This window comes from Nostoc sp. FACHB-190 (assembly GCF_014696905.1).
GTDB lineage: Bacteria > Cyanobacteriota > Cyanobacteriia > Cyanobacteriales > Nostocaceae > Nostoc_B.
In genome coordinates this window covers 230,687-288,357 of sequence record NZ_JACJQW010000002.1, presented here as the reverse complement: position 1 = coordinate 288,357, position 57,671 = coordinate 230,687, and the positions used below count along the sequence as shown (strand labels likewise).

The 57,671-nt window shown below is 41.1% G+C and carries 54 protein-coding genes and 2 pseudogenes (2 of these 56 running past the window's edge); 26 read left to right on the top strand and 30 right to left on the bottom strand.

Annotated elements, in window-relative coordinates; genetic code table 11:
- From H6G28_RS04260 to H6G28_RS04220, 9 genes and pseudogenes are all read left to right on the top strand, one after another.
- A protein-coding gene (locus tag H6G28_RS04260) for a hypothetical protein (protein WP_190669189.1) crosses the window boundary here: on the top strand, positions 1–791 show its 3' portion. The gene continues 433 nt to the left of window position 1, outside the view; only the last 791 of its 1,224 coding nucleotides appear in the window; the start codon falls outside the window, past its left edge; the stop codon is at positions 789–791.
- 90 nt (positions 792–881) lie between these two features.
- Positions 882–1,589, top strand: a complete 708-nt coding sequence (locus tag H6G28_RS04255; RefSeq protein WP_190669186.1) for a PspA/IM30 family protein — start codon at positions 882–884, stop codon at positions 1,587–1,589.
- 160 nt (positions 1,590–1,749) lie between these two features.
- On the top strand, positions 1,750–2,535 hold the full coding sequence (locus tag H6G28_RS04250; protein ID WP_190590381.1) for a PspA/IM30 family protein: 786 nt from the start codon (positions 1,750–1,752) through the stop codon (positions 2,533–2,535).
- Positions 2,536–3,042: 507 nt separating this feature from the next.
- The gene (locus H6G28_RS04245; RefSeq protein WP_190669181.1) at positions 3,043–3,378 is read left to right on the top strand and encodes a thioredoxin family protein; all 336 of its coding nucleotides are present in this window, start codon (positions 3,043–3,045) and stop codon (positions 3,376–3,378) included.
- 66 nt (positions 3,379–3,444) lie between these two features.
- Positions 3,445–4,638, top strand: coding sequence for an LL-diaminopimelate aminotransferase (locus H6G28_RS04240; protein ID WP_190669180.1), 1,194 nt, complete (start codon positions 3,445–3,447; stop codon positions 4,636–4,638).
- A 173-nt stretch (positions 4,639–4,811) separates the two neighbouring features.
- Complete coding sequence (locus H6G28_RS04235) at positions 4,812–5,183, top strand: PEP-CTERM sorting domain-containing protein (protein WP_190669176.1); 372 nt, start codon at positions 4,812–4,814, stop codon at positions 5,181–5,183.
- 381 nt (positions 5,184–5,564) lie between these two features.
- A complete protein-coding gene (locus H6G28_RS04230) occupies positions 5,565–6,521 on the top strand; it encodes an NF038130 family PEP-CTERM protein (RefSeq protein WP_190590377.1) in 957 nt (318 codons plus the stop codon).
- Positions 6,522–6,918: 397 nt separating this feature from the next.
- Positions 6,919–7,341 carry a response regulator gene (locus tag H6G28_RS04225; RefSeq protein WP_190669174.1) on the top strand — a complete coding sequence of 141 codons (423 nt, stop codon included), beginning with the start codon at positions 6,919–6,921 and terminating at the stop codon, positions 7,339–7,341.
- A 361-nt stretch (positions 7,342–7,702) separates the two neighbouring features.
- Positions 7,703–8,623: pseudogene (locus H6G28_RS04220) on the top strand (diguanylate cyclase domain-containing protein); the annotation flags it as partial.
- 109 nt (positions 8,624–8,732) lie between these two features.
- Here the strand turns inward: H6G28_RS04220 and dxs are convergent.
- Entirely contained in the window at positions 8,733–10,640 is a 1,908-nt protein-coding gene (gene dxs / locus H6G28_RS04215) for a 1-deoxy-D-xylulose-5-phosphate synthase (protein WP_190669165.1), read from the bottom strand.
- Positions 10,641–10,885: 245 nt separating this feature from the next.
- The gene (locus H6G28_RS04210; protein WP_190669164.1) at positions 10,886–11,575 is read right to left on the bottom strand and encodes an S-layer homology domain-containing protein; all 690 of its coding nucleotides are present in this window, start codon (positions 11,573–11,575) and stop codon (positions 10,886–10,888) included.
- A gap of 380 nt (positions 11,576–11,955) precedes the next feature.
- Between H6G28_RS04210 and H6G28_RS04205 the strand changes: the two genes are divergently transcribed.
- The gene (locus tag H6G28_RS04205; protein ID WP_190669162.1) at positions 11,956–12,825 is read left to right on the top strand and encodes a TauD/TfdA dioxygenase family protein; all 870 of its coding nucleotides are present in this window, start codon (positions 11,956–11,958) and stop codon (positions 12,823–12,825) included.
- A gap of 143 nt (positions 12,826–12,968) precedes the next feature.
- Here the strand turns inward: H6G28_RS04205 and H6G28_RS04200 are convergent, their stop codons facing one another.
- The 4 genes from H6G28_RS04200 to H6G28_RS04185 all read right to left on the bottom strand — a co-directional run bounded on the left by H6G28_RS04200 (position 12,969) and on the right by H6G28_RS04185 (position 19,090).
- Positions 12,969–14,228, bottom strand: a complete 1,260-nt coding sequence (locus tag H6G28_RS04200; RefSeq protein WP_190669160.1) for an alkaline phosphatase PhoX — start codon at positions 14,226–14,228, stop codon at positions 12,969–12,971.
- A 154-nt stretch (positions 14,229–14,382) separates the two neighbouring features.
- Entirely contained in the window at positions 14,383–15,717 is a 1,335-nt protein-coding gene (locus tag H6G28_RS37275; protein ID WP_277883217.1) for an alpha/beta hydrolase family protein, read from the bottom strand.
- Between the two features lie 426 nt (positions 15,718–16,143).
- Positions 16,144–16,875, bottom strand: a complete 732-nt coding sequence (locus H6G28_RS04190) for a hypothetical protein (RefSeq protein ID WP_396019807.1) — start codon at positions 16,873–16,875, stop codon at positions 16,144–16,146.
- A gap of 127 nt (positions 16,876–17,002) precedes the next feature.
- Positions 17,003–19,090: an S-layer homology domain-containing protein gene (locus tag H6G28_RS04185; protein ID WP_190669158.1), complete on the bottom strand. Its 2,088-nt coding sequence runs from the start codon at positions 19,088–19,090 to the stop codon at positions 17,003–17,005.
- Between the two features lie 287 nt (positions 19,091–19,377).
- Here H6G28_RS04185 and H6G28_RS04180 point away from each other — a divergent pair, with 287 nt between their 5' ends.
- On the top strand, positions 19,378–20,250 hold the full coding sequence (locus H6G28_RS04180; RefSeq protein WP_190590369.1) for an S-methyl-5'-thioadenosine phosphorylase: 873 nt from the start codon (positions 19,378–19,380) through the stop codon (positions 20,248–20,250).
- Positions 20,251–20,487: 237 nt separating this feature from the next.
- Positions 20,488–21,075: a DUF1877 family protein gene (locus H6G28_RS04175; RefSeq protein WP_190590368.1), complete on the top strand. Its 588-nt coding sequence runs from the start codon at positions 20,488–20,490 to the stop codon at positions 21,073–21,075.
- Positions 21,076–21,130: 55 nt separating this feature from the next.
- On the opposite strand, the gene H6G28_RS04170 is transcribed toward H6G28_RS04175, so the two are convergent.
- On the bottom strand, positions 21,131–22,714 hold the full coding sequence (locus tag H6G28_RS04170; RefSeq protein ID WP_190669156.1) for a mechanosensitive ion channel family protein: 1,584 nt from the start codon (positions 22,712–22,714) through the stop codon (positions 21,131–21,133).
- Between the two features lie 679 nt (positions 22,715–23,393).
- On the opposite strand from H6G28_RS04170, the pseudogene H6G28_RS37930 reads away from it, so the two are divergent.
- Positions 23,394–23,552: pseudogene (locus H6G28_RS37930) on the top strand (DUF8639 family protein); the annotation flags it as partial.
- Here the strand turns inward: H6G28_RS37930 and H6G28_RS04165 are convergent.
- From H6G28_RS04165 to H6G28_RS04145, 5 genes are all read right to left on the bottom strand, one after another.
- A complete protein-coding gene (locus tag H6G28_RS04165; RefSeq protein ID WP_190669154.1) occupies positions 23,549–24,139 on the bottom strand; it encodes an SMI1/KNR4 family protein in 591 nt (196 codons plus the stop codon). The pseudogene H6G28_RS37930 and the gene H6G28_RS04165 sit on opposite strands and share 4 nt — an antisense overlap.
- 245 nt (positions 24,140–24,384) lie before the next feature.
- A complete protein-coding gene (locus tag H6G28_RS04160; RefSeq protein WP_190669153.1) occupies positions 24,385–26,229 on the bottom strand; it encodes a tetratricopeptide repeat protein in 1,845 nt (614 codons plus the stop codon).
- A gap of 398 nt (positions 26,230–26,627) precedes the next feature.
- Entirely contained in the window at positions 26,628–27,305 is a 678-nt protein-coding gene (locus H6G28_RS04155) for a Uma2 family endonuclease (RefSeq protein ID WP_190669151.1), read from the bottom strand.
- A 202-nt stretch (positions 27,306–27,507) separates the two neighbouring features.
- Positions 27,508–28,101, bottom strand: coding sequence for a cyanase (locus H6G28_RS04150; RefSeq protein WP_190669148.1), 594 nt, complete (start codon positions 28,099–28,101; stop codon positions 27,508–27,510).
- Between the two features lie 414 nt (positions 28,102–28,515).
- Complete coding sequence (locus H6G28_RS04145; RefSeq protein ID WP_190669145.1) at positions 28,516–29,292, bottom strand: ABC transporter permease; 777 nt, start codon at positions 29,290–29,292, stop codon at positions 28,516–28,518.
- A 351-nt stretch (positions 29,293–29,643) separates the two neighbouring features.
- Between H6G28_RS04145 and H6G28_RS04140 the strand changes: the two genes are divergently transcribed.
- The gene (locus H6G28_RS04140; protein WP_190669143.1) at positions 29,644–30,792 is read left to right on the top strand and encodes a DegT/DnrJ/EryC1/StrS family aminotransferase; all 1,149 of its coding nucleotides are present in this window, start codon (positions 29,644–29,646) and stop codon (positions 30,790–30,792) included.
- Between the two features lie 70 nt (positions 30,793–30,862).
- Here H6G28_RS04140 and H6G28_RS04135 read toward each other — a convergent pair whose 3' ends face one another.
- Entirely contained in the window at positions 30,863–31,609 is a 747-nt protein-coding gene (locus tag H6G28_RS04135; RefSeq protein WP_190669141.1) for a DUF561 domain-containing protein, read from the bottom strand.
- Positions 31,610–31,924: 315 nt separating this feature from the next.
- Here H6G28_RS04135 and H6G28_RS04130 point away from each other — a divergent pair, with 315 nt between their 5' ends.
- A complete protein-coding gene (locus H6G28_RS04130; protein WP_190669139.1) occupies positions 31,925–32,116 on the top strand; it encodes a hypothetical protein in 192 nt (63 codons plus the stop codon).
- Positions 32,117–32,348: 232 nt separating this feature from the next.
- Here the strand turns inward: H6G28_RS04130 and H6G28_RS04125 are convergent, their stop codons facing one another.
- Positions 32,349–32,708 carry a hypothetical protein gene (locus H6G28_RS04125; protein ID WP_190590355.1) on the bottom strand — a complete coding sequence of 120 codons (360 nt, stop codon included), beginning with the start codon at positions 32,706–32,708 and terminating at the stop codon, positions 32,349–32,351.
- Positions 32,709–32,849: 141 nt separating this feature from the next.
- Positions 32,850–33,794: a metal ABC transporter substrate-binding protein gene (locus H6G28_RS04120; RefSeq protein WP_396019808.1), complete on the bottom strand. Its 945-nt coding sequence runs from the start codon at positions 33,792–33,794 to the stop codon at positions 32,850–32,852.
- A gap of 194 nt (positions 33,795–33,988) precedes the next feature.
- Between H6G28_RS04120 and H6G28_RS04115 the strand changes: the two genes are divergently transcribed.
- On the top strand, positions 33,989–34,813 hold the full coding sequence (locus tag H6G28_RS04115) for a metal ABC transporter ATP-binding protein (protein ID WP_190590353.1): 825 nt from the start codon (positions 33,989–33,991) through the stop codon (positions 34,811–34,813).
- A gap of 76 nt (positions 34,814–34,889) precedes the next feature.
- Positions 34,890–35,735, top strand: a complete 846-nt coding sequence (locus tag H6G28_RS04110) for a metal ABC transporter permease (protein ID WP_190590352.1) — start codon at positions 34,890–34,892, stop codon at positions 35,733–35,735.
- Positions 35,736–35,922: 187 nt separating this feature from the next.
- On the opposite strand, the gene H6G28_RS04105 is transcribed toward H6G28_RS04110, so the two are convergent.
- The 3 genes from H6G28_RS04105 to H6G28_RS04095 all read right to left on the bottom strand — a co-directional run bounded on the left by H6G28_RS04105 (position 35,923) and on the right by H6G28_RS04095 (position 38,353).
- Positions 35,923–36,690 (bottom strand): ChaB family protein, encoded by a 768-nt coding sequence (locus H6G28_RS04105; RefSeq protein WP_190669137.1) that lies wholly within the window; start codon positions 36,688–36,690, stop codon positions 35,923–35,925.
- Positions 36,691–37,101: 411 nt separating this feature from the next.
- On the bottom strand, positions 37,102–37,641 hold the full coding sequence (locus H6G28_RS04100) for a Dps family protein (protein ID WP_190590350.1): 540 nt from the start codon (positions 37,639–37,641) through the stop codon (positions 37,102–37,104).
- 352 nt (positions 37,642–37,993) lie between these two features.
- The gene (locus H6G28_RS04095; RefSeq protein WP_190590349.1) at positions 37,994–38,353 is read right to left on the bottom strand and encodes a hypothetical protein; all 360 of its coding nucleotides are present in this window, start codon (positions 38,351–38,353) and stop codon (positions 37,994–37,996) included.
- Between the two features lie 535 nt (positions 38,354–38,888).
- Here H6G28_RS04095 and nfi point away from each other — a divergent pair.
- From nfi to H6G28_RS04070, 5 genes are all read left to right on the top strand, one after another.
- A complete protein-coding gene (gene nfi / locus H6G28_RS04090; RefSeq protein ID WP_190590348.1) occupies positions 38,889–39,554 on the top strand; it encodes a deoxyribonuclease V in 666 nt (221 codons plus the stop codon).
- Between the two features lie 115 nt (positions 39,555–39,669).
- The gene (locus H6G28_RS04085; RefSeq protein WP_190590347.1) at positions 39,670–40,389 is read left to right on the top strand and encodes a GDSL-type esterase/lipase family protein; all 720 of its coding nucleotides are present in this window, start codon (positions 39,670–39,672) and stop codon (positions 40,387–40,389) included.
- Positions 40,390–40,889: 500 nt separating this feature from the next.
- Complete coding sequence (locus H6G28_RS04080; protein ID WP_190669133.1) at positions 40,890–43,082, top strand: cation:proton antiporter; 2,193 nt, start codon at positions 40,890–40,892, stop codon at positions 43,080–43,082.
- Positions 43,083–43,108: 26 nt separating this feature from the next.
- A complete protein-coding gene (locus H6G28_RS04075; RefSeq protein ID WP_190590345.1) occupies positions 43,109–43,615 on the top strand; it encodes a hypothetical protein in 507 nt (168 codons plus the stop codon).
- Positions 43,616–43,978: 363 nt separating this feature from the next.
- Positions 43,979–44,812 carry an AMIN domain-containing protein gene (locus H6G28_RS04070; protein ID WP_190669131.1) on the top strand — a complete coding sequence of 278 codons (834 nt, stop codon included), beginning with the start codon at positions 43,979–43,981 and terminating at the stop codon, positions 44,810–44,812.
- A gap of 61 nt (positions 44,813–44,873) precedes the next feature.
- Here the strand turns inward: H6G28_RS04070 and H6G28_RS04065 are convergent, their stop codons facing one another.
- The 3 genes from H6G28_RS04065 to H6G28_RS04055 form a co-directional block, all read right to left on the bottom strand.
- Entirely contained in the window at positions 44,874–45,413 is a 540-nt protein-coding gene (locus tag H6G28_RS04065) for a DUF3172 domain-containing protein (protein WP_190590343.1), read from the bottom strand.
- Positions 45,414–45,601: 188 nt separating this feature from the next.
- On the bottom strand, positions 45,602–46,309 hold the full coding sequence (locus tag H6G28_RS04060) for a M15 family metallopeptidase (protein WP_190669129.1): 708 nt from the start codon (positions 46,307–46,309) through the stop codon (positions 45,602–45,604).
- A gap of 84 nt (positions 46,310–46,393) precedes the next feature.
- Entirely contained in the window at positions 46,394–47,551 is a 1,158-nt protein-coding gene (locus tag H6G28_RS04055; RefSeq protein WP_190669127.1) for a hypothetical protein, read from the bottom strand.
- A gap of 404 nt (positions 47,552–47,955) precedes the next feature.
- Here H6G28_RS04055 and H6G28_RS04050 point away from each other — a divergent pair, with 404 nt between their 5' ends.
- Positions 47,956–48,576, top strand: a complete 621-nt coding sequence (locus tag H6G28_RS04050; protein ID WP_190590340.1) for a CBS domain-containing protein — start codon at positions 47,956–47,958, stop codon at positions 48,574–48,576.
- 332 nt (positions 48,577–48,908) lie between these two features.
- Here H6G28_RS04050 and gatC read toward each other — a convergent pair whose 3' ends face one another.
- The 3 genes from gatC to H6G28_RS04035 form a co-directional block, all read right to left on the bottom strand.
- Positions 48,909–49,202 (bottom strand): Asp-tRNA(Asn)/Glu-tRNA(Gln) amidotransferase subunit GatC, encoded by a 294-nt coding sequence (gene gatC, locus H6G28_RS04045; RefSeq protein WP_190590339.1) that lies wholly within the window; start codon positions 49,200–49,202, stop codon positions 48,909–48,911.
- A 75-nt stretch (positions 49,203–49,277) separates the two neighbouring features.
- A complete protein-coding gene (locus H6G28_RS04040; RefSeq protein ID WP_190590338.1) occupies positions 49,278–49,799 on the bottom strand; it encodes a photosystem I assembly protein Ycf3 in 522 nt (173 codons plus the stop codon).
- A 132-nt stretch (positions 49,800–49,931) separates the two neighbouring features.
- On the bottom strand, positions 49,932–50,633 hold the full coding sequence (locus tag H6G28_RS04035; protein ID WP_190590337.1) for an SOS response-associated peptidase: 702 nt from the start codon (positions 50,631–50,633) through the stop codon (positions 49,932–49,934).
- Between the two features lie 212 nt (positions 50,634–50,845).
- On the opposite strand from H6G28_RS04035, the gene H6G28_RS04030 reads away from it, so the two are divergent.
- Positions 50,846–51,484, top strand: a complete 639-nt coding sequence (locus tag H6G28_RS04030; protein WP_190669125.1) for a glutathione S-transferase family protein — start codon at positions 50,846–50,848, stop codon at positions 51,482–51,484.
- A gap of 16 nt (positions 51,485–51,500) precedes the next feature.
- On the opposite strand, the gene H6G28_RS04025 is transcribed toward H6G28_RS04030, so the two are convergent.
- On the bottom strand, positions 51,501–51,926 hold the full coding sequence (locus H6G28_RS04025) for an acyl-CoA thioesterase (RefSeq protein WP_190590335.1): 426 nt from the start codon (positions 51,924–51,926) through the stop codon (positions 51,501–51,503).
- Between the two features lie 429 nt (positions 51,927–52,355).
- Here H6G28_RS04025 and H6G28_RS04020 point away from each other — a divergent pair, with 429 nt between their 5' ends.
- On the top strand, positions 52,356–52,955 hold the full coding sequence (locus tag H6G28_RS04020; RefSeq protein ID WP_190669123.1) for an MBL fold metallo-hydrolase: 600 nt from the start codon (positions 52,356–52,358) through the stop codon (positions 52,953–52,955).
- A 22-nt stretch (positions 52,956–52,977) separates the two neighbouring features.
- Here H6G28_RS04020 and H6G28_RS04015 read toward each other — a convergent pair whose 3' ends face one another.
- A complete protein-coding gene (locus tag H6G28_RS04015; protein WP_190669121.1) occupies positions 52,978–53,556 on the bottom strand; it encodes an NADPH-dependent FMN reductase in 579 nt (192 codons plus the stop codon).
- Positions 53,557–53,752: 196 nt separating this feature from the next.
- Positions 53,753–54,919, bottom strand: a complete 1,167-nt coding sequence (hemH, locus tag H6G28_RS04010) for a ferrochelatase (RefSeq protein ID WP_190669118.1) — start codon at positions 54,917–54,919, stop codon at positions 53,753–53,755.
- A gap of 93 nt (positions 54,920–55,012) precedes the next feature.
- On the opposite strand from hemH, the gene H6G28_RS04005 reads away from it, so the two are divergent.
- Positions 55,013–55,636, top strand: coding sequence for a class I SAM-dependent methyltransferase (locus H6G28_RS04005; RefSeq protein ID WP_190669117.1), 624 nt, complete (start codon positions 55,013–55,015; stop codon positions 55,634–55,636).
- A gap of 157 nt (positions 55,637–55,793) precedes the next feature.
- Here H6G28_RS04005 and coaBC read toward each other — a convergent pair whose 3' ends face one another.
- From coaBC to H6G28_RS03990, 3 genes are all read right to left on the bottom strand, one after another.
- Positions 55,794–57,026: a bifunctional phosphopantothenoylcysteine decarboxylase/phosphopantothenate--cysteine ligase CoaBC gene (gene coaBC / locus H6G28_RS04000; protein ID WP_190669115.1), complete on the bottom strand. Its 1,233-nt coding sequence runs from the start codon at positions 57,024–57,026 to the stop codon at positions 55,794–55,796.
- 55 nt (positions 57,027–57,081) lie between these two features.
- Entirely contained in the window at positions 57,082–57,294 is a 213-nt protein-coding gene (gene isiD, locus H6G28_RS03995) for a protein IsiD (protein ID WP_062297109.1), read from the bottom strand.
- A 153-nt stretch (positions 57,295–57,447) separates the two neighbouring features.
- A protein-coding gene (locus tag H6G28_RS03990; RefSeq protein ID WP_190669113.1) for an alpha/beta hydrolase crosses the window boundary here: on the bottom strand, positions 57,448–57,671 show its 3' end. Its footprint extends 418 nt past the window's final position; only the last 224 of its 642 coding nucleotides appear in the window; its start codon lies off the right edge, out of view; it ends in the stop codon at positions 57,448–57,450.

Sequence of the window (57,671 nt, the reverse complement as noted above, 5' to 3'; positions counted from 1 at the left end):
CTGAAAGTGAAAATTTGATGTCAACGAAAGAAACTCCGACTCAGCCAGATGATTACTTAGAATCCAGTGAAGCATTGCTGCGGAGTCTCAATGATGAACAACCACAACCAACCAAGCCACCCAGTAATTCTCAAGATAGTTTGCTATCACCTTTGGGTATTGGTTCTATGTTGCTATTGTTGATGGCTAGTCTGACATTGGGCTATGTAGTTTTTAATCCCAAAAGCTTGCCGCAGTTGAGTTTCGATAAAATATTTAACAGAAATTCTGCAACTAATACCAATCCAACCCAGACTCAGCCAGCCGCCAGCCAATCTCAGCCCCCAGAACAAACCGAACTCACTCCCATACCCAAATATCCCAACTTAGCGGCGAAAGAATTTCCTGAACTGAAAGATCCTAACGATATTGTGGGTTTACAACCAAAAACTCCCCCAAATGCAGCCGCACCTGTAAATCCACCTGTGGTAATTGCCCCACCAGCCGTTAATCCTTTGCCAGAGGTGCAGCCAGTACAGCCATTGAATGTATCACCCATCCCCACAACACAGCCTTTAGTCACTTCACCACAGGTAAATACCGAAATCAAACCCGCAGCAGATGGGTTTTATCACATTGTTATGGATAATGAAGGCGATCGCAGTTTTGCGACTGCCAAGCAAATAGTTCCTGATGCTTATTTATCGGGTGACAATAAACTGATTCATCTTGCTGCTTTAAAAACCAAAGAACAGGTTGCACAACGATTACAAGAACTACAAGCCAAAGGAATTAAAGCACGGGTGCAGTGAAACTAAGTGATCTACATCTAAGATAGGATGGGGAAAATATCAAGAATATGCTCTGCCTGTTGACTGGCAAAAAGTGAATGGAGAGCTGAAATGGAATTGATCAAGCGTATCCTGCGGGTGATTCGGGCTAACCTAAATAGTCTGATAGGCAGTGCAGAAGATCCAGAAAAACTTTTGGAACAAGCCGTCGCCGAAATGCAAGACAATTTAGTGCGACTACGACAAGGTGTAGCACAGGCAATTGCTACCCAAAAACGTACAGAACGCCAAGCCATAGCAGCCCAAGCGGCGGCAGAAAAATGGTATCGTAACGCTCAACTCGCCATAGAACAAGGCAATGAAATTCTAGCCAGAGAAGCTTTGACAAAACGTCGTGCTTACCAAGAAACTGCCACATCTTTGTCGAATCAAATCGGGCAACAAACAGAAATTGTCAACCGTCTGAAAATAGATATGCGATCGCTAGAGGCCAAAATCTCGGAAGCCAAAACTAAAAAAGATATGTATATCGCCCGCGCCCGTTCGGCGGAAGCATCTTATAAACTCCAAGAAATGCTGAGTGGTGTTTCCGCGACTAGTAGTTTGAATGCTTTTGAGCGGATGGAAGAAAAAGTATTGCAAATAGAAGCGCAATCAGATGCCATCTCGCAACTAGATAGCGATGACTTACAAAAACAATTTACTTCCCTAGAATCTGGTAACAGTATTGATGCGGAATTGGCCAGTATGAAACAACAAGTACTCCATGAATCAGACAATACACCACTACGGCAATTGCCCCAAACTCCAGAGTCTTAAAAACTGGTCAATTGCTATGAATAGGGTATATCTTAGCAATTATGGGGTATCGGGGGGTACCGAACCAAACCAGAAAGATTACATTTAAATAAGAAACTATTACATAGTAAAAACCTTAACTGTTCATCCAAGTACCGAAACTGCCAAAGGAAAAGTAATTATGGGATTATTTGATCGGATTAAACGAGTCGTCAGTGCCAATATCAATGACTTGGTAAATAAAGCTGAAGATCCAGAAAAAATGCTAGAGCAAGCAGTTCTGGAAATGCAGGAAGACTTGGTACAGTTGAAACAAGGTGTTGCTCAAGCGATCGCTGCTCAAAAACGGACTGAAAAACAGTACAATGACAATCTCAACGAAGTTAATAAATGGCAGCGCAACGCTCAACTAGCACTGCAAAAAGGCGATGAAAACTTGGCACGTCAAGCCCTAGAACGGAAAAAAACTTTTAATGATACTGTTACAGCCCTCAAAGCCAGTTTAGACCAGCAAGTAGCCCAAGTTGAAACTCTTAAACGCAATTTAATTCAGCTAGAAAGCAAAATCTCCGAAGCCAAAACCAAAAAAGAAATGCTCAAAGCGCGGATTACTACCGCTAAAGCCCAAGAGCAACTCGAAGGTATGGTACGCGGAATGAACAGCAGCAGTGCAATGGCAGCTTTTGAGCGGATGGAAGAAAAAGTCCTGATGCAAGAAGCTCGCGCCCAATCAGCCGCCGAACTCGCTGGTGCTGATTTAGAAAGTCAGTTTGCCCGTTTAGAAGCGGGAAGTGATGTTGATGATGAATTGGCAGCTTTAAAAGCTTCACTAGCACCCGCCAGCCCCCCCAATCAACCCCAACTACCACCACAGCAAACAACTCCTTCCCAAACTACCCCTCCCCAAACCAATGAAGTTGTTGACGCTGAGTTGGAATCTCTACGCAAGCAACTAGATCAAATGTAAATAGGACTGATGCACAAAGATGATCTGTGGAGATTGGGTGAAAGGGTGAAAGGGTTTTGAATAAGTACACACCTGAACCCCTACACCCTCGCCAAAACCCTTGATTTTTTGCTTTGATGCGTAAGTCCTAGTAAAATCCGATTGGATAAGCTCTTAGACACTCGAACTGCATATTCTGGGGTTGAGACTTGCATTAGTCATTTGTCAACGCAGATGACCAAGAGCGACCTTTAGGAGTAATAATTTAATTTAGATGTGTTTAGCTTACTGATTTGAGCTAGTCCCACACCTGTTGGCTGTGGGATTTTGCGTCAGTAGTCAACAGTCCATGAATTATCGCTGTAGTCACCTAGCTTAGGACAGTGTTGATAGCTTAAAGGTGATGATACTGGGTTTCTACTCAGCACTCAGCACTCAGCACTTTGCTATATCGACTATGGACTATTGACAAGTTTGGGATAAAGTATTTTTTGTGCCAAGTATTAATGACCACTAATGGAGACTGCCATGAGTAAGGGTGTAATCACCATCACTGATGCTGAGTTTGAAACCGAAGTGTTGAAATCTGAGCAGCCTGTATTAGTTTACTTTTGGGCTTCTTGGTGCGGCCCATGTCAGTTAATGTCACCACTGATTAATTTAGCGGCCAACCAATATAGCGATCGCCTAAAAATTGTCAAAATGGAAATTGACCCCAACCCCATTTCTGTCAAACAGTATGGCGTAGAAGGTGTACCAGCCTTAAGGCTCATCCAAGGGGAAAAATTATTAGAATCCACTGAGGGAGTTATTAGTAAAGACAAATTATTGAGTCTGCTAGATACCCATTTAAATAACAATTAGTCATTAGTCATTGGTCATTGGTCATTAGCAAATGACTAATGACAAAGGACAAAGGACAAAGGACAAATGACTAACATACAATTTTCACAACGTTTACAACCTCTACAATTTAACGTGTTTGCGGAGATGGACAAAGCTAAAGCGGCGGCTTTGTCTGTTGGGCAGCAGTTAATTGATTTATCCCTGGGTTCTTCGGATTTGCCGACAGAGGCGCACGTTCTAGAAGCGATCGCCCAATCTTTGTATGATCAAAGCACCCACGGTTATTTGTTATTTAACGGTACGCAAGCCTTTCGACGAGCTGCGGCTGACTGGTATGAGCAGAAATTTGGCATCAAGGTTGATCCCGAAACCGAAGTATTACCTTTAATTGGTTCTCAAGAAGGTACGGCTCATTTACCTCTAGCTTTATTAAATCCTGGGGATTTTGCCTTATTGCTCGACCCTGGTTATCCCTCCCACGCAGGCGGAGTGTATTTAGCCAGTGGACAAATTTATCCTATGCCACTACTGGCAGAAAATGGATTTTTACCAGTATTAGCAGATATTCCGGCGGCGGTTGTGGCGCAGTCGAAGATGATGGTGTTGAGCTATCCCCATAATCCCACAGCTGCGATCGCCCCTTTGGCTTTTTTCCAAGAAGCTGTGGCTTTTTGTCAGCAACATAATATTGTGTTAGTTCACGATTTCCCTTACGTAGATTTGGTATTTGCGGAAATTCCGGGAATAGAGTCCCAATCTTTAGTACCATCAATTCTGCAAGCTGACCCAGAAAAAAGCGTCTCGATTGAATTTTTCACCCTTTCTAAGTCTTACAATATGGGCGGCTTCCGCATTGGCTATGCCATTGGCAATGCTGAATTAATCAAAGCTTTACGTCACATCAAAGCCGCAGTTGATTTTAATCAATATAGAGGAATTTTGAATGGAGCGATCGCAGCCCTAACCGGGCCACAAGCCGGAGTCAAAAATACAGTCGCCACCTTCCGCCAACGCCGTGATGCTTTTGTGAATGCTTTACATCGCATTGGTTGGCAAGTTCCCAGTCCCGAAGCCACGATGTATATTTGGGCTAAGTTACCCGCACCTTGGCAAAATAATTCTGTGGAATTTTGTACTCAGTTAGTCAAACAAACCGGGGTAGCCGCTTCTCCCGGTGCTGGTTTTGGTAAATCTGGAGAAGGATATGTGCGGTTTGCCTTGGTACATGAACCAGCTTTGTTAGAAACTGCCGTGGAGCGAATTGCTAAGTTTCTTTAAGTATGCCGAGGTCAGTGGATTTATCAAGTCTTGATGTTAAATTTGTCAGAATTTGATTAATCCATATCTAACGTTGGGTTTATTTAAGATACACTACAGAGAAATTACGGAAATGTCACCGAGATATTAAAATCTATCGGTGACGGTTGACTAGAAGTGGTGAATAGAGGTGCATGGCAAGTAGTGTGGTAAAAATTAGCCTGTGTGCTGTGTCTTTCTTGGTGATTGGTGTTTGGGGACAGCAGTCAGTTTGGGGTTTGAGCAACACTTCATTACGAGAACCAGAACAGACGACTTCCCAAGCAGAAGTAACTGGGGATGAAAATCATACCAGCCCAAATCATTACTACACACCCAGTTTGAGTCTCACCCCTAGAAGTGATGCACCTGTATCTAGTTACATCCCCGCCTATAGCAACAGATGGGCAAACCTCAGTAGTACAAATCCACGCCCCCGGAAAGTCCCAGAACCTTCAGTCTTGCTGGGATTAATTGCGATCGCAGGTTGCTTGGGAATGCAGCATCAGCAGAAAAAAGCTAGATAAAAAAGTCTTTTGAACAGAGAAATGAGGAGAGGGGTAAAGAACGCGCCACAATTCTACCCATCAATCCTATTCCCTCGCGATGCACTTTTCAATCAATGTCATATTAACGACACTGAAAAAATTAGTAATTTAGTAGATTTGCTGAAATCAATAGCAAAAGATTAGTCATCTTTTTATTCAGAATCCACAACAGCTTTACCCAATAAAGTCTCCCCGTTTCCTAAACTAGATTGGTGTGCATAACTACTAGGGATGATTAAAAGCTGGTGATTTTTGAGACCAGCCGCATTCTTTAAAAGTCAAAGCCTGTAGTCAGGCTAACCCAATTCCAGAGACACATAAAAGTATACAAAATTACCACAAAACTGGCGGAGACAGTAAATGAAAAGAACTTTGAAAACACTTGTAATTGGTGCCTCGATGGCTGTTGGCGTGAGTGCGATCGCCTCTAACCCAGCACAAGCTGGTGTTTTAACCAATGCCACCATTACTGGCAACGATTACATCAAATACAACGTTAATGGCACCAACACAGAGGAAGCTCCAGGTGCTGACTTAGCAACTATTTTAACTGGTGACAGCAGCAGCCCTACTGGTAATGTTGAGTTATTCGCTAGTAGTGAAAAAGCTCCCCTCTTCACAACCTCAACAAATACCACACAACGTGTTTTAGCACTGAGAAATTTCTTTAATTACAACCAAGTTACAACTTTAAGTGGTGAAATTAATGGCAAACAAATCTCTTTGAGTAGCCTGACGGCTACTGATTGGTTTGGTGCAAGCAGTGTACAGGCAGTAACAGGAGCAGCAACAAATACACTGTTAAACAACGCGATTAATGGGTTGTACAATTCATCTAATTTGGCAACTCAGTGGTTTAATACTACTTTATCTACTTATGGTGTGACTGCTAACCAAACCCTGTTTAACACATTTTTACTGGCAGGTGGATTTCAACGCTTCAGTGACCCCAATATTTCTTATGTCAACCAAAATGACACCACTGGAGAAATTAAGATTGGTTTAGCTGGTCACTTAAATGCAGCAACTCTTTTAGGACTAAACCCAGAAAACAAAATACAAGTCAGCGAACTTGTTAAGGTTTCTTATAACGGAGGGCCATCTGAAATCCTTTACAGTTATAAAGCCTCTGATTCTGGTCTAATTTCTAAAGATGGGACTAAATCTCATAATGGCAACTACGAAGTAACCATCCAAGGTATACCTGTACCAACTCCAGAGCCAACAGCTGTACCAGAACCTTCTGTAGTACTCGGTATTTTGGGTGTAGCTGGAATCGTTGCTACACAACGCAAGTTAAAGAAAGTTTCCGGTTGAGACTCCGGTTTCCATTCCAAATAATCACTAAAGGAGCAATTATGCTCCTTTTTTTTATGAAATCTTTATATCTTCTCTGTGGAATTACTGTTGTATATATTACTATAATAAGCCATTTATGTAAGTAGATGTACATGACTGGAGATAAATTCACAATCAAGTTCTATGATAGAAATATAAAGATTTATTGAGTAAATATTAATTTTTTGTTAAAATATTTCAATAAATCATAATAATATTATTTAGTAAATACTAAGATAAAAATTAATTTTTATTGACTATTTTCTGATATAGCGAAATAGTATAAATAGATTTTTAGTAACTTAATAAATTCCTCTGACAGCATATTTTTATTCAATTTAGAATCAGGAATCTATATCTTCAATTCTGTTTTGTAATGACAGTAAATTTACTCACCATTAATCAGCAAGTGCATCTCAATCAATTAAAAAGAGTCTTATTAATTGAAGATAACCATGTAAACCGGATGTTGCTGAGTGACTATCTCGGTTACTGTGGATTTAATGTCAAAAGTCTGTCAAATGGTACAGCTTTATTTTCTACTGTCAACACATTTCAGCCCGATTTAGTGTTACTAGATTTAAAATTACCTGATATTGATGGCTATTGGCTGTTAGAACAAATTCAAAAACATCCATATTTATCTAAAATACCTGTGATTGTAGTTTCAGCTTTTGCTTTTAAAGCTGATCAAGAACGAGCTATAGATTTAGGCGCACGTCGTTATCTTGTAAAACCGATAAACCTTACCGCTTTGATGATGAGCATTCAAGAAGAGTTGGCTTGTCACTGTATATAAAATTTTTTATACCAACTTTATCAGAATTAGCACTCGATAAGTAGCCGGACAAAAATATTTACAGTCATTGCGAACGAAGTGAAGCAATCGCAGGGGTTGGGATTGCTTCACTTCGTTCGCAATGACATTGTGTAATTAATTCTGTCAGACTACTTAAATCCTGTAGAGATATTTTTTTGAAATACACGTAGTGGCGTTGAAGAATTTCAAAAATAAAATCGGATTATTCGAGATATTGATTATCATAGAATTATTCACCTTCAGATTCAATTAACAATTCCCTCAAGTCGGAACTTAGCAAATAGGTAATCTGAATATGCTGGCAAATAAAATCCTAGTTGCTGAGGATGAAAATTTCCTTATTAATGAGAAAATGCAGGAACAACAGCAACCAATGTTGGCAATTATTAACAGTATGCAACATGCTGTAGTTGTCACGGATACTGATGGTTGCATTCAATTTATGAATTCAATGGCGGAAACACTGACAGGTTGGCAGCCAAAAGAAGCACAGGGAAAAAATGTAGCAGAAGTTGTTAACCTGATTGACAAAGATATAGAAGAAGCAATTGAAAATCTAGCTACACAAACAATAATTACAGGAACGATTATATATTTACCCGATAATTGTGTATTAATTAATAAACATGGGAGAGAAATATTAGTTGGCGATTATGCTGCACCGATGCGGGATAGTAGTAATAATATTACTGGTGCAGTATTAGTGCTGCAAGAAGTCACCCAACGCAAACTAATGGAGTCACGACTGCTTCAGAATGCGTTTTATGATGGACTGACAGCATTACCAAATCGAGCTTTATTTTTAGATCGATTAAAACAAGCGGTAGAAAGAAGTAAACGCCGGATAGATTATCGTTTTGGAATTTTATTTTTAGATTTAGATGGCTTTGAGGAAATGAACGATCGCTATGGTCATACGATGGGCGATGATTTATTAATAGCGATCGCTCGTAGATTAGAATCGTGCCTCCGCAGTGGTGATACCGTCGGCAGGTTTAGCGGCGATAAGTTTGCTGTACTGCTTGAAGATATTAAAGATATTAACGATGCCATTAACGTCGCTAAACGTATTCAAGACACTTTAGGCTTACCTTTAACACTCAATGGCAATTTAATTTCGACCACAGCCAGTATAGGTATTACTCTCAATCAAGGTGGTAGCGATAAACCCGAAAACTTACTGCAAAATGCAGATGCAGCAATGTATCATGCCAAGCAGCAAGGAAAAGCGCGTTACGCAGTATTTAGGAATGGGGAGTAGGGAGTGGGGAGTAGGGAAGAATTTACTAGCAATTAGGACTTAACATCACACCCCACACCCTTACACCCATTCTTCACAGACAACCTTGGTGCGTCAGTCCTGTGCAGATTTAAACCACAGCAGATACTTGCTTTTGGAAGTAAGCCTGCATGACTCTTTCGGCAATTTGACGACTAGTTAAACCTAATTCTGCCTTCGATTCTTCGGGGGTAGCGTGTTCAACTAAGATATCGGGGATACCAATACGCTTGATGGGGACAACAATATCAGCGTCGAGTAAAGCTTCAGCCACAGCAGAACCAAAGCCACCCGTGACACAACCTTCTTCTAGGGTGACAACGCGACCAATTTTCTTAGCCAAGGGTAAGATTAATTCTGTATCTAATGGCTTGACAAAGCGGGCATTAATGACTGTAGCTTCAATACCATGTTCGCTGAGAATTTCTGCCGCTTGCATACTGGGGTAAACCATTGTGCCGTAGCCAACGATTAACACATCATCACCATTGCGGAGAATTTCACCCTTACCAATTTCCAAAGGTTCCCAGCCTTCTTCCATTAAGGGGACACCGTAACCATTGCCACGGGGGAAGCGCATAGCGATCGCACTGCTGGTATGATTAATGCCAGTCACAATCATCCGTTGTAATTCGGCTTCATCCTTGGGAGCCATCAACACGATGTTTGGAATGCAGCGCAAATAAGCAATATCATACATCCCTTGGTGAGTGGGGCCATCAGCACCCACAATACCTGCCCTGTCTAAACAGAAGAACACAGGCAAGTTTTGAATACAAACATCGTGAATAATTTGGTCGTAAGCCCTTTGTAAGAAGGTGGAATAAATAGCCGCCACCGGACGCATACCTTCAGATGCTAAACCTGCTGCTAAAGTGACAGCATGTTGTTCAGCAATACCCACATCTATATATTGATTAGGTAGTTTAGCTTGGAGTTTGTCTAAACCTGTACCTGTAGCCATTGCGGCTGTAATACCGATAATTTTCGGGTTTTGTTCAGCTAGTTTAACTAAGGTATGGGCAAAGACTTTGGCATAAGCCGGGGGTTTGGGTTTGCTAGAAGGAATGGCTTTGCCGGTTGTCAAGTTAAAGGGGTTTTGGGCGTGGTAGCCTACTTGGTCTTGTTCGGCTATTTCATAGCCTTTACCTTTGGTGGTGACTACATGAACTAAAACTGGCCCTTGTATTTGATGCGCCTGTTGGAAAGTTGCAATCAATTCTTCTAAATTGTGTCCATCCACTGGCCCCATATAAGTAAAGCCGAGTTCTTCAAACACCGCCCCTACTTTGGGAACCGCTAACCGCTTCATCCCTTCTTTGATGCGTCCCAACTCAGGAGACAAAGATTCACCCACGAAAGGAATTTGCTTGAATTGTTCCTCGAAGTTATCTTTGATGAATTGGACTGGCGGACTCAGGCGCATTTTGTTGAGGTAGCGAGGAATTGCACCGACGTTGGGAGAGATAGACATCTCGTTGTCGTTCAGTACTACCAGTAAGTTGGTTTTTGGCAGATGTCCAGCATGGTTAATAGCTTCTAACGCCATCCCACCTGTTAAAGCACCATCGCCAATAACTGCAACAGCTTTAAATTTTTCGCCTTTTAAATCTCTAGCTAATGCCATACCCAAGGCGGCGGAGATACTTGTAGAAGCGTGACCAGCACCAAAATGATCAAACTTGCTTTCGCAACGTTTGAGATAACCTGCAACTCCGTTTTTTTGTCTGAGGGTATGGAAGTTACTATAACGTCCTGTAAGCAATTTGTGAGGATAAGCTTGGTGTCCGACATCCCAAATAACTTTATCCTGATCTAAATCTAATGTTTGGTAAAGCCCTAGAGTTAACTCTACAACACCCAAACCTGGCCCTAAATGACCGCCTGTTGCTGCTACTGTTTGCAGGTGTTTATCTCGAATTTGGCGAGCAATTTGTTGCAGTTGCCGGATAGATAAACCGTGCAACTGATTAGGATGGGTGATTTCGCTCAGATGCATATTATAGGGTTTTCCTCTCTAATTTCTACTTCTGGTATTTTGATTTTCCCACGGTCGGGTTGCCCCCATGATGATGGGGCGTTGCAATTCTGTTACATAACCCGTTAAGAATAACAACTTACGTAATCACATATACTGCTTCGGTATGGACTTAGAAGATAAAAGTCTTTAGCTGTCAAGGTTTGACATTCCTGATACCTGTTGTTTGTGTGAGTTCTCTGAATATGGGTAAGTTACCTTGATTACTAGGGTGAAACTGTATTATCAGGCACAGTCGGAACTTCTGGTGTGTCTGGTAGTTTTTGTTGTCGTTGCAAGTATTTACTCAGCACGTAAGCCATATCTCCACGAGTCATGGGTTGCAATGGGGAAAGATTACCTTGGCTATCTGTTTTGACAAATCCTTCGGAGACGACGGTGGCGATCGCTCTTCGCGCCCATGCTGGAATTGATTTAGCATCAGGATGGGAGGCTAAAATCTCATTCACCGAATCATCATCAAATTGAAAGACACCGTAAGCTTGGGCAAATATCGCTAAAGCTTCTGCCCTGGTAACTCTTTGGTTGGGAAAAAACAAATTCCCCCGATAGCCTTTCATAATGTCTGTTTTTAAGACTATCTGAATATCGTTAAATGCGCGATTAGAAGCTGGGACATCTGCAATCACAACATTTTCTTGACTTACAGCTTGTCGTTTATCTAGCCGAAAGACTTTCACCATAATTGAGGCTAATTCTGCCCGACTTACCAATCTTTCGGGATAAAAATTACCATCTGGTGAATTGGTCATCCATTTGGCAGCAATTACCTGTTGAATGGAATCTGAGCTTGTCTGAGAAGGCGTTTCTGTTGATTGTGCCTGAACATTTACCGGAAAACTTTGAAGTAGCACAACTAAAGAAATCGTACTAAAGTACTTGCTGATATTTCTCATTATTCTTTCAGATACTCATTTATGAATACAACCAACTGCCAGACTGGTTGGAAATTCAAATCTGGGCTAGTTGAATTTCAAAACCTATGAGATGAATTTCTCATCTTGTGACGTAGGATAGTTAAGTAATGTTGCAAGGACTGACGCAGTGAGACGAAATATCAAGGGTTAGAGAGAGGGTGTAGGTAACTGTTTGGTTGACCGCCAAACAAAAAATTTGGCAGGGTTGATTTATCGACGGCTGCGTATAGAATTTGTACTGATACATACTGAATGCTATTTGTTGAGAATTGTAACTAGCGAATAAATATTTTTTAACACATCCATTCTCTTGTGTTTTTTTACCGATAGATTGAAATCAAGTGACAAGGACTAGGAAAATGCCGCAGACAGTTCAGCAGCATCATAGACTAGGTACAGAAGTTTTACAAGGTTGCAATTTGACGCAACTCACAAACCAACAAATACAAGAATTTAAACAATCTCTGTGGGCTAATGGTGTAGTTGTCCTCAGAAATCAACATTTAACAGCGTCACAATTACAGGAATTTGCTAACCGCGCTTTTGGGGAATCAGGCTTTAAGTATCTGCCTCAACCTTTAGACCCAGAGATTGACCCAGATTTACAAAGCCCTGGTGTTGGTATTTTAGGAAATCCCAAAACAAATTCTTCCGAAATTCTGGGTAAATTTGCTTGGCAATGGCATCATGACAAAGACCATCTGCCCAGAACAGCAGGTCTAGAGATGAATTCTTTGTATGTGGTGATGTTGTATGGCGTGGAAATACCAGCACAAGGAATTGATGGTCAACCCCACACCACAGAATTTCTTGATATGCTAGAAGCTTATCAAAATTTTGCGCCTGAATATCAGCGACAATTAGAGCAAATGTCAATGTATCATCTGCCACCAGGAACCTCTAAGCTAGGGGCAGATGTGCCGATGAAAAAACACCCTATTGTGTCCACTCATAAAGTCACTGGGCATAAGGGCTTATATTTAGGTTCAGATACATCCATACTGTTGGGAATGGAAGATGAATTGAGTTTGGCAAAACAGTTTTGGCACGAACTCTTTCAACAGATTTTAGAACGTACACCCGTTTATGCTCATGTTTGGCAGCCTGGAGATTTGGTTGTTTGGGATAACTCCCAAGTTATGCACGCTGGTGTTGCTTATGATGCCAGTAAGTACAAGCGTGTGGCATTGCGTGTAGGAGCAGTGGAGAGAGCATTGGCAAGGGTGTAGGGGTACAGGGGTGTATGTATCTAAAACCCTCATACCACTTCCCCTTACACCCAATCTTCATAGACAATCTTGGTGCGTAAGTCCTGTGTAGTTGAAATATTATTTATTTCAACTACACAGGTATATGCTGGGCGGGTTTAGTTTTACCAAGCGCCCCAAATTGCAAAGGTAATTCCTGGGGTCTGCATATTTACAAACATGGTTTGCCCATCAGGTGAGAAACAAACTCCAGCAAACTCTGATGTATTGAGAGCATTCCTGGCAAACTTGTAAAGACTGCCACTCGGTGTAATGCCCAAAATATGATCTGTTCCATCTCCATCTTCACAAAGGAAGATGTCACGATTGGGGAAAACAATAATATTGTCGGGATTATCTAAAAAGCCAGAATTGTTAGGTTCAATATACAGTTCAACAGTATTGTTAGTAGGTGAATAACGCCAAATTTGACCATCTCCCGTACTACCGCCACTCTTACAAGTGAAGTAGACATAACCACTACCATAAAAAATGCCTTCCCCACCGGAAAACCTGGCCGCACCTTTGTTATAACCTTCGGTTCTGACGGTATCAGTCGCAGGGTCGGGAGTATTGATTGTTACCCAATCTACTGCCTTTGGAGTATTTTTGGGGAAATTTGTAGCGGTGTTGATTCCAGATGAGCCGATAATTCTTAAGGCGTAAAGCGTACCGCCAGCACTCAGGTTGTTGGGTTGGTTGGGAATGAAGCGATAAAACAACCCATTTGGCTGGTCTTCTGTCATGTAAATATAGCCTGTGTTGGGATCTACAGCAGCAGCCTCATGGTTGAAACGCCCCATAGCTGTTAGTGGAACAGGGGTAACAAAAGTATTGGTGCTACTGGGAACTTCAAACACATAACCATGTCTTTTGCTGTTATTAGTTTCAAAGGTTTCTTCACAACTTAACCAAGACCCTGAAGGGGTAGGGCCACCAGCACAATTACGAATGGTTCCCGCCAGAACTCCTCGATGTTCCACTAGGTTACGGGAAGAATTAACCACTAATTTCGTGCAACCGCCCCTAGCATTTGTGTTGTATTTCCTGTTATTGGGTGCATTCAAACCATTACTAGAGGTTGGAGAAAGTTCATGGTTGCGAATCAGAATTGTATTACCATTGGCTCCAGCAAAAGCAGCCATACCGTCATGACCACCGGGAACTCTGTTGCCGTCAGTCATTGTTTGCCCTGTTTCTGATAATCTTCTGTAAGAAAATCCCGCAGGTAAATCTAGGACACCTAAAGGATCTGGTTGTAAAGCACCGTAAGGCCCGGCTGCTAATGTGCGCTGGGCGTAAAAAGCTTGTAATGGTGATAAGAGAACAGCACCTGCTGTTCCTGTTCCGGCTAAGGTAAAAAATTTACGTCTGGAAAATTTCACAGTGTTCTCCTGAATTATGAATGAATTGTCTGCTACTCAGGAGTTATAAGCGATTGATGTTAAGAGACACCTAAGATAACCTTATAAAAGCTAGATAAAACCCTGTTAAAAATGAAAAGCCCGCCTGTAGCGGGCTATCGGGGACTTGTGAGATTTAAACTGTGACGAAATAGTTAGCACTCAAGCTGAGGTTGGTGGAACCTTGAATAATCGCTACCAATTCCAGACTGTTTTCGTTGAGGAATAGGGCTGTACCTGTGGGTAAACCCGTGGGTACAGATCCCAAGCTGTAGCTAGATTTGGAGCCTGATAATTGGATGATATCTTCTAGGGCATTGAAATCGGTGATTAAGGCATAGTCACTTAGACCAGAGGTGCTGGTATTACCATCGCTGTAGAAAATACCTGTGGTAGCACCAACCACAAAGCGATCGCTCCCTATACTACCCGTTAAGCGGTCAATTTCGCCCAAACCTCTACCAGTTGAGGCATCTGCGCCTGTTAGTATATCGTTGCCGTCATCACCAAACAAGCGATCGCTCCCCGTACCACCAAAGACTGAATCATTACCGCGTCCACCATTAATGCGATCGCTCCCACTATCGCCATAAAGCAAATCATTACCGTCGCCACCTGTAATCCGGTCATTGCCAGCGTTGCCGCGAATGGTATCATTAGCCGCACCACCAGACAGCACATCATTGCCAGTAGTACCAACCAGATTGAGTGCAGCAATTACTTGATTGTTTTTGGTGCTGTTATAGTTCTCGCCCAGAAATCCGGCATTTAGTACGGTGTTCAAGTTCAACAGAGTACCGTTGGACTGGGTAAAGCTATTGCCTTGGAGTAATTGTGTATACAAAGTATGGGCGTAACTGTGATTACCCACAAAACTAATTTGTCCTGGTTGAAACAGGTCATTCCAGTTAATGTAGAGGTCTAGGGTAGCGAGTCTGGCATCGTAGCCCAGGGTTTCACTAGTATGTATGGCTGTAACGCGAGTTGCATCGGTGGGATCTAAGCGATCGCCTACTGCTGCGCCTTCAAAATTCGGCCCGGCTGGATCTAAGCCCACAATTTGTCCGATGGAACTTCCCGTAGCTGCACGATAAGCCGTACCAGCAAACCCCGCTACATGCGCTCCTAAACTATGTCCAATCAAGTTAACATCACTTGGAGCTACACCGCGACTTCTTAAATAGGTAGCCAACTGATTCCCGACATCCCGCGTGTTACCAGCCGCAGTTGGATAATACAAGGAACTTGCGCCAGCTTCCCAATCTACCAAAATAATGTTTGCATTCGACTCGCGCTGCCGAATGGTTTGGGCAATGTTGACTACCCAATCTGCGGGTTGGTAGTTATTCCCAGCATTGCCAGCCGTACTTTGATAGCCGTGAATAATAGTATATGTCGGCTCACTAGAATTAATTATTCCTGAACGGTTAATAGAACCGTTTCCCCACACATTAAAAGTAACTTGAACCATAGGAAAAATGTTTGTTTTTTGGGCATAATTTTTTGACAGCAAAAATTCACTTATTTGATTGCAGAAATTTCCGCAATCAAATAAATGTCAGATGACAAATTATTTGTTGTGACTGAATTGATAAAAATGATTTTCTGGATTTTTTAAATCTTGGTAGAGACGTTACTATTGCAATAACATCTCTACCAAGATTTTTATTTCAATTCAGAAATTTAAATAATTGAAAAACTGATTTTGCTATAGCTAAGTTAAGCTGATTACTTAATTTTTGAGTAAAAATCAGTATAAATATAATTTAAAATTAGATAAACTTTTATTTATGGTTGCCAGTGCGATCGCCAATTTAATATCCAAAAAATAATAGATTAATTTTTTTTTCAAAAATTAATCCTAAAAACATTTGGTTAGTTTTTGCGGTTTTGAGATTTACCAACTTTGTTCAAGTTGTTTATTAGTAGACACCCGTTGCGGCTTTTCGTTAGAAATGGCCTTCAGTTTAGAGGTAAATGACTCGGAGCGATCGCTTGTTTCAGGGGTAAAGCGGTCAATTGGGGGATGATTAACGGTAGATGGCAGTAATTTGGGCTGATTGTCAGAATTTGCTGAAAAATTATGAGGCAGGACTGGTGAAGAAGTCACCCTAGATTTAGTTTCTGTGGCGGGGAGAGTTAAAGTTGATGATGCCAAAATGTTTTTGACACGTTCACTTTCGCTACGGCTAGAGGCGGTTCCTGTGCGTTTGTAGCTGGGTTCAAATTCCGCCTCAACCGAATATGTAGAATTATTTACTGCCAAATTGGCAACATTCGCTACATTTTCTGAGTTACCATCTTCTTGTGCAGGTGGTAATGCTGGCGTGTTGAGGGCAGTTAAAATTTCTGGGAATTTGCTGCAAATTAGGCGTTCAAATTCCATGTTGAAATGATAAATTGCCTGTTGCCGTCGTTGCCAAAATGCCAGGATTTGCTGGACAGAAATCGCTTTATAACGACCTTGATACAAAGCTTCAATGACTGCTAAGTGCAGCCAATCAAGGGGATATTGATTTTGCCAACGGTAAACTAACTCAGTTGCACTATAGCCACTGAGGTCAAAACTGTAATGAATTAGGAGGGCTGCTGCTAATTCAGCAGCTGTTTCTGGCGTTTTGGTAAACATGGGACTATTGGCTTGAGGCAATAGGTGTAAATTTTCGACCCATCGCCTATAGCCTAGTGTGTTTTTAGCTATAGGGTTGGTCACCAAGGTTTCCAAGTTAATCAGCAATGTTTTTCATTTTACTTGGTCAACCCTTGGCTGTCGAAACAATATAGGGCGAATTAAGATTTGCGGTGCGGTTAATAGCTACTAAGGCTTGATAAACCATTGCAGCCACCTCCGCCCTTGTGGCTTCGCGGGTGGGGGCGAGTAAATTAGGCTTGGGATAGTTGACAACGATACGTTGTTGTGTAGCCGTTGCCACAGCTTTTTGGGCATATTCAGGAATAGTATTACTGTCAGTGTAAGGCAGTAATAGATTGCTTTGGGCGGCGGGTAAACCCAGACCATTCACGAGGGAAACAATTACCTGTAACCTTTGGACATTTTGATCGGGGCGGAAAGTGCGATCGCTAAATCCACTCACAAAACCACCACTAGCAGCAATTTGTAAAGCTTTGTAAGCCCAAAAATTCTGGGGAACATCAATAAATTCAATGGAAGGGCGTTTAGGAGTCGGGTTAAAAGCCGCCGCCACTAAAGCTGCATATTGGGCGCGAGTCATGGGTTTATCTGGTTGGTAGCTACCATCAGCAAAACCTTGGGTTAAATTCAGACTGGCTAAGGTGCGAATGAATGGTTCCGCCCAATGTCCAACTAAGTCGGTAAATGTCGGCACTTCGGCATCAGGGCTGACAATATAAGGCGAGGCGATCGCTTTTTCTTTGCTATTAGCAACCAACGCCTGATATAGTAAGGCGGCTATCTCGCCGCGTGTAATTTCCCGCAGAGGTTCTAATAAATCCGATTGGGGATAATTAACAATAATTAATTTTTGGGTGGCGACGGCGACAGCATTAGTAGCATAACTGGGAATTTGGGCGCGATCGCGGTAGACACTCAACACATTAGAATTACCTCCGGTAAATTTTAAACCGTTCACAATTGATACAATCGCCTGTACCCTTGTGAGATTATTTCCAGGGCGAAATGTGCCATCAGGAAAACCGCTAATAAATCCGGCTGTCGCTGCACTAAAAATAGCTGGTGCTGCCCAAAAATCAGGTTTGACATCAGTAAATTTACTACCTTGGCTACTGCTGGGTAACTGAAAGGTTTTCGCCAACACCGCCGCATATTGGGCGCGGGTAATGGGTGCATTCGGCCTAAATGTGCCATCAGGAAAGCCGCTAATTGCCCCTCGACTGACTAAGGCTTCCACAAACACCGCCGCCCAATGTCCCGCCAAATCAGGAAAACTGCTACTCCCGGTAACTAATCTCGGACTATCTTCGGTGGCGGCGACAAAATTAACTTGTCCTTTGACAAAGGTGGGGTTTAATTGATTACCCGCAGAAACTAAAGGCTGGGCGGCTGCATTTTGTAAATCAAACTCGCCATTTTCTTGAAAGATATTCGCCCCAGCATCTTGGCTATTACCCAAATCTGGGACAGCATTAGCATTAACCAACAAGCCACCTTGGGCATTTTTACTGATGAGATTTTGCCGTAATACCGGACGGGCATCACGAGAAAGGGCGATCGCAGTCCGATTCTCTGATAACTTATTATTGGCAATTAATGGCGCGGCTGAGTCTGTAATCGCTATCCCCAAAGGATTTTTTTGAAAAGTGTTGCGTAATATCTCCCCTTTACTATTCCGCGCCATAAACAACCCACTGGCAGCATTTTGGACAAACACATTATCTAAAATGGCGGGTTTGGCATTGCCGGTAATAAATATTCCTTCTCGTCCACAACCACTCAAAGTATTGTTAGCTAAATAAGGATTTGATGACTCTATCCATACCCCAGTACCTTTAGCATTGGGATTTGTCACACTCACACCCATCAAACTGGCATCACCCAGCAACAACAACGTAATATTCTGGATGCTAAAAGTCGGGCTTTGATATTCACCCCCGCCAGAAATGACAATTCCTGCACCTTTATTCAGTTCATTACCAATGACTGTTACCCCCGCAGTTAACACCAAGGGAAACTGTTCACCGTTAGCCGCGCTGTATGTCCCTGGTGACAGCTGAATAATTATCGGTGTTGTGGTTCTTAAAGCACGGGTGAGGCTTCTAAACGGGCTCAACCTTGAACCATCATTAGTATCTTTCCCCGTTATAGGGTTGACATAGAGTGTGGCCACGAGGGTGGAATTTACCATTGGTTGTTGAGATGCAAGTGTTTAAACGTCACGGCAGAATCATAACTTAGTTGTAGCCGCAATCTTCAAAGCATCATAGCTGTCGTAAATATACCGACGTAGCACCATTAGTCGCAAGTAGTTGAGGTGATATCTTGATGATTTCAGGATTAGGCGTAAGGATTTAGGGGAGATGATGAAAATTTCTCTTTACTCCTTTGCGCCTCTGCGTGAGACAAAATATTTTCTGGCTAAGTTCTACACCTGTGTAAAATAACTAGGCAGATCAGCAACAGGTATCAAAAAATATGGTTAACCCTAAGATTGGCATTATTGGTGGTAGTGGACTATATAAAATGGCCGCCTTGCAGAATGTAGAAGAAGTGCAAATCGAAACTCCCTTCGGTTCCCCTTCCGATGCTGTAATTGTGGGGACACTCGAAGGAACCCAGGTAGCTTTTTTGGCACGTCACGGGCGCAATCACACCTTATTACCTTCCGAATTACCTTTTCGTGCCAACATCTATGCAATGAAAAAATTGGGTGTAGAGTATTTAATTTCGGCTAGTGCGGTGGGTTCATTAAAAGCCGAAGCCAAACCATTAGATATGGTAATACCAGACCAGTTTATCGATCGCACAAAAAATCGCATTTCCACCTTTTTTGGCGAAGGAATTGTGGCTCATATTGCCTTTGGTGATCCGATTTGTCACAATTTAGCTGGAATTTTAGCAGAAGCGATCGCATCTCTCAATTTACCAGATGTCACCCTACATCGCGGCGGCACATATATCTGTATGGAAGGGCCAGCATTTTCCACCAAAGCCGAATCTAACCTGTACCGCAGTTGGGGTGCAACAGTAATTGGGATGACCAACTTACCAGAAGCCAAATTAGCCAGAGAAGCCGAAATTGCCTACGCAACCTTAGCACTAGTCACAGACTACGATTGTTGGCATCCAGATCATGATAGCGTCACCGTCGAGATGGTAATTGGTAACTTGCAACGCAACGCCGTCAACGCCCAAAAAGTCATACAAGAAACTGTCCGCCGTTTGAGTGAAAATCCCCCACCCAGCGACGCACACACAGCCTTAAAATATGCAATTTTGACTCAATTAGATAAAGCGCCAACAGCAACGAAAGAAAAATTACATCTATTGTTACACAAGTACTTATAAATGTGGTTTGGGTGAAGCGCAGTGCAACCCAACCTTGTATATTGAGGGACGTAATGAGTAATGAATAATGAGTAATGAGTTAGAACTTTACTTATTACTCATTACTTAATACTTATGGCGTACCTCACTTACTCCAAAAATGTTGTAAGTCTCGGTGTTGGGAACAACTAGAATGGGATGATAAGAAATTTCGTAGTCTGCGGCTTAAATACAATCCTGGAATAATGGATGATTTGTATGTCTATTGAACTAAGCCTGATCAAAGTTAATTACAAGACACTCCATGACATTGAATCATTTTTAATTCAATGGAATGATAACTATGATGGAGAAACTCATGAATCTTTTGAAGTTAATAACGGTTTGCCAGAAGTATTATCTTTTCTGTTAACTGGTTCAACTGACATATCAGCAGCATGGTTCAGTGATTCTCCATTCTTAGTCCAAGAAATATCAATACCGAACTATGGAAATCTTCTACTAGTCGATGCTTTAGCTGGCGGAATATGTTTAAAATCATTGCGTTCTCATGGACTTGTAGCAATTTGTTTAACAGTTGAACAGGTTCAGGAAGTTGCTCAAGCTTTGTCTAAAATTTCTCAAGAAGATTTAGCATCACGTTGGGATGCTTTGAACTTATTCGCCAATGCAGAACGTCGTAAAATAATTGGTGGTTTGGAGAAGTTGCAACCAAACTTTAGGAACTTAGAACAGTCTGTGGAGAACATTGAAGATTTTTCAGAATATTTTATCAACGAATTTGTTGCTTATTATATTGATGCTGCTCAAAATAATATGGGAATTGTAATTCTTGATTGTACTTAGTCAAAATTTACTCTTGTTGGGTTTCACTTTGTTCCACCCAACCTACTAACTATGATTAATTTTTAGCAAAACCGCAAAGTTCAATTTCTGCCTGATTAAAATTATCCTTCAATATCTTACGCAACACACGCTGAATGTGTAGGTGTTTTCCTGGCTTAACTTTTGTCAGCGTCAGCAACAATAAGTTATCCTCACCAAAATGTTCTATTCCTGCTACTCGCGTTGGTTCTAAAACATCAGCTTCTTGGGCTTGTAACTGCTGTCCTACTTTTTCCACTACTCGATATACATGATCTAAATTAGAGTCGTAAGCAACACTAAATTCTACTCTTGCATATATATATTGCTTAGAAAAGTTGATAATTGAACCTATATCTCCATTCCGAATAATCTGCAATTGTCCATCGGGATGGCGGACATGAGTAGTTCGCAGTTCAATGGCTTCAACAATTCCCTCCACGCTTCTTTCTTCCATTTTCCCGGCTTCTATATAATCACCTACCAAATAATAGTTTTCAAATAAAATCAAAAATCCACACACAACATCATTAATCAGATTTTGCGCCCCTAGCCCGACTGCTATACCCACAATTCCCGCACCTGCTAATATGGGCGCAGGATCAATGCCAATTAGTTTCAGGATAGTTACTCCAGCAGTAAAATAAATAAAATATTTGGCGAAACTCCGAATTAAGGGAATCAGTGTCAGCCGTTTTTGTCGCTGTGAGTCGTTGAAATCTGTGGTTCTTAAATAGAACTCATCTAGTAAAAAGTAAGCAACTTCTATCAAAGTATTGCTGAGAAAGAAAACCCCAATAATTTGAACAACTCTAGGAGTATACTCACTTATCCACGCAATAGGTTCTATTTCCGGGAGAACGAGATTGACAATTCCCACATAAAGGACATATTCTAAACATTTTTTAAATAGGGGAATTAAGTGGCGTAACCGTTCATATAATCGCAGTAGATTATTAGAATGAGAAAACTTGAGACTGAGCGCATCAAGAGTATCAACAATAGTTGCAACAGCTTTAACAATTAATAACCCAACTGAAATAGTAATATATATTTTTAAAGCAATAAATAGATATTTAGTAACAATTGCGGGAAGATACAAAAAATTAGCGCATAAAATAGCAGTAGCTATCCATGCACTATGGATAATAATTCTTTTTAAAGTTTGGAAAAAAGCCTCGACACTTTCATCATTGGCTTTGATTTGATCGACTTTCTTCGCGTAGTCAGAAACCCAGTCTATGCCACGGCTTAAAGGTGGGATACTAAATTTGACTAGCAATAGCAAACTGATAGTTTTTAAACTTGCACTGACCAGATTTACCCAAAATTGTGTAGGAAGACTGCGAATCAGATTAAGTTGAAATTCTTGAACATTTTCACCCCGGTAAATTATCATTCCATTCACACCAACCAGCGCCAAACACAGCGCCACGGAAATCAGCATTAAAATTCTGCTAATACTCCGACGTAAGAAGGTGATGTTTGCAGTTCTTTCTTGCAGCCAAGCAACTCTATTTAACTGTTTAAAGATGATGCCAATTAGCAAGTTTAATAGCCAAAAAAGAACTAATACAAATATGACTTCACCAATAATAATTGCTATGTTTGCTATATTCATTTTTGAATAGGATTATCTAAGAACAAGAAAATGAAATTAGTTAGATACGCAAGGGTTTAAAATTTTTTGGTATCTCTTTGTACAAAAAAACTTACTTTTACTCTTGAGAAATACGTAAAAGTATACTCAACATTTTTTAATCTCTCTGACTTTGTATAAAAATGCAAGGACACTTATACCAATTTAATATGAAGACGCATATAAAAATCAATTACCCCCCTTAATCCCCCCTTGGAAAGCTTTCAAGGGCAGGCTTTTTTTATTAGACAAATTTTTGGGCTTTTAAAACCAAAATTATTGTCTGAACAGTTAAAACTACGTTTCATAATTGAGAATATTCTCAACTATTTATCGAAGGTTTAAAAACCTGCCCTTGAAAGCCCTTGGAAAGGGGGGAAATAAGAGAATCTAGTTCCCTCCCCTTTATAAGGGGAGGGTTAGGGAGGGGTAAAATACTGTGCAGCTTCACATAAAATTGGTATTAAGACATTTAAGACAGTTTAGCCTAATCAATCATTAAAACAAATTATTTATTTATTTTTTGTAGTTTTATACTTATATACCAATACGGTTCAGTTAAGAGAATAGTAGGTTGGGTGTAGCGATCGCGTAACCCAACAAAGTATGCGTGAATGTTGGTTTCCGTTCCTCCACCCAACCTACACCTAAATAATTTACTGTACAATCTCAGACAGAGAAAGATAAATTACAAGCAAACAATAATTTAGCGATAAATCAAGAAATTTCAGCAGAAAAAATTCTCTTTCCTCATTGTTTACGTACTGCTACAAATGGAATTAAATGTAAAGGTATTTGTGTCGCTGACAGTGATTATTAAGGTATACCGCCTACTCCTCTTGTAGTGAGCATTTCCCAAAAAGACCGATAACGTTTAACTCCAGGAATATGATCACTAAATAACCAAGCTTCCCATTCTTGATTATGAGTCACTTGGGGGTTGAGTAAAATAACTTCACCATCTAACACATCACTAATTTGTAGCGTTGTTTGTAGATATTCTACACGTATATCTTGTTCTAAATTTTTTCCATATATCAAGTATTGCTCATCAGATATAGGTGGTAAACTTCTCAAGCTTTGTGTCCAGATGTCAATCCAGTTCTGATGCTCAACAAAAAACCAGTCTAGTTCTTTAGCCATCCGTAATCTTAAAACTCCTGGATATTCAGGCCAGCCATTTGTAACCTTTAAAAATTCCCGGTAAGATGAGGGTAATTTTATCCTCAAACGAGCTTCAGTAGCAGTAATTTCTTTTTCTGATGCTCTTGGTAAACCTAACCATTCTGATTGAATCGCTTCATCTGAAAAATCTACGAACGTCCAATATATTTCCCCATTTTCGTAATTATCAAGCACTTTTTTACTTTCTTTTTTCAGGAAGGAATACCAATTAAAATTATTCATAATTTAACTATCTGTTTAATATAAAAAATACTAAATCTATCTGGGAGCATCCGACTTTTTTATTTATATGTCATTGCGAGGAACGAAGCAATCGCAAAATCTTATACCAATTCGCAATTCACAATTAAGAAATCTAGCTTCAGTAAGACTTCCTGATTTCTATCTGTCGCATTCTTCTTTCAAATTGGTATAACTCGATAAGTTCTGAGCCAATTTTTCTTCCTTGTCTACCTTGTCCTTGTTGTTCACATATCTTGTTGATATGTCGTTAATAATGCAGGGATATGATCATAACCATCCACACCAATGATTGCGATGATTTTAGGGCGGTGTTGTTGTAACAGATTTTGAAATGATTCTTTGCCGATTTGTCCTTGCAAAATTGTTAATAAACCTGCTGGTTGTTTCCATTCACTAGAAGCAATCTGCTCTAAAAGATACATACCTAAACTGCCAGTGTAAATGGCTTTTTCAGCATTTTGTAATTGATAATAAGCTTCGGCTAAGTATGCTAAATTCCGCCCTTGTAAATACAAGTCTCCCGCAGTTTGGGCTGTTTTAAAACCATCTTCTAAATATTTAATTGCGGTTTCGGGTTGATCAATTACTAAATAAGCAATGCCTAAACTACTCAAACACAAAGCTTTACTTTGGATATCACCTAATCTTTCTAATAACTTTAAACCCTGTTCTAAATAATTAATGGGCATCTCATAAGTTTCTGGTTCAACTTGTTCTAGTTGTTGTGCTTGCATAACTTCGCTGTAACCGAGATTTACCAAGGCGTTGGCTTCACCATTGCGATCGCCTGCTTGCCGACTCAAGATTAAGGCGCGTTGGCTATAATTAATCGCCTCGCTATAATCTTTTTCTTGTACATAAGTCCGGCTAAGGTGGTTGAGGTTGGCAATTTCACAGGGGCGATCGCTGGCATTTCTGGCTATCTCTAATGCTTGCAGATGAAAGTTAATCGAACGCTGATATTGTCCTAAAGCTCGTTGCGAATAACCCAAAAGTGTCAAAATTCTGGCTTTTTCTTGGGTTCCTTCCACTTGGCGCAAGGGTTCATCTAAATAATCTAAGGCGTTTCTTAAATAACTCCCCGAAAATGAGGCAAATATCCCACCATAAAGGGGAAAATAAGGACGTTGGGCAAAGTTTCGCAGAATTTGCAACATCATTTGCGAACCTGCATTACCAAATCTCGCCGCCGTATTACCAAAACCACTGGCTAACTGACTCCAAATCACCGCAAAGGTCAAATAAGTCGAAATTGATAATTTTGAGCCTGCTTGCACATTATATGGTTGTTGGTCAAACCAGTTAACTAAACCACGTTGCAAATACTGTAATATCAACGCTAATTCTACCCAGTCACCCAGGGTCACATTGCTTTGCTGTTCGGCAAATTCAATTGCAGATTGTCCCAAAGCTAAAGTCCGAAAGAATCCATAGGGAAACTCACTGTTAACTTTCTTTGCCCAAGTTGCCCAAGGGCCGTTTTCTCCTGGTACGCCGCCAAATCCCAAGTCTCGATTTTGTTCGTACATCCAACTAATCAAGTGGTCTTGGAGTCTTTGCCAAGAAGCTAAACCGCGAGTAATCCCTTGTGATATTTGGTCAATATCAGGATCTAATTGAGCAAATTGTTGTAAACCTTTGGCTAACTGCTGTAATTGTGATGAATTGAGTGGGTGTTTTTGATTGGGATCTGTGAAACGCAACAATGTAGCGAGGCGTTCATCTGTAGAAGCTGTGGTAATTTCTCGCACTGCTGTAGCGATCGCTTCTATGGCTTTGTTTTGTTCTGCATAACGTTGCCATTGATTTTGAATTGTTTTAATTGCTCTCAGGCTGCGGTTAGCTTTGGCTTTTTTAAGTTCATCCTGTTCGCTATCTACCTGATTTTGGATGATACTCAAGCGATCGCTCAATGCCAACTCAAATATTTCCCCCGTTCCCGATGTAATATTTTTTTGCAACATCTGGTACACCATCTCCACCGAACTAACTTTGCCCTGGAGGGTGAGTTGAACAATTTCGTCAATTAAAGCGAGGTAGCGATCGCGCAATGGCAGAGAGTCTGACACTTTAGCTTGGGGATAACTTTACACTAATTTCCATTCTAATGTGAGGCGCAGAAGTCAGAAAAAATTTACGGCATAATTGCGAGGAAGTCTTACGGCGCAAACCATTGTTCAAAAATACACACAAGTTTCTTCATTAGCAATGTTAATGCTTCAACTCGCATTGTTTATGTGACAGATTGCATCGTTAATGTGACGACTCGCGTTGCTAATGCCTTGACTCGCATTGTTTATGTGACGACTTGCATCGTTAATGTGACGAGTCGCGTTGTTAATGCTTCGACTTGTAAAAATAATTTATTTTACTGCGATGGCAAATTAAGTACTCACACAGCATTAATTACACACATTCTCTTGCTGTTGCCCGTTCCCTGTAAAGAGTTTCCTACCTCCACGTTGGTTTATTCAGCAGATATTGTCCCTCCGGCTTGGAAAATCTGCTCAACTGTTAAATTCAAATCAGGGAAAGTTGGGGATTGAATGCGATCGCCTTGCCGAAACTTGTTAATTTGATACTCACCATCTTCTAAGCTGCAAACTAAGATTGTTGGTTGTTTGGGTTTACCAATATACTCTCTGCTACCCAACGCCGCATAATCTAAAATCCAGTATTCAGGAATTCCCATTTCTTCATAGTCAGCAAATTTTTTGTGATAATCATCACGCCAGTTTGTGAGGCAGTGCGTTGGACGGGTTTCCCGGCTTGAAGCAACTGCCGTGCTGACTACTTCAACTACTAAGGGAATAGATGCTGCTTGACTCACAGTAGATTTCTTTTTCCACAGTGGTTCATTAACTAAATTTGGCTGATTTAATAACAGGATATCTGGTGAGTAAGCTGATTCACTTGCCAACGGTTTTACGAACACTGTTTTTGGGATGAGATAGGGTAAATTTAACCTGTCTGATTCTACACTTAGCTTTCTCACCAAAAATCCGATAATCTCTTCATGATCGCCTGTTGGGGGTGGCATTTCAACTATTACTCCATCGTGTAATTCATAGAGTTTACCTGAGTCGTCTGGATATTGAGCAACGAATTCATCGAAGGTAACTACTTTGGTTAGGTATTGAGTCATGTATTTAATATTTAATGCCGCATATTAAATATTTTAAGTCTGAAATTCGACGCAAATACAGCAGATACAATGTTTATGAGGTATAGCAACTGATTGAAAAAAGTAATGAATAATGAGTCAGAAATTTACTTATTACTCATTACTCATTACTTAATACTCATGGTGTACTTCACTTACTTATACTTATCATTAACAGCAATGACTAGCGACGTTCACCAGCAGGCTGAGTATTTGTAGGTCGCCAAGCTTCATCGCCGGAATATTGCAGCGCCTTACCATCCAAGATAATGCGAATGCGGCGTTCGCCGTGGCTTCCTTTAGTTTCTTCGACATTGATTGTAAAATCTATCGCTGATAAGATAGCATCACCAAAACGCTCATTCATCCAGCGTTGAAGTGTAGGCGCATACACATCAATGGCTTCATGGAGGCGGTAAATTGCTCCGGCGTTCCACCGCACTGGCGGGACACGTAGCGGATTCAAGATTCCTGCCTTCAGTCCCAATTGCTTTTCTAAGCATTCTTGCGTGGGTGTTTCCAATGGAGCCTGACCTGTGAGAATTGCCCCGATACGGACTGGGAGAAGATTGCAGGCTTTTCCAAGTGCCTCAAGTGTCAGCCCTTTATCTTTAGCGGCTTGGTTTGCTGTGTCGAGGACTTGTTTTCGTTCCTGATAGCTTGCTGCTGCGAGTGCATCTACTACAGTGCTTTTGATTTCTGCCCTTACCAAAGTTGGCATAAACGCAAGCATAGCAGCGATGCCCACACTATATGTGCGAAACCCAATATACTTCATTTTTTCCTCACTATTTATGATACGGAATATTGCCGTATATCTGCTTTAGGGATTTAGGTATAAAAAGACTTGCAAGCTTTTTCTTGATAGAACAATATCAATAAATTGGCGTTATATTGTCAATATTCAACTTTTATACAGAATTTTTCTCTATAGCTATCTGATTTAGGATACTTGCGAGAAATTAGAGCGATCGCACATTTGTCAAGAGTTAGAAAAAACAATTAAACAATAGTTTGATAGCATCCTAATTTTCTGCTTGTCTAACTTTAAGTTTTGAGAAATTTATCAGTTAGTAACTAGTGAGATAGAGATATAAGAGAATATGGCAGTGCTGAATTTTAGAATGTTTTTATCTCACGCAAAGGCGCAAAGAGTGAGAGTTAGAATCTGAAATCAAAGCGGATTCCCATATTATCTAATTAACTGTGCTGCTGAATTAAAAAACTGACGATACAATCCCTTGGTGACTAAAATTGTTGTCAACAAATTAGCTATTGCAACCATAAATACAATCAAAATTTCGTAAGAAACTGCATCTAAAGGGTTGACTCCGCCTAATAATTGTCCGGCGGTGATGTTGGGAAGTGTCGCCATCCCAATCAGCATCATTTGATTAATTGTGGGAAGCAATGCAGCGCGAATGGCTTCTTTCCGGTATTGACTAACGGCTTGTTGGGGAGTTGCGCCTAAACTCAAGTGAGTTTCGATTTCAAAAGCGGAATTATTGATGGTACTAACCAGACGTTCACCTGCGATCGCAGCTGCATTCATTCCATTACCAATGATGATTCCCGCTAGGGGAATGAGATAGCGGGCTTCAAACCATCTGTCTGGTTGCAAAATTAAGAAGTAAGTGTAAAAAAGTGTGAAAGCGGTACTGATGAAAATCGCTCCCCAAACCACAGGTAAGACGAGGGGAATTTTCTGGCTGATGCGATTGCGGGCGACAATGGCGGTAATTGTCAAGATAATTGCTAAAATTACCAAAACTGCCCCAGGATGATTGACAGCAAAGATAAAGTCGAAAACATATCCCAATACCAGCAGCTGTAAGATGGTTCTGCCTGTAGCAATTGCCCAGTTTAACTCTAATCCTAATTTTTCCCAGGCAGATAAACCAATAGCGATCGCCATTAACCCTACAGCCAAGCCTAAATCAGCTAAATCTAGTTTGATCAATTCCTGCACAGTTGTTTACCTCCTGGAAAAGTGCTGAGTAGAAACTTAAATATTTGTAGCAGTGATATTTGGGTGACAAGGGAGAGGTGTTGGTGAATCAATAAGGATTGACGCATCTCATAAAATGAGTGCTTGCAAGTCTTGTGTATTGACACTTTATCAGAGTGGACTAATTACAAATTACAAATTACGAGTTACAAATTAGTATGATATTTTTACCCATACAATAATTTCAGTAATAACCCTTTTTGATGCGTATCCGGGGCGACAGTCTATTAATCAGCTTTTTGACAAAAAGTCAAGTAGCTAAACTTGACTGTCGAATTGCATCCTTTGTATTTTCAAATCACATAAAAACTCATGTTCCAAAGCGTAAATTCTGTTCCTGCTTTTGATATCAAGCAGCAATACGTCACTATCGAAGCAGAAGTAAGTGCAGCAGTGCTAGAAGTTTTAGCATCTGGACGTTATATTGGTGGCCCGATCATTGAAAGCTTTGAGCAACAATTTGCAGCCTATCATGGTGTTACTAATTGTATAGCTTGTAACTCTGGAACTGATGCGCTCTACTTAGCCCTGCGAGCTTTAGAAATTGGTGCAGGCGATGAGGTGATTACTACACCGTTTACCTTTATTGCGACAGCTGAAGTCATCAGTACGGTGGGAGCCAAGCCTGTTTTTGTAGATATAGACATTAATACATATAACTTAGATTTGCAGCAAATCGCTGCGGCGATTACACCCAAAACCAAGGCAATTATCCCGGTGCATTTATTCGGACAGCCTGTGGATATGACAGAGTTAATGGCGATCGCCAACAATCATAATTTAGCAGTGATTGAAGATTGCGCTCAATCTACAGGTGCAGTTTGGGAAAATCAAAAAGTTGGTAGCATTGGGCATATTGGCTGCTTTAGTTTTTACCCTACGAAGAATCTCGGCGGTTGTGGTGATGGTGGAGCAATTACAACCAATGATCCCGAATTAGCTGCGAAAATGCGGGTAATTAAAGAGCATGGGCAAAGAAATCGCTATTACTACGAGGAAGTTGGGGTAAATAGTCGTTTAGATGCCATCCAAGCCGCAATTTTGCAAATTAAACTGCGTTATCTGGATAATTGGAATCAAAAAAGACAGGCGATCGCATCTTACTATCAACAATTCCTCAGTCAAATTTCTGGGATTGTCGTACCTGAAGAACTTCCTGGCGGCGAGAGTGTCTGGAATCAGTTTACCATTCGCGTAATCAGTGAATCACGTAATGGTGCTAGTGCTTCTCGTCGAGACTGGGTAAAAAATCAATTGCAAGAACGGGGTGTAAATTCAATGATTTACTACCCTTACCCACTGCATTTGCAGCCAGTGTATCAACATTTAGGCTATCAACCAGGACAATTACCAGTAGTTGAACAAACCTGTCATGAGGTTTTATCTTTGCCAATGTTCCCAGAACTGACAACCCAGCAGCAAGATCAGGTGATTTATGCGCTGAAGGATTGTTTGGTTTAAGGGGAGTGGGGAATCGGGAATCGGGTAAAAATTTCCTACTCCCTACTCCCCACTCACTACTCCCTACTCCTTAGACAACTGCACGGTTATTGGCAGTCTCTAATGCTTCTACCAAACCACGTACAGCAGCAATCATCGCCACTTCGCTGTTGAGTTGGTTGATGGCAGAACCAACACCAACACCAGCCGCACCAGCCGCGATCGCTAAAGGTGCTGTAACGTTAGAAATACCGGAAGCGCACAATACTGGTACAGATACAGCGCGAGAAATTTCGTAAGCTGCGGCTAAGGTAGGCGCAGCTTTTTCAATTAATCCCAAAGTGCCAGAGTGAGCAGGTTGGCTGCTGGTTCCGCCTTCGGTTTGGATGATGTCAGCGCCAGCTTTGACTAGTTCTTCTGCCAGTTGTACTTGCTGATCTAGTTCCAGGATGTGAGGAACTGTCACAGATAAGGTGATTTCTGGTAAAAGTGCGCGGGTTTGTTGAGTCAAGGCTAAAACTTCTTCAGCTTCAAATCTGCGCCCTTGAGCGTAGAAAGAATCAAAATTACCAATTTCAATTAAGTCTGCACCAGCCGCCACAGCTTGCACAAATTTTTCTGGTTCAACTGCTGATACACAAACTGGTAAATTAATCAAGCTTTTGGCCATTGCCACGATTGCTGGATCAGCAGCAATATCAACAAAAGTCGCACCACCAATTTCAGCAGCTTTAATAATAGCAGCCACGCGATCGCTATCAAAGTTATGCAAACCGCTAATTACTTTCAAAACGCGACGGTTGGTAAATGCACGTTGTAATACAGGATGTATCGTCATAGTTCGTTTTTCGTAGCTACGAAGGTAGGAATATTCTTACACTACTGCGCGTTGGCGGCTAGGGGGTAGTCAGTAGTTCAAGACAGAATCTTAGATGTTGAGTATTGGGTGTAAGGGTCTAGGGGTGTAAGTAAGTAGTTTGGGTGGAGGCGCACAAGAGATATTAGTAATAACACAGCAAATCTATATTGCGCCGTAACTCAACACCAAATTATGAGATTTTGAGAAAATATTGTGACAGGTAAAATAATTGTGGAGTGAATTTTATCTTGGAATTGAGATATTTTGATAGTTGAAAGTTTTGTGGTTTTCTTCATGGCATTTGTTGGGTTACGCTGTCGCTCCACCCAACCTACAGAAGAGGCTACAAACGGGACGATAGTACTGGGTTGTGAAAAAGTATTCTTTTTAACGAACCGCAAAGGACGCATAGACGCGATAGCGGCTTCCCGCAGGGTAGGACACAAAGAAGGAGAAGAAGGAAAAGAAAGAGAATTTCACAAATGATTTAGGATTGCTATAGCATTTGTTAGGTTCCGCTTCGTTCCACCCAACCTACAAAAGAGGCGATCGTACTTTATGAAAAAACGCCAATGGCGTAAACAGCCAGACTCTCACGCAGTGTAAAACTATCGTAGTCCTAAATCATTTGTGAATAACAAGATCCCCGACTTCTTCAAGAAGTCGGGGATCTAAGCCTCTCAATTTTTAGTCTCTATCAAGTTAACAGCTTCAATTATTACCACCAGATTCGATTACCATTTTCGTCAACTCTGGCTTGACGAATCACGTCGGAAATTTCTTCCGCATCTTTGACATGGTGCAGTGCTTTTTTCTCACCGTTGGGTTCTTCCACAATAAAATAGGTGGGAACTTTAATATGATCGCCTGTAATATCTGGTGAATCGACAGCAACTTGTTTTGCTTTTTCCTCGATAGATTGAGGTTGATCTGAGATTCTATCTCCAGGATTTGCTGTTAAGTGTCTTTCTTTGGCTGTGGGTTCTTCGCGCGAATGCCAATCTTTGCTGACGGGCTGTTCAATTTCGGCTTGATTATTTTCGGGTTGATTATTTTGATTTTCTAATTCTTCAGTCATGGCTAGTTCACAAATTAAAACTATGTATTCACTAACTCAATTTATAAAATTCAAGCCATGATGCTGTCTTTCTTCAGAGAGAGTTTCTGATGAAATTAAAAGTTAGGGATTAGGGAGTAGGGAGTAGGGAGTAGGCAATATTTATTTTTGCGGTTTTGCTTCTATCTTTTTAGTTAGTTGAAATGGTGTATATTTACCACCCAAAGCTTCAACAATAGCGCGGGTATTTGCCTCCATCATTTTGATGTACGTTTCTCCATTGCTACCTTTAGCACCAATGGAATCAGAATAAAGTTGTTGAGGCGCTAGATTTACGCCTGCTTCTTGAGCTACGGTTTTGATTAAGGTGGGATTAATTGTAGTTTCGGCAAAAATGGCGGGTACGCCTGTTTTTTTGACTGATTCTACTAATCTTTGGACAGTTTGGGCGCTTGGTTGTTCTTCGGTGCTGATGCCAATTAAAGTTCCGGCGATCGCAATACTATATGCACGTCCATAATATTGAAAAGCATCATGGGTTGTAATTAGTTTGCGTTTATCGGGCGGAATAGTTTGAATTTGTTGATTTATCCAGGTATGCAGTTGTTTTAATTCATCGGTTAATTCGGCTGCGTTTTGAGTAAATTCCTCTTTATCTGCTGGCGATAACTCAATCAACGCATCTCGAATCACATTTACCATTGCGGCTGCATTTTCCGCACTTCCCCAAACATGGGGGTCTGGTACAATTTCACCTTTACCTTTATCTAACTCCAAGGGTTTGACTATTTCCCCTACGGCTACCTTCTTTCCTTTTCCAGCCGCATTCATTAACTTAATTAATCCTGGTTCTAAGTTATAGCCGTTATACAAAATTAAATTGGCTTCTTCTAAAAATCGACTATCGGCGGGGACTGGTTCATAAACATGGGGATCAGCACCGGGTTTGAGGATTCCTTTGAGTTGAATTTCGTCGCCGCCAACTTCTTGGGTTAAGTCTGCAATGATGGTGCTAGTAGCCACAACCCTCGGTTTATCACTACCTTTGGTAATTGTGGAGTTGGTATTGTTTTGACTACAACTAAACAAAGCCAACGGTAAAAGCATTCCCAGACACAGCCGAGAAACCAAGCTAAAAATTTCTGTTTTCTGACTAGGGATGGTTGACTTTTGCGGGACAAGAACGCCCTCTATCTCAGGTATTACACTCATTTATCTGTGACATTACTGCTTATTATAGATTTTTTCATATTTTTCTCATTTTTGTAGTAAGCTCAAGTAATAAATATGAAAATACCCTTATGGAAAACGTTTCTTTTTACGCCAACTTGGGACATACCCAAAAGATTGGTGAACGTTCTGCATCGTATATCAAAGCTATTGATATGAATTCCACAGATGCAATTTCTATCGCCCACTTGGGAGTACATTACCGGACTCAAGAAGCCTTGAGAGATATTAACTGTGTGATTCAACCAGGAAGATTAACAGGGATTTTTGGCCCGAATGGTGCGGGTAAAAGTACGCTGATGAAAGCAATGTTGGGCTTGGTTCCTGTTAGTAGTGGCGTGGTGAAGTACCAAAACCAACCATTGATGCAACAAAAGTCAAAAGTGGCTTATGTCCCCCAACGCAGTCAAATTGATTGGACTTATCCCGCCACAGTTTGGGATGTGGTGATGATGGGAAGAGTCAAGAAAACAGGCTGGTTGCGTAGCTTTTCGGGAGTGAGTCGCCAAATAGCAAATAGCGCCTTAGAAAGAGTCGGGATGAGTGAATTCCGCGATCGCCCTATAGGACAATTATCAGGAGGACAACAACAGCGAGTCTTTTTAGCCCGCGCCTTGACACAACAAGCAGACATCTTCTGTTTTGACGAACCATTGGTAGGGATTGATCAAAAAACCCAAGCGGTAATTTTTGAAGTCTTTCAAGAACTCGCCGCCGAAAATAAAATCGTCCTAGTCGTGAACCACGACTTAGGCGAATCCATCACCCATTTTGATGACTTGATTTTACTCAACCGCGAATTAGTCGCCACAGGTTCTAGACAACAAGTCCTCACCGAACAAAACCTACATCTGGCTTACGGCGGGAAAGTTATGTACTTCTCCGACGCAGCTTAAACTCTTTTTCTTAGCGTCCTACCCTTCGGGAAGCCACTTCGTGTCTATGCGCCCTTTGCGGTTCGTTTAAATCTTTATGCTAGAAGCACTAATCGAGCCGTTACAATACGGCTTTATGCAGCGATCGCTAGTGATTGCAATTTTAGTTGGTTTGTTGTGTGCAGTTGTGGGTAGTTACTTAATGGTGCAACGACTCGCACTCTTAGGTGATGCTATCAGTCATTCTGTTTTACCAGGATTAGCGATCGCCTTCATGATAGGCGCAAATATCTTTGTTGGCGCGTTTATTGCCGGAGTTTTGAGTACAATGGCGATCGCCTGGATTAGGACGCGATCGCCAATTAAAGAAGATGCTGCAATGGGCATAGTTTTTTCTGCATTCTTCGCCCTGGGAATCACTTTAATTACAGTTGTTCAAAAAGATAATAAAATCGACCTGAATCACTTTTTATTTGGCAACATTCTCGGCGTTACCGTTGATGAAGTGCGAGACACAGCCATCATCGCTACCATTGTTTTAGTAGTCGTAATTTTAATCTACAAAGAACTTTTATTTTACACCTTTGACCCTTTAGGCGCTCACGCCGCCGGCTTACCAGTCAATCGCCTCAACTTTGGATTAATGTTACTCATTGCTTTAACAATTGTCGCCAGTATGAAAGCCGTCGGCGTAATTTTAGTTTTATCGCTGTTAATTACTCCTGGGGCGACAGCTTATTTATTAGTCAAACGCTTACACGAAGTCATGATTTTAGGGGCGGTAATCGGTGTATTTTCCAGTATTAGCGGAATGTATCTCAGCTACTTTTATAATTTACCTTCCGGCCCGGCGATCGTTTTGGTAGTATCAGGTTTATTTATTTTGGCATTATTATTTAGTCCCAAGCATGGAGTTTTAATGCCAGGTGTGAATCAGAAATAAGTTTTTTTATGCAGAGGGTAAGTGGAGAAATGTAGAATGTTTTTTAGAGTAGGTTTGAAAAGTCTTTAGTGATGTATTAAATATTTTGCGATCCCTCCAACCACCCTTATTTAAGGGGCTAACAACTCTCTTTTACCCCTTAAAAAGGTGGTCGCTGGCGGAGGGATCTTAAACGAGCCTTATTGCCTTAAACACCGATTTTTTGTTTTGACCAAACACCATTTTCATCTTCATCAAAACGCTGGTGTATGGCTTCCCAAGCGGCTTGTTCGGCATTAAACTCATCACTGGTTTCATTCAACACCGCATTGTAACGCTCGATGAAGACTCGTTGAGCTTCTTGTGACAAATGAGTGCGGACTTCAGGTGATAAATCCTCTGGGCTATTACATGGCCCAGAACAAGGATGCGCTAAAGTTTTTTCCATTGTACTCAGTTCTTCTGCACCAGCACTTTCTAAAAGTAGTTGAAATTCCCCGGCGCGATTAGCTGGGACTTCTGTCATTAATAAAAATTCGCCAGCTTGTAAGCGAGTTTGGTAAACTGTGGCCTTATCTTCTGGCATTCCCCAAGCGGTGAACACCGACACTAAACCAGCACCAGCACTACCAGCGATCGCACCACTAGCAGCCCCTAATAATAATGCACTGATTGGGCCAGCCGCCACAATCGGCCCAACAAAGGGAATGAACAGTACACCTACACCTGTGAGCAAACTAAGAAAAGAGCCAAACAGCGACCCAAAAATTGCCCCTGTTCGCAATCCACCTAAAATTACATCTTTTTTCGTAATAAAGCCCGCAATTCGCGTTTCTGACTGGAAATTCCGCCCCATTACTGAAATATGATCTCTGGGTACGCCTCGGTCAAGTAAACGTCGAATGACATCATCAACTTGCTTTTGTTCTTTAAATACAGCCGAAATAGTACGCTCTGCTTGATAGACTTCTGGCACTTGAATACTCCTTAAAATTTGCTTTTGTATAGTTCAGGACTCATACCAATTCACGCAATTACTGATACAAATCACTTTTTCTGCGCCTCTGCTTGCGTTGCCGAGTGACTTGCCCTGAATCTCGACACTTCGACAAGCTCAGTGCATCGCTTCGCTCGATTACCGCGTAGTCGTTCGCGTTAGCGTCTCCGCAGGAGAAGGAGTCGAGGCGCTGGTTGCATATCTGTATCATGTTTAAAGTGAAATGCAGTCTTACCTGGACAGGACTTACGCATAAAAACGAAAAATCAAGGGTTTTAGCGAGGGCATAGGGGTACAGGGTATAGGGGTATATGTATCTAAAACCCTTACACCCAATCTTCATAGACAATCTTTGTGCGTAAGTCCTGTTAGAGATCAATCTGCGTTGAACTACACACCTACAGGCGTTCTTGTACCTGTTTCTGGCTTGCTACCATCTGGTTGTAATTCTTGACCTTCAATAAAAGAACGCAACATCCAAGCCATTTCTTCATGCTCTTCCATCAGTCCAGTTAAAAAGTCAGCAGTTCCTTCATCATGGAACTGATCGCTGGACTGATCAACATGGTCTCTGAGATTGCGAATAATCTGCTCATGATCTTCCACAAGGTTCGCAACCATTCCTGTGGCTGTGGGAACATCGCCTGAATGTTCTTTGAGGGTAGCGAGTTGCAGAAATCCTTCCATTGTGCCAACTGGGTAAGAACCCAAAGCACGAACTCGTTCGGCTAAAGCATCAATATTTTCAGTTAGTTTTTCGTAATGTTCTTCCCAAAGCTCATGCAAGCTCCGAAACTGAGGGCCGACTACATCCCAATGATACTTTTTAGTTTTTACTAACAGTAAATAGGCATCTGCTAAATCTTGATTTAACAGATTAGCCACACCTTGACGCTGTTCTTCTGTCAAACCAATGTTGATTGCACGCATTGATTCTAATTCCTAAATAGACTTATTTATTAAGTTCACAAAAATCAAAGATAATTTACATCAACCATAGGAAAGATTACCAGAGAATAATTATTTACAACTTCAGGAGAATTAATCTATGACTTATAATAGAAAAAATCTTAATCAATTATAAGTAGCAAGATACCCAAATCCTTAAAGAATTCGGGTATTTAAGCATCTTGAATTTTCTGAGTTAAAGATGAAAAATGTTAATACTAATCAGCAGTCAAAGTCTTTACTTGGTACATAATTATCATTCAAAGATTATGCAATATTACCCAATATCACTAGTCAGATTACCTTTGTAACTGCTAATTAGTATTTTTATCTTTTACTGTTTACCTGTGACTTTTCCCAACAGGTTTTCTACTTCATCTCTCACTGAGGTTGCATCTTGGGAATTTTCAGGACGCTTCATTTTATCAATGTCGGCATCACCTTGAACTTCGTTGAGTCCTTTATTAGATTCTTCTTGAACTTGTTGCAATCCAGGAGGTGCGGATCTAGCAACTTCATCAGTTTTCTTTTGAGTTTCTAGCAGTTGTGTGGTAGCTTCGGTAGGGTCACTTTTATAGCTTTCAATTGCCAAAGCTGGAAAAGCATTAGAAAATAAAACTAATGCACAGGTAAAAGCTACAATTAGGAAACGTACTGGACGTAATAGAGATAAAACAGAAGTCATATTCTTCATGTGAATTCCTCAAAAACAAAGTTAACAACAAATAAGTTATATTTTTCTAGCGCAGCAAATTCCAGCCATCATTAGGGTAAATGTTGGCGTAAATTTATTAAGATATGCTGGGCTGAAAATTTATGTTTAGGTAAATATTTGCAGAATAATTTAATTATGAATTACTGGCACTGTTGGCTGAACTAAAGCTCTTATAGCCATGCAGTTTTTAGTTATTTCACAATCATTTCTCTAGCGAATTTCACCTATCTTATATTTACGTTGAATCATCCTACTTTGGGATCGACCTGGAGAGTGAAGTTGATCGCTTCTGAGTGAGAGAGAATATCAACCTGTAGGTAGAGTGGTAAAATATCACTAAATTTAACGGTTTATTAGGTTTATTTGGCGGTGATGTGGCGTAATTGCCAGATTAGCTGGTGGTATTTATCAAGGAATCTGATTTGATGATGATGTCGAGGGGAGATAGAGAATTAGCAGAAAAGAGTAAATTAGCGATAGCACCTATTTAACTAAATTTTTCTCTTCAGAGATTATGAAGATTTATCAACTCCATACTTGGCCTCAAACCCTAGAGGAAGCTATCACCATTCAAGAAAGTTTGCGCGAACAAGTAATTACAGAAGATCAACTTCCCGAAACCATCAGTTATGTTGCTGGTGTCGATATGGGTTTTACAGAGGAGGGTACAATTAGCCGTGCTGCTGTAGCCGTGCTGAGTTTCCCTGATTTAAAAGTTGTAGAAACAGCCTTGGCGCATCGTCCGACTTCATTTCCTTACATTCCTGGGTTTCTTTCTTTTCGAGAAATTCCGGCTGTACTGGATGCTTTAGCAAAAATTCAAACAGTACCGGATATTATTCTCTGTGATGGACAAGGTATTGCCCATCCCCGCAGATTTGGTATAGCCAGCCATCTGGGGGTAATTTTAGATATGCCGACAATTGGTGTAGCTAAATCACTGTTCATTGGCAAGCATCAAGAATTGCCAGAAACCAGAGGTAGTTGGCAACCGCTCATACATCAAGGTGAAACCATTGGTGCAGTGTTACGGACGAGCTTTGGGGTTAAACCTTTGTATATTTCTAGTGGTCACAAAATTAGCTTAACCACAGCAATTGATTATGTATTGCGCTGTACACCAAAGTACAGATTACCAGAAACAACCCGTGTCGCTGATAAGTTAGCGTCTAACAGATAGTCGGTAAAACATTCAGAAAAGTCAACATTGCAGCACGCATGACAAAAAAGATACGCTGGAATAGTGTAGAAATGTATAGAATCTTGTAAAGATATAAAATATAGTCTTTTTTAAGATGCAAACATTACAAGCTCTTTCTTCAATGCAACTGTCTTTAGCCCCTAATCAATGTCAGTCTTTGAAGATTGTCGCTCTTGGAGACAGCATAGTTTACGGTTTTGGTGATCCTGAACGTGGTGGTTGGGTAGAACAACTGCGGCGATGGTGGATGTTGCCTAGTAGTGCTGGTCATGTTTTATATAATTTAGGTGTCAGAGGCGATCGCACACAACAAGTAGCCCAAAGACTAGAAGTAGAATTTCGTCATCGTGGCGAACTCCGTAATCGCGTTCCTGATTTAATTATTCTTTCAGTTGGGGTGAATGATTCAGCGCGGTTAGGTCGTCCCAATGGCAAAAATTACACAGATTTTGCCACCTTTGAAGCCGATATTGCCCATTTACTAGACTTGGCGCAGCAACTTTGTCCAGTTTTATTTGTGGGTATGACACCCGTAGATGAAACTAAAATGCCATTTTTGGATTGTTTTTATTTCAATCATACTGACCAACACCGTTATAAAGAAGCCACGCGCCTAGCTTGTCAACAACGTCAAATTCCTTACTTGGATATTTTTGACCAATGGATAGGACGCGGTGAAACTTGGTTACGCCAAAGAATGAATGCTGATGGTTTACATCCCAATACATTAGGCTACCAAGCTTTGTTAGATGATGTGTTGAAATGGGATGCTTTAGCACCCTATCATGCTCAACCAGAATACCAATTGAGATAAATGTATCGGCGGAGTCAATTTAAAAGCCATAATTGTTTAACTCACGCCAATTTTTATCAATGAATTCGTCAGAAACAAGCAGATCCCTGACTTCTTGAAGAAGTCAGGGATCTTTTGGTTCACGAATGATTTAGGAATGCTATAAATCAGTAATTGCCAGTAATTTCCACTATCTCAAACACATTAATATTAAGTAATTCTCCAGAGAAAATTTAATTTAAAATTGTTAACTGCGTTAATCAACGCTTAGGCGTTAACACAAAAGATATAACTAGCAATTGTTAATTATTTATTAATATTTATCCTGGATTTTTGCTAATTATTCTCTGAATATCCCATAAATTTAACCAATTCACCCTTGATTTCTATAACTATGTTGTAACAACAATTAACATCGAAATAGAGCATAAAGTTACATGGAATATGATGAATTAGGTTGACAATTTCCCATTGTTTCAAGAATCATCTTAGGGAAACCAGATAGTTATTCAGAGGAAACCATGCACACAGTTATTCTCGTTCTCATCGAGGTGCTGATTGTTATTGGAATGTCCCGGCTCATAGGTCTGGCATTCAAATCAATTAAGCAACCTTTGGTAATTGGTGAGATTGTTGCCGGGATTATGCTTGGCCCATCTTTATTTGGATTGGTTGCCCCCCATCTAGCAGCTAGTTTGTTCCCGCCAGAAACAATTCCGTTTCTTAATGTTTTATCTCAGGTGGGATTAATATTTTTCATGTTTTTGATTGGGTTAGAACTTAATCCTAAATATCTTAGTGGAAACTTACAAGCAGCAATTCTTACCTCAAACGTCAGCATCATTGTGCCGTTTTCTCTGGCGACTGTTTTATCTTTACTGCTGTATCCTCTGGTTTCTAATGCTGGTGTTTCGTTTACTGCTTTTGCCTTATTTTTAGGTGCAGCAATGTCAATTACTGCTTTTCCGGTATTGGCGCGAATTATTACAGAAAATAACTTGCAGGGAACACGCTTAGGAACCCTAGCATTAACTTGTGCAGCCGTAGATGATGTGACAGCCTGGTGTATTTTAGCAGTAGCGATCGCAGTAGCACGTACTGGTAACTTTTTTGGTGCTATACCCACCATTATTGAAAGCATAGTCTACATTGGCTTTATGCTGACGCTGGGGCGCTGGTTTCTGAAACGATTAGCAACTTACTACCGCCGGACTGGACGCTTAAGCCAGTTACTTTTAGCTGTAATTTATATGGCGGTAGTTGGTTCTGCACTCATCACCGAACTAATTGGGATTCATTTGATTTTTGGTGCGTTTTTATTGGGAGCCGCCATGCCCAAGAATGCAGATTTAGTGCGAGAATTAGCCGTCAAAACTGAAGATTTTGTTTTGATATTTCTGCTACCAATATTTTTTGCCTACAGTGGTTTGCGGACACAGATTGGTTTATTAAACCGTCCTGATTTGTGGTTATTGTGTGGCTTGGTGTTGCTAGTGGCGATCGCAGGCAAGTATATTGGCACTTATGTCGCTGCTCGTGTAAGTGGAATTAATAAACGCGAAGCCTCAGCTCTTGGTTGGTTAATGAATACTCGCGGTTTAACAGAACTCATTGTTCTGAATATCGGTTTAGAGTTAAAAGTAATTTCGCCCCTAGTCTTTACCATGCTGGTGATTATGGCATTGGTAACAACATTTATGACTTCGCCGCTACTGGAGTGGACATATCCAAAACGCCTAATTAAATTAGATGTTGTTGAACCAGACTTAGAAGCAGAAACATCTGCTGAAACTGCTACTGTTGTTGAATCTGCTCCTAATTATCGAATTTTAGTCCCGGTGGCAAATCCCAGCACCCAAAAAGGTTTGGTACAGTTGGCAGTAGCACTGGCGCTGAATTACAAACAACCTGCTGTTGTCAATCCTCTCAGCTTAATTGAATTGCAAGAAGATTATGCTTTTGAGAGTACCCCAGTGGAAGCAGAACGATTAATTCTTCAGCGTCGCCTGGAACTCGAAGAATTGATTAATACCTTAGAACCGCCAATAGCTCGTTCTCATATACATCCCATCATTCGCATATCGAGCAATGTAGCGCGAGAAACTGCCCAAATAGCCAAAATTGAGCAACCTGATTTAATTCTGGTGGGATGGCACCGTCCAGCTTTTAGTAATAATCGCTTAGGTGGTCGAGTTGGTCAAATTCTGAGTACTGCACCAGTGGATGTGGCTGTGTTTGTAGACCGGGGTGCAGAGCGGTTAGAAAATTTATTAGTGCCTTACTCAGCCAATATCCATGATGATTTAGCCTTGATTTTAGCTTTGAGGCTCTTGCTGAACCGTGACACCTGTATGTTGCGAATTTTACAAGTACTAGGAGATAACCAACATCAAGAAGAGTTGAGTTATGAACTGCACAAAATGATAGAGCAATTACCAGCTAGTGTACGCGATCGCATCGAAATTAAAACAGTCGAATCTCCAGAGCCAATTCAAGCTGTAGTAGAAGCTTCCGAAGCAGTTGACCTGACAATTGCTGGTACTAGCCGCGTTTGGGGAATTGAACGTCAAACCCTAGGCAGATATACAGATGCTTTAGCTATTCAATGTCGTTCTTCCCTACTCATTACCCGCCGTCACAGCCAAGTTACATCCCATTTGGCTTCTGTTCTCCCAGAAATTAGCAACCAAGAATCAACAGTCACGCAATTTTAGATTTTGGATTTCCACAAGTTAAACAGATGAATCATTTGAATGTTAAATCTTTAACCTTCTACGGAGTAGCCATAGGTTCAGTGTTACTGTTGTTTAAAACCGTCACCGCCTATGGAGAAAGCAATCTCAAAGCCCCTCCTGTAGTTGATGGCCGCTACCTTCTAACTCTGGCGACAAAATTACCCAGTTGTGAAACCGCAAATTCTCTGGTATTAAATGTGCAACAATCAGGTATTTACTTGAATGCCTCTTTAGTACCAGTTAATCCCAATGCAGAGGCTGAACAAGCTTCACTGACAGGTATCTTGAAAAATCAACAGATCAGTTTTTCTGGCAAAGTTGATCCAAAAATTCTGTGTCTTGATTCCAACTCTCAGACTAACTCAAGTCAGGCGATCGCTATGCAAATACAGCTGATAGATCAAGATAAAATTACAGGTCAATTCACAGTCAATGGCATTCCTCAAACTTTGAGATTCACTGCGGCTAAACAATCAACCCCAGAAAAGTCACAAAAAGTAAATTCACATTGAAATATGGGTAAATTATGGAAGTGAAGTTAGACACGAAAATTAAAAATTAAGATTTGGACTGGTGAAAGGGTAGATACAGCAGATTCGATGTTTATGAGGTATGGCAACTGATTGGAAAAAGTAATGAGTAATGAGTCAAAAATTGACTTATCAGGACTTACGTAAGTGTCACAATTGGCGGTTGGTGCGTGACGCTAGAAATCTTATAACTACGTTCAAATCTTCTCATTGCGTCACACACCCTACAGAAAAAATATGCCAGTTGCGTAAGTCATACTTATTACTCATGGTGTACCTCACTTATTTCAAAAGTGCTGTGACACCCTCCCAACATCAATATCCTGGTTGCAAAGGAATCAAATAATGTATACAAACCGAAAACCTAAATGGTTTTTATTATGGAGTCAGGGAGTTAGCATCAGTTTGCTGGGATTTTACACAGCAATTTCTTTAGAAACTCCTAGTACTCATGCGGCACAAATCGCTAAATTGAACGATTGGCGATTTTATCCAGAAGCAGCACAACTGGAATTTATATTATCAGCAGCAACAAAGCCGCAATATTTCTATCTTTCCCAACCTCCACGTCTGGTTATTGACTTGCCAGATACTAAATTGGGTTATGTTGCAACCAAGCAAAGTTATTCTGGCGCAATTCAACGAGTCCGAGTTTCCCAATTGAACGCCAACATAACTCGGATTGTTTTAGATTTAGCAGATGGAATTTATCTAGACATCAATCAGGTAAAACTACAACCTGTATCTAGATACAACCCCACACACTGGGTATTGCGTCCTTTTACTTCTAGTACAAATCTCTCAATTCAACCCACTAACAGACAACCTAGTATTAACAGTCTACCGCCAGCTTCTCATAACTACTATCCGCCAACACCTACTAATTTAAATTCCAACTCTAATTATCTACAGTTACCAAGTACATTACCGCCCATTTCTAATAACCAACAGCAACCTTACATCACAGTACCTCCCCCCACACCCAGTAACCCCTATCAAATCCAAGGCTCAGTTCTACCTCCAGCAAACTTTCCTAATCAACCTAGTAATGCGAATAATATTCCACCCCTAGCCAACCCTAATTTTCCCGTCCCTACAACACCAAGCACACCAAATTATCAATCTAATGAAGTCCAAATCCCAGTGATTGAGTTTGGACAACCTCTTCCCAAGCCATAAGTTAAAAGTGCTGAGTGCTGAGTGCTGAGTGCTGAGTAAAAATACCAGCCCCTAGCCTCTCTTAAAATCTATCTGTTTCTTGAGGCGATGCAACTGCACCTGGTTGAGATGTGAAGAAGTTTTGTGCTGCTTCGTTTTGATAAATACATCTAATATCAGGTTTTTCGCTATCTAAACTACCTGTAAAACCAAAGGTATTCAGACGATTTTTACATTCTCTGACTTGATCAGAAGTAACAAGTTTGCGTTGTTCTAAAATTGCCCAGTTATTTTGCCGTAACACACATCCAGGACGCATACTTGGTTGAGCAACATAAACGTTAAATGGGTTGAGTGTGACAAATAATCTCGCATCCATCACCATTGCACTAGCGCCGTATTGTACGCAAATCTCTGGGTTGGGGGCTTTTGTATCAATAAACTCCCGCGAAGCTACGTTGGAGGGCGTTAATGTAGTTGTGGAGCTAAAAGCAATGCCAATGCCAATACCTAAAACTAGCACACCTCCCAAAACAGCGATCGTGGTGAGGTTGAACAGAGAAGGCTGAAAAGCCGGTGGTTTAGATGTTGTGGCTGATCTACCAGTAGATTTACGTCTCATTTTTACTTTACACCTTCACATTTTGGAAAGCAGGGAGCTGTTTGCACTGCTCTCCTTATTTCAGTATGCCGATTTTGGGCAATGATTGTCTGTAAAATTTTAGTAGCATCATGACTTTTGAGAGGATACGGGAAGACAAGGGAGATAAGGGAGAATATATCAATGACTACTCAGCACTCAGAACTTGGTTACAGAATTCGACCATAACGCGCTGTAAAGTTCTTAGCGGGATTTGCTTGATTATTCAGCCATGCCCACATTTGATCCCCAAAACAAAAGTGCCACCATTCTCTAGGATTGCGTTGAAAGCCAGCTTTTAACATGACATCATTTAATAGCTGACGGTGGGTATGATATTTTTGTGCTTGGGGGTGGGGATGATGAGCATAGTAATCGGGATGCGATCGCTCTGACAACTCATCAATCGGCGAACCCATATCTACTATTAGCCCTGCATCATCAACTAATGTCACATCTACCGCAGCCCCGGTACTATGAGGCGGCGGCGTTTTTTCATCCAGACTCGGAACCGCCCAAATTTGATACACCGCCTCCCAAATTTCTTGGCGTTGGGTTGGCGATAACTCAGCTTCTATCAGTCCCCTGTCTTGTAACGCCGTCCCGAAGCTATAATCGACCATAAACTGCTGTACAGTCACCGGACGATAACCATCAAAAATTTGAATATGCCAATGAGGATGCAGCAATTCTAAATAATTTTGAGCTTTGATTAAATTGTCTACAACACTTTGGCGGAGATAATAAGGCGAATATTCCCCATAAATAGCGCCTAACTTTTCATAAGGATGGGGAGACTCCACCGCAAACAGATGCAAAGGAATTTCTACCAGTGGTTCACCGCATTCAACAATGGGGATATGGTGATAAGGTCTCATACCAATTTTGGTGTTTAGATTTAAGATTTTGGTTTACTTTCCAGAATCTTAAATCATACTATCTATCCCAATTTGGTCAAAAACTTAATAACCATAGGGATTTCCTTGCACACCACCTGTATACTGTCCGGGAATGGAAGTATTAGAAGGTATTTGAACTGGTAAACCCCTAAAATAGCGGTTGTCTTGATAACTGGCAGGAGCCGATGGTGTCACAATATATGCAGAGGAATTCTGTACAGTAGTGGGTGTAGTGGTAGTTGGTGCAACTGAATTAATAGGTTGTGTTGTGTTTATTGATGGTACTGAATTAGTCAAAGGCTGGGCAGTGTTGACACCGTTATAATAATTTGTTGGCTGACTGGTTACAGTTGGCTGGATGTAACTTGTCCCACTATTTAAACTGGTGTTAGGGAGGAAATTCTGCGTATTTGTCGGTACACTTTGGGGAAGGGAAGTATAGGAAGTTATACCGGAATTATTGCTGAAATTTGTAGTTGTGCCGTTAACGTTCGATAAATTCTGCGAAAGCCCGGTGTATGGAGTTTGACCAAAGCTATTGCCGGGATTGGTGGTTGCACTATTAATATTAGACGGTGTTGTTTGGTTAGTTGAGGGTGGAAGAGTGGTTGTTGAAGAGGTAATAGAGTTGTAGGGATTGTTTGGTGGCTGGGTGGTACTGGTTCCCACTGCATAAGGGTTATTGGTTGTCTCTTGTGGTTGAGAGGAAGAATTTAACAACTGATTACCGCTACTATTTTGGATGCCAAACTTTAATAAACTTTCAGTTTGAGCAACAAAAGGATTTTTACTATCAAATCCAGATGTACCACCACTGGTTTCTAAGTTGGGAATTGATTTAGTATTCTTAGAAGATTTTTGCTTGTTAATTACATCCTGTAAAAAATCTTTACCTTTTTTCGGTTTAGAGTTATCTGTAGAGGAACTGGTAATTACTTGAGTGCTTGCTTGGTCAGTATCATTATACAGAACTGGTAAGTTATCAATATCAGCTGCGATCGCTTTATCTTCATCCGACAAAGAAGAATTATCAGCTTGTTGTGCTGTGGCTTCGCCGTCTTGTTTGCCAGTAAACGCATCTGGGTTAGTCCAGTATTCTCGAATTACTAGCCCTAGCACTGATAAAAAAATCGCTGTTCCCCAAAAAGCAGGCTTGCTAAAATTCCATAACCTAGCTTTGAGATAACGTAAGTAAGCGGGTGGATAATGACGATTTGACATAGCAGAGTCTCAGAATTTACTGGCAGACGGTATACCTGGGTGCAAACTTACAGCAAAACAGTTGCAGCCGTAGTTGGATGATGCTGTGATCATCCTAGCCTGATTACGGATAAAAAATGCAGGTTTAAGTATAAAATTTCATACTAGAGTTCCCCCACTTCATACTTTCACAAAATCATTATGCCGACATAGTGAGCTTCGGTCACTTTCGATAACATCATAAATTCCAACCTGCACTAACTTTGTGGTAGCGAATGGGGAATAGAGAATAGGGAGTAGGGAGTGGGGAGTGGGGAATAGGGAAGAAAAAATTAGCTAATTATCCTTCTGCTCCGCTACTCCTCTGCTCCCTCTGCTTTCCCTATCTCCCCTCCTCCTATGCTATTTACCAGGAGACTACAGCAATGATGAAAGCTGAAGATATCATGACCAAGGATGTAATTACCATTCGCGGTTCTGCCACTGTTGCTGAAGCCGTCCGGCTGATGAAAGACCATAACTTGCGTGCCTTGGTTGTAGATCGTCGCTATGATAATGATGCCTATGGTATGGTTAGCGAAACAGATATTGTCTATAAGGTAATAGCCTACGGTAAAGACCCAAAGCTAGTACGGGTTTATGAAATTATGAGCAAACCCTGTATTGTCGTTAATCCTGAGTTAAGTGTCGAATATGTAGCGCGGTTGTTTGCCAATACTGGTATTCGCAGAGCGCCAGTTATTCAAGGCAAGCTGTTAGGTATTATCTCAATTACAGATATTTTGACCAAGAGTAATTTTATCGAAGCCCCAACAGCACTCAGGTTAGACGAAAAAATTCAAAAAGCGGTTGAAACTGCTCGCGCTATTTGTACCCAACATGGTGCTTATTCTAAAGCCTGCGCTGCTGCTTGGGATGAGGTGGAAGAACTGCAAGCAGAAGCCGCCCATCAAAAAGCTGAAGCGATGGTTTCGGCAAAAGTTTCTTTTGAAGAATACTGTCGAGAAAATCCCAATGCGCCAGAATGCCGTAACTATAATCCTTAGAAGTCAACCAATTTTGGATTTTAGATTTGCGATTTTAGATTAAATCCAAAATCTAAAATTCGGAGGGTCAAAAATGAAGAGTGCTGAGTTAAAAGTGCTGAGTGCTGAGTTAAAAAGACCACCCACACTTCGACAAGCTCAGTGCATCGCCAGGGGTGGGGTATCAACCTTCTCTCGGTAATAGGATTCCGCTTAACATCGGGCGGGGCTTTTACCATAGTGCAGAAGTACTTCCTTCCTCTTTCTTCTTACTCAGCACTCAGCACTCAGGACTGAGCGTTGTAAAAAGGCAAAAATTTTCTTTTTACTTTTACCTTTTGCCTTCGTAATTACTACTCTTCGCTGTTGAGGATTTTTGGGACTTTGAAATATTCGCCTTCTTGCTCAGGCGCACTATCGAGGATCGCATCTCTGTCTGGATACGGTTGTAACTCATCCTCGCGTGTCACGTTGCTGACATCAATTGCGCGTGTAGTTGGTAGCACATCACTCACATCTAGTTCACTCAGTTGTTCTACATATTCCAAAATGTTTCCTAACTGAGTGGTAAATTGCTCTTCTTCTGCTGGTGTTAATTCTAACCGAGCCAGCAGAGCTACTTTATGAACTTGGTCACGATCAATCATAAATTGTCATTTGTCATGGGTGATTGGTGATTTGTCGTTAGTCCTTACAGATAACAAAGGACTAATGACAAATAACTAAAAGAATACGTCAATTTGTATCCGGCCAGTGGTTTTTAGCCAGTTTTGCGCTTCAATGTAGTTATTGGGAGCCATGCGTATGGCTCTGATCCAATAATCGGCTGCTTGGTCAAACAAAGCTTCACCACCGTCATTATCTCCAGCTTCTTTGGCTTTTTCGCCTTTGTAATGATAAATTACGGCGATGTTATTTAAGGCTTGGGGCAGACGTGGGTTAGTTTCAATTGCTTGGTGATACAGTTCTAAGGCTTTCTCATGATCACCATTACTAGCGTAAATTAGCCCCATGTTATAGAAAATATAACTGCGATCGTAGGGATCTTCTTCGAGGGTGAGGGCTTCTTCATAATATTCCAAAGCTTCGGCATATTCGCCTTCTGCTTGGGCGGACATCCCATCTCGGTAATAAACAAATGCTTCTTTAGCTTTTCTGTTAGCTGGCAGAATCTTCAGAATGATATCCGCCATAACTGTAAAAGATTTGTCAATAAAGTTATCGTTTTTCTGTGTTCTTGGCATAACTGCCTCTATAGTTGTACAGCTACTAGCTCAAAAGATGCTTTTAGGAATTGCAGGGTTTCACGGTTGGGTGCATACACCTTATTAGGGTAGAGAGGCTTGTATTTTTACTCAGCACTCAGCACTCAATAGTTAATTTAACTGATTTGGCAGGCCATTCTCCTCACTAAGAGGCATAATACATTCTGGACTGTTGTGCTGGGGCTTGTTGACCAAATTGGCCACGGGGTAAGCTGTCATTGCTTCCGCAGGATAAGGATCTAACAGTGGCTGAAGTTTTTCGGGTGCTTGTACTTGTGTATCTAGCCACAAATCGTAATCTTCTGGTGCCAAAATGACTGGCATTCGCTCATGGATTGGTGCTAACAATTCGTTAGCTGTTGTAGTGATAATTGTACAAGAAGCGATCTCTTCTCCTTCGGGTGAGTGCCATACATCCCATAATCCTGCAAAACCAAAGGGTTTCTCATCTTGCAGGCGAAAATAAAATGGCTGTTTTTTACTTTGTAGCTTTTGCCACTCATAAAAGCCATCAGCTATGACTAAGCAGCGTCGGCGCTTGAAAGCTGCTCGAAAAGCTGGTTTTTCTGATACAGTTTCGGCTCTGGCGTTAATCAGCTTGACTCCCATTTTTGCATCTTTTGCCCAACTCGGAATCAACCCCCAACGTAATTGTTGAAATTCATACTGTTCTTTGCTGGGTTGATGTAGCACTGTTGGCACCATTTGTGTAGGTGCAATGTTATATTGAGCAGCTAAATCGGGAACTTGTAGGAGATTGAAAGCCTTACTGAGAGACTCTGCTGACTGATTTAAGGTAAATCTTCCACACATATTTTTAAGTTCTCCCCTGGAATTAAATTGCACATTTAAAGTTGATAAATACTAGAAATAATCAATAATTGTTTTTTTATTTTCTCAGATAAATCTAGTTTTCATGAAGATGCTTAAAAGGAAAATAATTATCCTGTTTAACTCGAAACATTTTGTAAGATATTGTATTTTAGAGTCTCATTTCTCTTAATACTCTTCATCATCTTTTTGGCATGGAAACGCTACGTCTGTACGATTTTTTACCCTCCGGTAATGGCTATAAGGTACGTCTTTTATTATCACAAATGGGTATTCCCTATGACAGAATCGAGGTGAATATCTTAAAGGGAGAAAGTCGGACACCTGATTTCTTAAATAAAAATCCGAATGGCAAAATACCTGTTTTGGAAATTGAACCAGGGAAATACTTAACAGAATCAAATGCCATTTTGGCTTATCTTAGCGAATACACAGAATTTTTACCTTACGATCGCTTCTTAAAAGCACAGGTTTTGCAATGGTTATTTTTTGAACAATATAGTCATGAACCTTATATTGCCACATCACGATTTTGGATTTCAATTTTAGGGAAAGCTCAAGAATATCAAGCGGCGTTAGCACAAAAGCAAGAATCCGGTTACGCCGCATTAAGAGTGATGGAAAATCATCTGCAATCTCGTTGGTATTTTGTTGGCAATCGCTATACCATTGCTGATATTGCTTTGTTTGCTTATACCCATGTAGCTGATGAAGGTGGTTTTGATTTATCCCGATTTCCCGCAATCCAAAAATGGATAGAACGTATCAAAGCTCAACCTGGATACATCAGTATTACATACCAGCCAATTCCCCAAGAAGCTGAATTTTGCTAAATACATTCTTGGTTGATTATTCAGCCACACTTAAGTTTTGAAGTTGCAAAAACTTATCAGAAATTTTGTGAGGGATTGGTTTTGGACGCATGGTTTTAGCATCTACCCATACCCAGAGTGCTGCCGCAGTGACTAATAAATCAGCTTCGCTTTGTTTGCGGATTTCATAGCATCGAAAAGCACGGGTACCACGCATTTCTTTTAACCAGGTGGTCACTTCTAGAGTATCACCTGCCACTGCTGGCCGGAGATAGTCAATTTCCACCCGGCGCATCACAAAAACACCACCTAACTCTCGATAAACATCTAAAGTTACACCGAGATATTCTGAGTGTTCGATGGCTGCTTGTTCTAAATAGTTTTGGTAAACGGCATTATTAACATGCCCTAAAGCATCCATTTCATAGTGACGGACGCGGAGTAAAGTCTTAAATTGTTGCATACAAATAATTCAGGTGTAGTTTGATCAAAGTGGAAAAAATGACCAATGACAGTCTCGATTCCTAGTACAACAAGGCAAAAGTCAAGAGTCAAAAAGAAAAAGAAAGAAAGTGATACTACAAGCCTTTTAGCAATTCCTTATGGTAACTGAGTTTCGGCTTCGCGGTAGTCGAGCGAAGCGATGCACTGAGCTTGTCGTTCGCGTAGCGTCTCCGGTAGGAGAAGTGTCGAGATTCAACTACTGTATGGTCAAAGCGTGGTCTTTATTATTTACGCCGACTTGTACTAGAGTGTGCAACTTAAAAGCAAATCAGCTTGTGAGTCAGATTAAAATACAATTTCAGTTTGGACTCCAGACAAAATTACTGATACATTATTGATGCAACCCACTTAATTGACTATTTATTGAAGGTAAAGTACCAGAATCATTATGAAATCACTACATCGTCCCGATTTATATGGCTGGTCTACTTTCAATCCTGCAAGAAATATTGATTTCAATGGGATTGCCTGGATTCGTCCAGATGGCAATATCTTAATTGACCCTGTAGCTTTATCTAACCACGATTGGAATCATCTGGAATCTCTGGGTGGTGTGGATTGGATTATACTCACAAACTCGGAGCATGTGAGATCCGCCAAGGAAATTGCTGTGCAAACTTATGCTAAAATTGCGGCCCCCGCAGCCGAAAAAGAGGTTTTCCCGATAGCTTGCGATCGCTGGTTGTCTGATGGTGATGAGTTTGTCCCTGGATTAAAGATTATTGAACTCCAAGGTTCCAAGACTCCGGGCGAATTAGCACTACTATTAGAAGAGACTACCTTAATTACGGGTGATTTAATCCGGGCGCATACAGCCGGGAGTTTAACTACTTTGGCAAAAGAAAAGTTACTTGATCCAGTAGCGGCGATCGCTTCTATCCGCAGACTGGCACAATTAAGCAAGGTGGAAACAGTATTAGTCGGAGACGGTTGGTCAGTATTTCGAGACGGACATCTGCGCTTAAAAGAATTAGCAGCAACATTATGATATTTTACTTGGAATCACTCAATTAGTACGGAGTGCCTTTTTCTCGGCGTTGGCGTTGTAACGCTTCTTCGTACCATTCCAATTCATCTAAAAATTGACCAAATTTCTTGGTTAAACTTGCTTCTTGGGGAGTACCTGATTCATCTAAAGAGTTGCCAATTTTAGAAATGGCAAACATAGTTGAAATAGTTACCATTCCCATCTCCCCTAGAAACGAGCGTAACTGTATAGCGGCGCGGACTCCGCCAAAGCCACCAGCCGAGTAAGAAACAATTCCCGCCGGACGGAAGTAGTATTCTTCTAGATAATGATCCATCAGATTACTCAACCCTGGCTGAATGGAATGATTGTATTCTCCGGTAATCACCACAAAACCATCGGCGGTGCGGATATGTTCTGCCAGTTCTGTCATCTTTGCGGGAGCCTGACCAGGATCATACTCCTTATACATCCTGTCTAAGATGCCAAAGTCATATTCCTTAGCATCAACAAAAATTACCTCATGGTTTCTGTGCTGGAGTTGATCAATTATGAATTTAGCAGCTTTAATGCCTTGGCGATCGCTCCTGTAGGAACCGTAGAAAACTAATGTTTTAAACATGGTCAATTAGGGAGTGGTGAATAGGGAGTAGGGAGTAGGAATTAAAGGACTTTCCAAAAAATATTCCTTTCTAGTACAACACGACGGAAATAAAGATACTATTTCAAGTTAGTTAAAAGCTTGTGATCTAAGCTTTTTGACTTTTAACTTTTAACTTTTGACTTCCGCGTAGCCGTACTAGCCCCCAGCCCCTTTCTTATTGCAAAAGTCCAATCATGTGTAATAAACCATGACCAGTCACTAACTCAATAATTAAAGCAATAAAACCTAACATCGCAATTCGACCATTCCAAACTTCTGCACTGGTAGTCATACCCCATTCCCAACTTTCGGGGGGATACATCTTCACCCTTTTTTTCATTTGGGCTGCTTGTGACAGCTTGAAGTTGGGTTGTTCCAGTGCTTCAATGACTAAATCAGCCAAGGCGCGAATAAATACGGGGTGAGTATTGGGTGCAGGTGCGCGACGGAAGTTGTGAATTCCGGCTTCTTCAGCGATTTCTCGATATTCAATGTCAATTTCTTGCAGCGTCTCGATGTGTTCGGAGACAAAACTGATGGGTACAACCACGATATCTTGTACGCCTTGTGCGCCCAATTCCTTCAACGCATCTTCTGTATAAGGTTGTAGCCATTCTACAGGGCCGACACGGCTTTGATAAGCCAAAGTGTGAGCATTCGGACGGTTGAGGGTTTGCATAATTAAGTATGTGCATTCCTCAATTTCTTGCTGATAGGGGTCGCCTGCTTCTTCTACATAGCTTTTTGGTACACCGTGGGCGCTAAAGAAGATATGTACATCATCAGGGTTAGGACATTGGTCTATTTCCTGGGCGATGAGTTCCGCCATTGCTTTGAGGTAGTTACGCTGTTTATACCAAGAAGGAATGACGGTGTATTCAAGATTTTGCAGTTTGGGGTCTTCTTGCCAAAGTTTTTCTAATAACCGGAAGCTAGAACCACTGGTACTGATAGAAAATTGCGGATAAAGAGGCAGAATTACCAGTTTGTCAATTTCATCTTGGGTAAGCTGGGCGATCGCTTCTTCTGTATAAGGATGCCAGTACCGCATACCCACATAGATGTTAGCCTCTTTACCCAAATCACTCAACTGTTCTCTTAAAGCTTCTCCTTGGGCTTCTGTAATTCGCCGCAAAGGAGAACCACCACCAATTTGTTTATAATTTTCTTGGGATGTTTTCACGCGCCGGGAGGCAATAAACCAAGCTAAGGGCTTTTGCAACCAGCGAAATGGTAGGCGAATGATTTCGGGATCAGAAAATAAATTGAACAAAAATGGCCCAACGTCCTCTAATTTATCGGGGCCACCGAGATTGAGTAATAAAACGCCTACACGACCCATAGCAGTTATTTTCCCCCAACCTTTTCAGATTTTTTACTAATGTTAACAATATATCTTTATTAAATATAAAGCTTAACAGTCAGGAACGGTGCAATGGCCACAATTTTACGAGATTTAAGTTACCGCTATCAATGGTTATATGATGCTATTTCCCGCGTAGCAGCTATCAGCGTCGGTGGAGAAAGCCGTTTTCGCCAACTTGCCTTACAAGGCTTAACAATTCATTCAGATACTCAGGTATTAGATTTATGTTGTGGTAGTGGGCAATCTACACAGTTTTTAGTAAAAATGTCACAAAATGTAACAGGATTAGATGCCTCACCAAAATCTTTGCAAAGGGCTAGACAAAATGTCCCGGAAGCCTCATATATAGAAGCCTTTGCTGAAAATATGCCCTTTGCGGAGAATTCTTTTGATGTGGTACATACCAGCGCCGCATTACATGAAATGCACACTGCACAATTACGACAAATTCTGCAAGAAGTTTATCGAGTCCTAAAACCAGGCGGTGTGTTTACATTAGTCGATTTTCATGCACCGAATAATCCCATATTTTGGACTGGTGTCTCAGTGTTTTTACTATTATTTGAAACAGAAACAGCTTGGGAGTTAATCAAAACCGATTTACCAGAGTTATTAAAGGAAATTGGCTTCCAAGTAGAGAAGACGCAATTATATGCAGGCGGTAGCTTACAAGTGATTCAAGCAAAAAAATAACCGCTTACTAAACAAACTTTCTCTAACTCTTTGCGCCTTTGCTTACTGAGCGACTTGTACCGAGCGAAGTCGAGGTAAGTCGAAGTATGCGCCTTTGCGTGAGGTAAAAGATTTTAATAATTAACCGCAGATGAACGCAGATGGACGCAGATAAAAATCAAGCATCTCGACTCATCACAAAATCAAATAGATGATGCGCCATTTCCAACTTAGAACAATGGGCAATTTCTAACTGATGATTCTGCCCATCTAAAAATATGGCTTGATTGTTGTTACTCCCAAAACCACTATCCGGTTGATCTATAGGATTAGCAACAATCACATCTAATTTCTTAGTCTGCAACTTTTCCTTTGCAGGTGTGATGATATCTCCCGACTGTGCAGCAAAACCAATTAATAACTGATGTGGTTGCTTGAGTTGGGCTAATTGGGCAACAATATCAGGTACAGGTTCTAGAGGTAAAGCTTGGGGGAGCGATCGCTTGGGCAATTTCTCTGTACTATAATCTTTAGGCTTGACATCAGCCACAGCTGCTGACATCACAATCAAATCAGCATTCGGTAAATATTCCAACATTACCTGCTGCATTTCCTCGGCTGAAATCACAGGTATAGCTTGCACACCCAAAGGTACATCCCAACTAGCTACACCATGTACTAAAGTCACATTTGCACCACGATGTAATGCGGCTTGTGCCAACGCCAAACCCATCTTACCCGTAGAAGGATTACCAATAAATCTTACTGGGTCAAGATACTCTCGCGTTCCCCCAGCACTAATTAAGATGCGTTTACCAACTAAATCTCGCTTACCGCCAGTATGTAACAAAGATTGAACACGGGTGACAATTTCTGCTGGTTCCGCCATTCTACCAGCACCGATGCGATCGCACGCCAGTAACCCCGATGCGGTACTCATCCCATGATAACGGCTGTCTGTTAACAACTGCTGCCAATTACGCTGCACCGTCAACTGTTCCCACATATCCGTATTCATCGCCGGCGCTAACAATACAGGACAAGTCGAAGCTAACACCGTATTCGTCAGCAAATTATCCGCCATCCCATAGGTTAACTTAGCCAATGTATTCGCTGTTAAAGGCGCAATTACAATTAAATCTGCCCATTCTCCCAACTCAATATGCAACGGACGGGAGTGAGTTGGTTGCCAAAAATCATCATCTGTATAAGCTGGATGACGGGAGAGGGTAGCTAAAGTCAGAGGTGTAATAAATTCTTGCGCTGAACGGGTGAGAATAACGCGAACTTCTACCCCACCTTTAAACAGCGTCGAAACCACCTCACAAACTTTATAGGCGGCGATACCGCCGCCTACACAAACAAGAACCCTGTTGTTACGTTTTTCGCTTGAGGACTGAAGATTAGACATCAGAAAAAAATATGAAGGCTGAAATTAATTTCATACTTCATACTTTAGACTTTATCTAAGCTTCATCGTAAGGTTCTAAATCTAAGAGGTAGATATAGGGTTCAACTAATTCTGGACGCTGAAAGGCGATCGCTCGGAGTAGATGCCAATCGTTCAAACCTTCAAAAGCATTGCTATAATTATCAAGTTCCAGACGCGTAGCTAAGTCTTCCACATCTGCTGCGGTCATGGCAGCAATTTCATTTCTGGAAATGCCTAGAGTCTTCATAATGCTTGCCCCTCCCTTATGCAGCATTTGCATCCAGCTTGGGTAAAGTTGCGCTTGACGCAACCACCCAATCTATATTACTCATTAGACGGCATTTCTTTCGTAAAAATTTGCATGATTTTTACCATAATTGTAAAAAATTTGTATTTAACGCTACCCAATTGTCTTTAAAACAAAATTTCGTAACGCTTCTAACATTTGCAGATTAATTTCATGCCCCGCCTCAAATTCCCGGTAATCAACGGTAAAGCCTAGAGACTGTAAGATTTCCCGCGTTTTTAAGGCTGCTTGCAATGGCACAACTTCATCTTGAGTACCGTGCATCACTAAAGTCGGCGGAATATCCTTCTGTTCTGTTGGTACTGCATCAGGATGTA

What these genes read in the sequence shown, in the direction of transcription:
- H6G28_RS04255 (WP_190669186.1), top strand. Translation starts at nt 882, where the DNA reads ATGGAATTGATCAAGCGTATCCTGCGGGTGATTCGGGCTAACCTAAAT.
- H6G28_RS04250 (WP_190590381.1), top strand. Translation starts at nt 1,750, where the DNA reads ATGGGATTATTTGATCGGATTAAACGAGTCGTCAGTGCCAATATCAAT.
- H6G28_RS04245 (WP_190669181.1), top strand. Translation starts at nt 3,043, where the DNA reads ATGAGTAAGGGTGTAATCACCATCACTGATGCTGAGTTTGAAACCGAA.
- H6G28_RS04240 (WP_190669180.1), top strand. Translation starts at nt 3,445, where the DNA reads ATGACTAACATACAATTTTCACAACGTTTACAACCTCTACAATTTAAC.
- H6G28_RS04235 (WP_190669176.1), top strand. Translation starts at nt 4,812, where the DNA reads ATGGCAAGTAGTGTGGTAAAAATTAGCCTGTGTGCTGTGTCTTTCTTG.
- H6G28_RS04230 (WP_190590377.1), top strand. Translation starts at nt 5,565, where the DNA reads ATGAAAAGAACTTTGAAAACACTTGTAATTGGTGCCTCGATGGCTGTT.
- H6G28_RS04225 (WP_190669174.1), top strand. Translation starts at nt 6,919, where the DNA reads ATGACAGTAAATTTACTCACCATTAATCAGCAAGTGCATCTCAATCAA.
- dxs (WP_190669165.1), bottom strand. Translation starts at nt 10,640, where the DNA reads ATGCATCTGAGCGAAATCACCCATCCTAATCAGTTGCACGGTTTATCT.
- H6G28_RS04210 (WP_190669164.1), bottom strand. Translation starts at nt 11,575, where the DNA reads ATGAGAAATATCAGCAAGTACTTTAGTACGATTTCTTTAGTTGTGCTA.
- H6G28_RS04205 (WP_190669162.1), top strand. Translation starts at nt 11,956, where the DNA reads ATGCCGCAGACAGTTCAGCAGCATCATAGACTAGGTACAGAAGTTTTA.
- H6G28_RS37275 (WP_277883217.1), bottom strand. Translation starts at nt 15,717, where the DNA reads ATGGTTCAAGTTACTTTTAATGTGTGGGGAAACGGTTCTATTAACCGT.
- H6G28_RS04190 (WP_396019807.1), bottom strand. Translation starts at nt 16,875, where the DNA reads ATGTTTACCAAAACGCCAGAAACAGCTGCTGAATTAGCAGCAGCCCTC.
- H6G28_RS04185 (WP_190669158.1), bottom strand. Translation starts at nt 19,090, where the DNA reads ATGGTAAATTCCACCCTCGTGGCCACACTCTATGTCAACCCTATAACG.
- H6G28_RS04180 (WP_190590369.1), top strand. Translation starts at nt 19,378, where the DNA reads ATGGTTAACCCTAAGATTGGCATTATTGGTGGTAGTGGACTATATAAA.
- H6G28_RS04175 (WP_190590368.1), top strand. Translation starts at nt 20,488, where the DNA reads ATGTCTATTGAACTAAGCCTGATCAAAGTTAATTACAAGACACTCCAT.
- H6G28_RS04170 (WP_190669156.1), bottom strand. Translation starts at nt 22,714, where the DNA reads ATGAATATAGCAAACATAGCAATTATTATTGGTGAAGTCATATTTGTA.
- H6G28_RS04165 (WP_190669154.1), bottom strand. Translation starts at nt 24,139, where the DNA reads ATGAATAATTTTAATTGGTATTCCTTCCTGAAAAAAGAAAGTAAAAAA.
- H6G28_RS04155 (WP_190669151.1), bottom strand. Translation starts at nt 27,305, where the DNA reads ATGACTCAATACCTAACCAAAGTAGTTACCTTCGATGAATTCGTTGCT.
- H6G28_RS04150 (WP_190669148.1), bottom strand. Translation starts at nt 28,101, where the DNA reads ATGAAGTATATTGGGTTTCGCACATATAGTGTGGGCATCGCTGCTATG.
- H6G28_RS04140 (WP_190669143.1), top strand. Translation starts at nt 29,644, where the DNA reads ATGTTCCAAAGCGTAAATTCTGTTCCTGCTTTTGATATCAAGCAGCAA.
- H6G28_RS04135 (WP_190669141.1), bottom strand. Translation starts at nt 31,609, where the DNA reads ATGACGATACATCCTGTATTACAACGTGCATTTACCAACCGTCGCGTT.
- H6G28_RS04130 (WP_190669139.1), top strand. Translation starts at nt 31,925, where the DNA reads ATGGCATTTGTTGGGTTACGCTGTCGCTCCACCCAACCTACAGAAGAG.
- H6G28_RS04125 (WP_190590355.1), bottom strand. Translation starts at nt 32,708, where the DNA reads ATGACTGAAGAATTAGAAAATCAAAATAATCAACCCGAAAATAATCAA.
- H6G28_RS04120 (WP_396019808.1), bottom strand. Translation starts at nt 33,794, where the DNA reads ATGCTTTTACCGTTGGCTTTGTTTAGTTGTAGTCAAAACAATACCAAC.
- H6G28_RS04115 (WP_190590353.1), top strand. Translation starts at nt 33,989, where the DNA reads ATGGAAAACGTTTCTTTTTACGCCAACTTGGGACATACCCAAAAGATT.
- H6G28_RS04110 (WP_190590352.1), top strand. Translation starts at nt 34,890, where the DNA reads ATGCTAGAAGCACTAATCGAGCCGTTACAATACGGCTTTATGCAGCGA.
- H6G28_RS04100 (WP_190590350.1), bottom strand. Translation starts at nt 37,641, where the DNA reads ATGCGTGCAATCAACATTGGTTTGACAGAAGAACAGCGTCAAGGTGTG.
- H6G28_RS04095 (WP_190590349.1), bottom strand. Translation starts at nt 38,353, where the DNA reads ATGAAGAATATGACTTCTGTTTTATCTCTATTACGTCCAGTACGTTTC.
- nfi (WP_190590348.1), top strand. Translation starts at nt 38,889, where the DNA reads ATGAAGATTTATCAACTCCATACTTGGCCTCAAACCCTAGAGGAAGCT.
- H6G28_RS04085 (WP_190590347.1), top strand. Translation starts at nt 39,670, where the DNA reads ATGCAAACATTACAAGCTCTTTCTTCAATGCAACTGTCTTTAGCCCCT.
- H6G28_RS04080 (WP_190669133.1), top strand. Translation starts at nt 40,890, where the DNA reads ATGCACACAGTTATTCTCGTTCTCATCGAGGTGCTGATTGTTATTGGA.
- H6G28_RS04075 (WP_190590345.1), top strand. Translation starts at nt 43,109, where the DNA reads ATGAATCATTTGAATGTTAAATCTTTAACCTTCTACGGAGTAGCCATA.
- H6G28_RS04070 (WP_190669131.1), top strand. Translation starts at nt 43,979, where the DNA reads ATGTATACAAACCGAAAACCTAAATGGTTTTTATTATGGAGTCAGGGA.
- H6G28_RS04065 (WP_190590343.1), bottom strand. Translation starts at nt 45,413, where the DNA reads ATGAGACGTAAATCTACTGGTAGATCAGCCACAACATCTAAACCACCG.
- H6G28_RS04060 (WP_190669129.1), bottom strand. Translation starts at nt 46,309, where the DNA reads ATGAGACCTTATCACCATATCCCCATTGTTGAATGCGGTGAACCACTG.
- H6G28_RS04055 (WP_190669127.1), bottom strand. Translation starts at nt 47,551, where the DNA reads ATGTCAAATCGTCATTATCCACCCGCTTACTTACGTTATCTCAAAGCT.
- H6G28_RS04050 (WP_190590340.1), top strand. Translation starts at nt 47,956, where the DNA reads ATGATGAAAGCTGAAGATATCATGACCAAGGATGTAATTACCATTCGC.
- gatC (WP_190590339.1), bottom strand. Translation starts at nt 49,202, where the DNA reads ATGATTGATCGTGACCAAGTTCATAAAGTAGCTCTGCTGGCTCGGTTA.
- H6G28_RS04040 (WP_190590338.1), bottom strand. Translation starts at nt 49,799, where the DNA reads ATGCCAAGAACACAGAAAAACGATAACTTTATTGACAAATCTTTTACA.
- H6G28_RS04035 (WP_190590337.1), bottom strand. Translation starts at nt 50,633, where the DNA reads ATGTGTGGAAGATTTACCTTAAATCAGTCAGCAGAGTCTCTCAGTAAG.
- H6G28_RS04030 (WP_190669125.1), top strand. Translation starts at nt 50,846, where the DNA reads ATGGAAACGCTACGTCTGTACGATTTTTTACCCTCCGGTAATGGCTAT.
- H6G28_RS04025 (WP_190590335.1), bottom strand. Translation starts at nt 51,926, where the DNA reads ATGCAACAATTTAAGACTTTACTCCGCGTCCGTCACTATGAAATGGAT.
- H6G28_RS04020 (WP_190669123.1), top strand. Translation starts at nt 52,356, where the DNA reads ATGAAATCACTACATCGTCCCGATTTATATGGCTGGTCTACTTTCAAT.
- H6G28_RS04015 (WP_190669121.1), bottom strand. Translation starts at nt 53,556, where the DNA reads ATGTTTAAAACATTAGTTTTCTACGGTTCCTACAGGAGCGATCGCCAA.
- hemH (WP_190669118.1), bottom strand. Translation starts at nt 54,919, where the DNA reads ATGGGTCGTGTAGGCGTTTTATTACTCAATCTCGGTGGCCCCGATAAA.
- H6G28_RS04005 (WP_190669117.1), top strand. Translation starts at nt 55,013, where the DNA reads ATGGCCACAATTTTACGAGATTTAAGTTACCGCTATCAATGGTTATAT.
- coaBC (WP_190669115.1), bottom strand. Translation starts at nt 57,026, where the DNA reads ATGTCTAATCTTCAGTCCTCAAGCGAAAAACGTAACAACAGGGTTCTT.
- isiD (WP_062297109.1), bottom strand. Translation starts at nt 57,294, where the DNA reads ATGAAGACTCTAGGCATTTCCAGAAATGAAATTGCTGCCATGACCGCA.